We start from the raw sequence: 56,176 nt of genomic DNA on the forward strand, positions 1-56,176 counted from the left end.
CGCCCCGGCACGGACCGAGCCGGCGCCGCAGGCCCCGGTCGCCGAGGCGCAGCCGCAGGCCGACGCCGCCCCCGAGGCAGCCGAACCGGACGCCCAGCCGCCCGCCGCGGCCGAACCGGCCGGCCCCCCGGCCGACGGGTACGCCGCCGCCGAGCGCGAAGCGGTCCACCGCGTCATGCGCGAACGCCGCGACATCCGCAAGGGTTTCCGCACCGACCCCATCCCGCACGAGGTGCTGCTCCGCGTCCTCGAGGCCGCGCACACCGCCCCGAGCGTCGGGCACTCGCAGCCCTGGGACTTCGTCGTCATCCGCTCCGCGGAGACCCGTAGGACGATGCACGAGCTGGCCACCCGGCAGCGCGACGCCTACGCCAAGTCGCTGCCGAAGGCCCGGGCCAAGCAGTTCAAGGAACTGAAGATCGAGGCCATCCTCGACACGCCCGTCAACATCGTCGTCACCGCCGACCCCACCCGCGGCGGCCGGCACACCCTCGGCCGGCACACCCAGCCGCAGATGGCCCCGTACTCCTCGGCGCTGGCCGTGGAGAACCTCTGGCTCGCCGCCCGCGCGGAGGGCCTCGGCGTGGGCTGGGTCAGCTTCTTCGACGAGCGCGAGATGGTCCGCGCCCTCGGCCTGCCGGAACACCTGGAGGTCGTGGCCTACCTCTGCATCGGCTACGTCGACGAATTCCCGGACGAGCCCGAGCTGCTGCAGGCCGGCTGGTCCAAGCGCCGCCCGCTGTCGTGGGTGGTGCACGAGGAGACGTACGGGCGCCGCGCCCTGCCCGGCGAGGACCCGCACGACCTGCTCGCCGAGACCCTGCGCGGCATCCGCCCGCTGGACGCCAAGGCGCTCGGCGAGGCGTGGGAGCGCCAGAAGCGGATGACCAAGCCGTCCGGCGCGCTCGGCATGCTGGAGATCATCTCGGCGCAGCTGTGCGGCCTGTCCCGCAAGTGCCCGCCGCCCATCCCGGAGCCGGCCGCTGTCGCGATCTTCGCGGGCGACCACGGCGTGCACCACCAGGGCGTCACGGCCTGGCCGCAGGAGGTCACGGCCCAGATGGTCGCCAACTTCCTGGGCGGCGGGGCGGTCTGCAACGCCTTCGCCAACCAGGTCGGCGCCGAGGTCTGCGTCGTGGACGTCGGCGTGGCGGCCGAACTGCCCAGCACCCCCGGCCTGTTGCCGCGCAAGATCCGGCCCGGTACGAGCGACTTCACCACCGGCCCCGCGATGACCCGCGAGGAGGCGCTGCGCGCCGTCGAGACCGGCATCGAGACGGCCCGCGACCTGGTCACGGCCGGCAACAAGGCGCTGCTGACGGGCGAGATGGGCATCGCCAACACGACGGTGTCGGCCGCCCTCATCTCCGTCTACACGGGCGCGGACCCCGCCGAGATCACCGGCCGCGGCACCGGCATCAACGACGAGATGCACGCCCGCAAGGTCGACGTCGTGCGCCGCGCCCTGGAGCTGCACCAGCCGGACCCGGACGACCCGATCGGCGTGCTCGCCGCGGTCGGCGGCCTGGAGCACGCCGCCATGGTCGGCCTGATCCTCGGCGGCGCCTCGCTGCGCACGCCGGTGATCCTGGACGGCGTGAGCGCGGGCGCGGCCGCCCTGGTCGCCCGTGCCATCGCACCGGAGGCGCTGGCCGCATGCATCGCGGGGCACCGCAGCGCGGAGCCCGGCCACGTGGCCGCGCTCACCAAGCTCGGGCTGCGCCCGCTCGTCGACCTGGACCTTCGCCTGGGCGAGGGCACCGGTGCACTGCTGGCCCTGCCGGTGGTGCAGAGCGCCGCCCGCGCGATGCACGAGGTGGCCACCTTCGACACCGCGGGTGTGACGGAGAAGGGTTGACGGACCCGTCGCAGGCGGGGTACGCCCTCAGGGGGTGTGCCCCGCCCGCCCGCTTCCCCTGCACACAACGGCGTGTGCGCCGACGAACCCGTACCGCACTACGAGAGGCCGCACCGCCATGGCCGAGCACGCCCCCTACCCCGTCGGACTCCGTCTTGCCGGGCGGCGCGTCGTCGTCCTCGGCGCCGGCCAGGTGGCCCAGCGCAGGCTGCCCGCGCTGATCGCGGCCGGTGCGGACGTCCTGCTGGTCTCGCCCTCCGCGACCCCGTCCGTGGAGGCCATGGCCGAGGCCGGTGAGCTGCGCTGGGAGCGCCGCCGCTACCGCGACGGCGACCTCGACGGTGCCTGGTACGCCCTGATCACCACCGACGACCCCGCCGCCAACGCGGCTGCCTCCGCCGAGGCCGAGGCCCGCCGCGTGTGGGCCGTGCGCAGCGACGACGCCTCGGCGGCCTCCGCCTGGACCCCGGCCACCGGCCGCAGCGAGGGCGTCACCGTCGCCGTCCTGACGGGCAGCGACCCGCGCCGCTCGGCGGCGCTGCGCGACACGATCGTCGAGGGCCTGCGCGACGGCTCGCTCGCCGCCCCGCACCACCGTCCCCGGCACAAGGGCGTCGCCCTCGTCGGCGGCGGACCCGGCGACCCGGACCTCATCACCGTCCGCGGCCGCCGGCTGCTCGCCGAGGCGGATGTCGTCATCGCCGACCGGCTGGGCCCGCGCGACCTGCTGGACGAACTCCCGCCGCACGTCGAGGTCGTCGACGCGGCGAAGATCCCGTACGGCCGGTTCATGGCCCAGGAGGCCATCAACAACGCCCTGATCGAGCATGCGAAGGCCGGCAAGGCCGTCGTCCGCCTCAAGGGCGGCGACCCGTTCGTCTTCGGCCGCGGCATGGAAGAGGTGCAGGCCCTGGCCGAGCACGGCATCCCGTGCACGGTCGTCCCCGGCATCTCCAGCTCGATCAGCGTGCCGGCCGCGGCCGGCATCCCCGTCACCCACCGCGGTGTGGCACACGAGTTCACGGTCGTCAGCGGGCACGTGGCCCCCGACGACCCGCGCTCCCTGGTCGACTGGGAGGCCCTGGCCCGGCTGCAGGGCACGCTCGTCCTCCTGATGTCGGTGGAGAACATCGGCAGGATCGCCGCGACCCTGATCCGCCACGGCCGCACGGCGGACACGCCTGTGGCCGTCGTCCAGGAGGGCACCACGGCGGCGCAGCGCCGCGTCGACGCGACGCTCGCCACGGTGGGGGAGAGCGTGAAGGCGGAGGGCATACGCCCACCGGCGGTCATCGTGATCGGCGAGGTCGTGCGGTACCCCGCCCCGTAGGGGGCGCCCCTGACGGGGCGCCGTGGCGCCGGACACGTTCAGTACAACCGAGAAGAGCACACCAGCATGGCCGACCTGATCACCATCACGGATCCCGACGACCCGCGGCTGCACGACTACACCGGCCTGACCGACGTCGAGCTCCGGCGCCGCCGCGAACCGGCCGAGGGCCTGTTCATCGCCGAAGGCGAGAAGGTGATCCGGCGTGCCCGGCAGGCCGGCTACGCCATGCGGTCGATGCTGCTCTCGGCCAAGTGGGTCGACACGATGCGGGACGTCATCGAGGAGTCCCCGGCTCCCGTCTACGCCGTCGCGCCCGAGCTCGCCGAACGGGTGACGGGCTATCACGTGCACCGCGGCGCCCTGGCGTCCATGCAGCGCAAGCCGCTGCCGGACGCCGCCGGGCTGCTGCGCGGGGCGCGCCGCGTCGCCGTGATGGAGAAGGTCAACGACCACACCAACATCGGCGCCATCTTCCGCAGCGCCGCCGCCCTCGGCATGGACGCGGTCCTGCTCTCCCCGGACTGCGCCGACCCGCTCTACCGGCGCTCCGTCAAGGTCTCGATGGGCGCCGTCTTCTCGGTGCCGTACGCGCGCCTGGAGACGTGGCCGCGTGACCTGGAGACGCTGCGCGAGGCGGGTTTCCGGATCCTGGCCCTGACGCCGGACGAGAAGGCCACGTCCATGGATGCGGCGGCGCCGCACCGGCTGGAGCGGGTTGCGCTCATGCTCGGGGCGGAGGGCGAGGGGCTGTCGGCCCGTGCGCTGCGGGCGGCGGACGAATGGGTGCGGATCCCCATGGCGCACGGGATCGATTCGCTCAATGTCGGTGCCGCGGCGGCGGTTGCCTTTTACGCGGTGACGTCGGGGCGCCCGGCAAGTTGAGCGTTGTGCCCCGCCTGCGGATCCGCTGTGGCTTGTCGCGCAGTTCCCCGCGCCCCTGCGGGGCGCGGTTCCACCTGTGAGACCGACTGGCCGTTCGTGTGGGTCGGGCCCTGGCAGCCCTGTGCCGCCGCGATGCCCAGGGCGACGAGCAGCGTCACCACCACGAAGACGATCAGCCGCTGGCGCAGCAGCCGCCGGTCCGGACCCGGGCGACGGGGGCCGGGGCGCGTGCCGTTGCGGCCCGCGACGGGGGGCCGCGGCGCGCGGACCGTCTCGGCCGGCTGCGGATGCTTCCGGGCCTGCGGACGCGGCGTGGGCGAGCTGCCCGGCTGTCGCTCGGTGCGCTGCCGTTCGTACTCCTCGGCCCGCCGCCCCTGCGGCCGTTCCGGCTCGCGCCGGGGCGCCGGCGGACGGACCTCGGACAGCCCGTGCGCCTCGCGCGCGGCGATCTCCTTCAGCCGCAGCGACAGTTGCAGCGTGCTCGGCCGGTCCTCGGGATCCTTGGCCAGACATGCGTGAAGGAGCGGCGCGAGCGCATCGGGCACGCCCATGAGCTGAGGCTCCTCGTGCACCACGCGGTAGAGCATGACCTCCGAACTGCCCTGCCCGAACGGAGAGTCGGCGGTGGCCGCGTACGCCAGCGTGGCGCCGAGGGCGAAGACGTCCGTGGCCGGCGTCACCGCGGCACCGCGCACCTGCTCGGGCGCGAGGAAGCCGGGCGAGCCGACGGCCGTGCCCACGTGGGTGAGGGTGCTCGCGCCGGTGGCCCAGGCGATCCCGAAGTCGATGATGCGGGGGCCCTTGGGCGAGAGCAGGATGTTCGACGGCTTGAGGTCGCGGTGGACCACCCCGGCGTCGTGCACCGCCAGCAGCCCCTCGGCCAACGCGGCCCCGACGGAGGCGACCTGAGCGGCCGACAGCGGCCCCTCCTCGTTCACCTTGTCGTGCAACGAGGGACCGGGCACGTACTGCGTGGCGAACCACGGCCGGTCCGCCTCCAGATCGGCGGCCACCAGCCGCGCCGTACAGCCGCCGCGGATGCGCCGGGCGGCCGACACCTCGCGGGCGAACCGCGAACGGAACTCCTGGTCCTCGGCCAGGTCCGGCCGGATCACCTTCAGCGCGACGCGCTGGCCGCGCCGGTCGGAGCCGAGATAGACCACGCCCATGCCGCCCGCGCCCAGCCGCCGGTGCAGCCGGAACGAGCCGACGACACGCGGGTCCTCGCGCCGGAGCCGCATCATCGTCATCTTCGTCCCCTACCTCCGGTGGGACCGCCCCACTTGGCCGCCCGTCGCACGCCCGGCGTCTGACGTGGCATCTGACGTGGCACAGCTTACGGATTGACGGCCGGGCGCGCTGAGAGGCCGCGCATGCGTCGGCAACGGGTTTGCCGGTGCCCGGCCGGGGGCCCGAAGCGGGGGCGCAGGGCGCCGGTTGCGGGCCGCCGGACCCGGGGGAGGTGCCAAGAAGCCGTGGGAGAAGGGGGTTTGACGGCCCCGGCCGCCCGGCCGGGCGGCGCGGGCGCGGGAAGCGGCCGGGGACGGGGCGGCGCGGAGCCCGGGCCGGGGCCGAGTGATCGAAGTCACCCGCCGCGGCGGCCCCGCGCCGGCGTGCGCCTCCGGGAAGTCCCCCAGGTGCGGACCCGTGTTCTCCACCCAGGGGAGTAGCGCCCGGCCCGCGGCCTCATCCTCGGGGAGGCCCGGCAAGCGGTACGCGGGCATGACGTCCGGCCCGCGGCCCGCGCCTACTGTTGAGCTCAAGCGGCGGGCGACAGCACTCGTCCCCCGAGGTCGGACGCCCGCCGCCCCTGCAGCGGGACGGACAGGCAGGGAACGGAGGAAGGAGAGCGCATGTCGGACACCGCACGGCGCAGCACGGCCGCCCGGGCGCAGTCGCCCGGTGCCGCGGACGTCTTCGGCGAGCGCCCTTCCCCGACCCGCCACCCGCTGGTGGCCACGGTGATGGTGCTGCCCCTGGCGGCCTTCCTCGCGGTGGCCTTCGGCGGCTGGCACGCCGTCGTCACTCAGGCGTCGTCCGTGGCCGGAATGCTGGGGCGCTGAGCGCGCCCCCGGCCCGGGAGAGCGGCCCGGGCCGGGGACAGACCGGCACTGACCCCGTGGGGACGGGGGTGCGGCGGACGGCACGACTGGCCGGGTACCTGGGGAGGTGCCCGGCCAAGCGTGTGTGCGGGCCGGCGCCGCAAAAAGCCGGAGGCCGGAACACCGTGCGGTGCTCCGGCCTCCGGCCGATCACTGTGCGCGATACTGGGATTGAACCAGTGACCTCTTCCGTGTCAGGGAAGCGCTCTCCCGCTGAGCTAATCGCGCGGGGAAGATCCTTGCGGATCCAGTGGACGATACTGGGATTGAACCAGTGACCTCTTCCGTGTCAGGGAAGCGCTCTCCCGCTGAGCTAATCGTCCGGGGAGTGCTGCGTGCGCGATACTGGGATTGAACCAGTGACCTCTTCCGTGTCAGGGAAGCGCTCTCCCGCTGAGCTAATCGCGCGGGGAAGATCCATGGGGATCCAGTGGACGATACTGGGATTGAACCAGTGACCTCTTCCGTGTCAGGGAAGCGCTCTCCCGCTGAGCTAATCGTCCTTGGAGGTGGAGACGGGATTTGAACCCGTGTAGACGGCTTTGCAGGCCGTTGCCTCGCCTCTCGGCCACTCCACCAGGAGCGGGGGGTCGGGAAGATCCCCCACATCGAGCGGACGACGAGATTCGAACTCGCGACCCTCACCTTGGCAAGGTGATGCTCTACCAGCTGAGCCACGTCCGCAGTTTGCCTCCCCCAGCTAACGCTGGGAGGTGCCCCCACCGGCCCGCTTCCGCGTCCCGGCGACGTGTTGAACTCTAGCGGATTCCTGCGCCAGCTCAAATTCCGTTTCCGCAGCGTGCTGCGCTGATCCCGTCCCCGGGTGGGCCGGAGGACCGCGCCATAGACTCGTTGACGTGCGAGACCTGACTCCCATGGCCCGCTTCGGCGGGCTGCTTGCGACCGACCTGCGCGACGTGACCAGCGACCCAGCCGCACTGGAATCCACGGGGTGGTGGGCGGTCGTCGCCGACTTCGAGGGCGGCCTGCGCTGCGCCCGCTTCGCCGACGTCCGGCCCGCGCCGGCCCCCGCCCCGGACCCCGGCCGCTGGCGCGGGCCCGCCCCGGAGGCCTGGACGAGCTCGCTGGACCGGGACGCCTACGTCGCGGGCGTCCGCCGTATCCGCGAGCACATCGCGGCCGGCGAGGTCTACCAGGCCAACCTCTGCCGGGTGCTGAGCGCGCCCCTGCCCGACCCGGCCGCCGCCGACGTCGACGCCCTCACCGCGCTGCTCGCCCGCGGCAACCCCGGCGCCTACGCGGGCACGGTGCGGCTGCCCGCCCATGGCGTGGAGGTCGCCACCGCCTCCCCGGAGCTGTACCTGCGCCGCACCGGCACGACGGTCGAGTCCGGGCCGATCAAGGGCACCGCCCGCACCGCGGACGAGCTGCTGGAGAAGGACTTCGCCGAGAACGTCATGATCGTGGACCTGGTCCGCAACGACCTCGGCCGCGTCTGCGCCACCGGCTCCGTCACCGTCCCCGCGCTCTGCGCGGTCGAGCCGTACCCCGGCATGGTGCACCTCGTCTCCACGGTCCGCGGCGAGATGGCGGAGGAGCACCGCGGACGGGAGTGGGCGGAGCTGTTCGCCGCGACGTTCCCGCCCGGCTCGGTCACCGGTGCCCCCAAGGCCAGCGCCCTGCAGATCATCGAATCCCTGGAGACCGCCCCCCGCGGCCCCTACTGCGGAGGCGTCGGCTGGGTCGACGCCGACCGCGGCACCGGTGAACTCGCCGTGGGCATCCGCACCTTCTGGATCGACCGGGCCGCCGTCGGCGGTCCCGTGCTCCGCTTCGGCGCCGGTGCCGGGATCACCTGGGGGTCCGACCCCGAGGGGGAGTGGGCCGAGACGGAACTCAAGGCGGCCCGGCTGCTGGCGATAGCGTCGGGCACGCACCAGCCGCTCGGAGGGAGAACCGAAGGGAGAATCCGGTGAAGATCTGGTTCGACGGGTCCCTGTGCGACCCCGCGGACGCCAGGGTCTCGGTCTTCGACCACGGCCTCACCGTCGGCGACGGCGTCTTCGAGACGCTCAAGACCACCGACGGCCGGCCCTTCGCGCTCACCCGGCACCTGGCCCGGCTCACCGCGTCGGCCCGCGGCATCGGCCTGCCCGAGCCGGACCTCGACGAGGTCCGCGCCGCCTGCGAGGCCGTGCTCGACGCCAATCCGGCACCCCTGGGCAGACTCCGCATCACCTGCACCGGAGGCCTCGCCCCCCTCAACTCCGACCGCGGGGACGGCGGCCCGACCCTCCTCGTCGCCCTGACCGAGGTCCCCCGCCGCCCGGACAGCACGGCCGTCGTCACCGTCCCGTGGACCCGCAACGAGCGCGGCGCCCTCGCCGGGATCAAGTCCACCTCGTACGCCGAGAACGTCGTCGCCCTCGCCCGGGCCCGCGAACAGGGCGCCTCCGAGGCCCTGTTCGCCAACACCGCGGGACGGCTCTGCGAGGGCACCGGCTCCAACGTCTTCGTCGTCCTCGACGGCGAACTGCACACCCCGCCCCTGGCCTCCGGCTGCCTCGCCGGCATCACCCGCGCCCTTGTCCTGGAATGGTTCGGCGCCAAGGAGACCGACCTGCCCTTCGACGTCCTGGAGCATGCCGAGGAGGTCTTCCTGACTTCCAGCACCCGCGACGTCCAGGCCGTCCACACCCTCGACGGCCGCCGGCTCCCCGCCGCGCCCGGCCCGGTGACGGCGGAGGCGATGCGGGTCTTCGACGGGCACGCGGCGACCGTTCCCGATCCGTAAAGCCGGTGACGTACGGCCGCGGGGCCGGTACAACACGAAGGTGACCACCACCCTGCGCCCCGCTGCCCCCGAACAGCGCACCGACGACGGCGGTCGGTCCCGCCGGTACGAGATCCGTGTCAACAGCCGCCCGGTCGGCAGCATCGACCTCGCCACCGACCGGCGTTTCGGACCCGGTGTCGGACGGATCGTCCGGCTCGCCGTCGAGGTGCCCGACCGGCGCCGCGGCCGGGGCACGGTCGCGGCCCTCGCCGCCGAGGAGGTGCTGCGCGGCTGGGGCTGCCGGCGGGTGGAGGTCTGCGTCGCCGCCGGACAGGCCGCGGCGGGCCTGCCGCTGGCCACCGCGCTCGGCTACACCGAACGCAACCGCACCATGGGCAAGCCCCTGTCCGCCGAGCCGCCGTCCCTGCCGGACGGCACCGGCGGACGGCCCATGACGGAGGCGGAGTTCGCGGTCTGGGAGCCGGCCGCGCGGGCGGAGTACGCGGAGCGCTGGACCGCGTACGGCGTCCCCGCCGACCGGGCACAGGCCCATGCCGAGGCGGATCACCGCGCCCTGCTCCCCGACGGCCCCGCCACGGACGGCATGCTGCTGCGCGTCCTCTCCCACCACGGCACCCCCGTGGGCACCCTGTGGGCGGCCCTGCGCAGCCCTGCTGGCTTTGTCTACCGGGTCGAGGTCGACCCCGCCCACCGCGGCCAAGGCCATGGCCGCTCCCTGATGCTCCTGGCCGAGACCGAGCTCCGCGCAGCCGGCGCGGACCGCCTCAGGCTGAACGTTTTCGCCGACAACGCTCCGGCACGCCGGCTGTACGAGTCACTGGGCTACGAACCGGAGGAGTACCACTTGTCGAAGGAACTGCTCTGATCCGACTGTTCAACCGGCCAGCAGTCGCTCCGCGATCTCCTCGACCCGCTCCCGCAGCCCTTCCTGACTCTTCCCGCCGTCGAGCCGCTCCCCGCCGATGACATAGGTCGGGGTACCGGTCACCCCGATCGCCTTGCCTTCGGCCTGGTCCGCGTCGACCACCAGCATGTGCCGCCCGTCGATCAGCGCGGTGTCGATCTCCTCGGCATCCAGCCCGAGCCCGGCCGCCACCTCGGTGAGCAGCGGCTCGCCCCGCTTCTCCAGCTCCTCGGCGCGGGCCAGCACCGCCTCGGCGTACGGCCACCCCTGCCCCTGCTCGGCCGCCTCCTCGGCGGCCTGCGCGGCGGCGTAGGAGTGCTTGTGCTTCTCCAGCGGGAAGTGCCGCAGCCGGATCTCCAGCCGTTCGCCGAACCGGGCGCGGAGCGCGCGCAGGTCGTCGAGGGCGGTACGGCAGTCGGTGCACTGGAGCTCGCACCAGACGTCGAGGACGACGGGGGCGGTGGTGTCGGTGTCGCTCATGGGACCAGTCTCCCAGCCCGCAGGGGGCGCGGGGATCTCGGTCCCGGGGAGGAGAACGCCCCGGAGACGACCCGGAGATCTCCCTGAGCCCCCGGCCGGGCGTGGCCCGCGCGGTCCGGGCCGGTGCAGGATGGAGGCAGAAGACCGTCACGACAGGAGGACCGGATGCTGACCTCGACCGTATGTGCCGCGGTGTCCGCGGCCGGCCTCGGCATCGCCGCGCTGACGGCCTACCGCAAGCGCTTCCTCGCCGCGACGCGCATCGCCGCCTATGCCCTGATCCCCATCGGGCTGGTCCTGACGGGCGTCGTCGACTGGCTCACCGGACTCGTCCTCAAGCCGTCCGTCTGGGCCGGCTTCGCCGTGCTCGCGCTCTCGGCCGTGCTGTTCGCCGCGAGCAGGGCCGTCGAGCGCCGCCGCGGAGGCAGCCGCAAGGAGCGCCGGGCCGCGGCCGCCGCCGCGGGGCGAGACGCCGTGGCCCCCGCCGCCTCCGCGCCCTCGCTCGGCCCCGCCCGCACCGAGCGTCCGGCGGGCAGGGCGAAGGCGAAGGCCCCTGCTCAGGACGGGGAGGATTTCTCCGACATCGAGGCGATCCTCAAGAAGCACGGGATCTGACGAACTCCCCTGCCGAGTTTGCGTGTTCGCCGGTGCACCGGGTCCCGGCTGCGCCATGATCGACGGAGATGAACGACGAACAACCGGCCGAGATCACCGAGGAACCGCGCGGCTGCCTCTTCGCACTGTCGCAACCGCCCCTGATGTTCTTCCTGACCTTCATAGCCACCCTGATCCTGGTGACCGCGGTGCACGACCTCTACCGGTGGTGACGCTCAGTCCGCCGCCTCCCGGCGGCGCGCCCGGTACGCGGCCACGTGGAGCCGGTTCCCGCATGTGCGGCCGTCGCAGTAGCGGCGCGAGCGGTTCCGGGAGAGATCGACGAAGGCCCGCCCGCAGTCCGGCGCCGCACAGCGCCGCAGCCGCTCGCGCTCGCCCGCCACGAGCAGGTACGCGAGCGCCATCCCACCGTCCGCCGCCAGGTGCTCGGCTACGGAGGCGCCGGGCGCGAAGTAGTGCATGTGCCAGTCGTAGCCGTCGTGATCCGTCAGCCGCGGCGTGGTGCCCGCTCCGGCGATCAGCGCATTGAGCAGTTCCGCCGCGGCCGGCGTCGCCTCGGAGTCGAAGACCTGCGCGAAGTTCTCCCGGACGGCCAGCACCGCCTGCAGGTCCTCCTCCTGCAGGACCCCGATCCCGCTGATCCCGTGGCGCTCGACAAAGCCCTGCAGCTCCTGCGGATCGCCGGGGCTGCTGTTGAGAAGATCGACGACGGCATCCAGCGCACACCGGGTGTCATGGTTGATCAGCACGGATTCGGACGCTCCCTTGCCGGGCGGACGGGACGGGCGGGGCGGATGGTTCCGGGGCGGCACCTGTTCGACCGCGGGCACCGACCTTACCGGCGCCCGCAAGAGCGCAACGCGACGGCGCCGCCGCTGCGGAGGATCCGCGGCGACGGCGCCGTGTGGTGCCGGATGTGCAAGGTGCTGCGCACTGCCTCCCCGAGTGGGCCGGTGCGCTCCGGAGGTCAGCTCTCGGCCAGGATGTGGGAGAGCTCCGTGTCCAGGTCGAAGTGACGGTGTTCGGTGCCCGGTGGGACGGCTGCGTCGGTCCGCTTCAGGAAGGATTCCAGCGCCCGGGCCGGGGCCTCCAGCAGCGCCTCGCCCTCGGGCGAACTCAGCGCGATGCAGACGACGCCCTGGCCGTGGCTGCGGGACGGCCAGACGCGGACATCGCCCGTGCCGGTGGGCCGGTGCAGGCCCTCGGCGAGCAGGTCCCGGGCGAAAACCCATTCGACCGTCTCTTCGGCTCCGGTGTGGAAGGTGGCGTGCACGGCATACGGATCGGCCGTGTCGTACCGCAGGCCCGCGGGTACAGGCAGTGAGGATTCGCTCGACACAACGAGGCGCAGGTGCAGCTCGCAGCTGACCGTGGTGTTCATAAGCGCCAAGGCCTTTCGCTCAGTGTGCGCTCGGGGATTCGCACGTCGGCGAAATCGACATGCCACCTACGGTGCCGTTGTAAACCCCTCTGACCGTTTTGAGGCTCTTCGGATACCTCGGACGGCCCAGTCATGGCGCCGTGTATACCGCCGAACCGGTCATTTTCGGAATCTCCCGGTGGACGCCGCGGTGCGACGGCCGCGAGGACCGCGGACACGGAGTGTGACGGACCGGTCGCCGCCGCTCCGCCGCCCTGCCTCAGACGGTTCGGCGCACCCTCTGACATGCGGTAATGTTTGCGGTGCGCCCGGGCGATTAGCTCAGCGGGAGAGCGCTTCGTTCACACCGAAGAGGTCACTGGTTCGATCCCAGTATCGCCCACCCTGGTACCGAGGGCCCGCAAGGAACGCCACCTTGCGGGCCCTCGGTCGTTTGGTGTGCCCTGACGGCATGCCCCGGCGCTCCCTCCACCGCTACCGCTTCCGCGACGCCTGGTCGCTGCCCGCATCCCCCGACGCCGTCTACGCCGTCCTCGAGGCCGCGGAGGAATATCCCGACTGGTGGCCGCAGGTCCGGCGGGTCGACCCCGTCGACGACACCGGCGGCACCGCGCGCTTCCGCTCGTTCCTGCCGTACGACCTGACCGTCACCGCCCGCGAGACCCGCCGCGACCCCGTCGCCCGTGTCCTGGAGATCGCCATGACCGGCGACCTGGAGGGCTGGGCCCGCTGGACCGTGCTGGACCGCGGCCCGGCCGGCAGCCTGGCCCGCTTCGAACAGGAAGTGGAGGTCCGCAAACCCCTGATGCGGCGCTTCGCGCTGCCCGGCCGCCCCTTCTTTCTCGCCAATCACGCGTGGATGATGCGCGCCGGGCGACGCGGACTGTGCGCCCGCCTGGAGCGTGGGGCACCCGGAATTTGAAGGAACAGCGCGATCACCTGTATCGTTCACTGCGTTGCCGCGGGAAACCGCGGGAACGACCCGGGCGATTAGCTCAGCGGGAGAGCACTTCGTTCACACCGAAGGGGTCACTGGTTCGATCCCAGTATCGCCCACCCCGGCAAGGCCGGTCCGTCAACTGACGGACCGGCCTTGTGCGTTGCAGCCGGACGGTCAGGCCGCGGCGCGGATCTCCGGCCGCAGCGGCCACGCCGGATCGCACTGCTCGTCCGAACCGTTGCGCGCGAACCACGCCTGCAGGCCGCGCGCCTGCGCCGCGTGCCACACCTCCTGCCGCGCATGCAGCTCGGACGGGCTCAGCCGGTCCAGGCGCGAGGCGAAGCGCCGCCCGACCGCCCGGACCACCTCCAGCGCCGCCACCGCGTCCGCCGCCGCCTCGTGCGCCCCGGACAGCTCCACCCCGTAGTGCGCGCACAGGTCGACCAACGTGCGGCGGCCCTTGCGGTAGCGGTCCAGGTGCTTGTCGAGCACCCACGGATCCAGCACCCACAGCGGCGATCCGGCCAGATACCCGGCCAGGGACGACGCCCGGTGCCGGCGCAACTCCCGGTCCAGCAGCGTCAGATCGAACGGCGCATTCATCACCACCAGCGGCACACCATGGGCGGCGTGGCCGGCCAGTGCCCGGGCTATCTCCTCCATCACGGGGGACGGCCACCGGCCGTTCCGCTGCAGATGGGCCTCCGTCAGACCGTGGACGGCCGTCGCCTCCTCGGGTACCGGGACCCCGGGGTCGACCAGCCAGCGCGTCACCACCGGCGAGGCCCCCGCCTGTGACTGCGCCACGACCGCCGCCGACACGATCCGGTCGTGTTCGACGTCGACACCGGTGGTCTCGGTGTCGAATGCGGCGAGTGGTCCTTCGAACCAGCACGGCATGTCACAACTCCTCGCGCTTGTCCGGCAAATGGCGTGTTTCCCCTCCCCGCCAGGTGATACCCGGCCGTCGTCCGGACCGAACCGCCCCTGTTTGACGGTGAGTTCGTGCGGAGACAACACAGATGTACGGACCGCAGGACAGGCGAGCCCGGAAGGCTTTCGGACATGGCGCTCGCGCAGCCCGACCCCGCCGCACCGCCGAGCGGCCTGCTGACCCCACCGGTTCCCCCGCCCGGGCCGGTGCGCGGCACGCTCGCCGTCACGGCCTGCATGGAGACCCTGCAGATCGGCTACCTGCACGCGGTGGCGGCCGCAGCCGGCTGCTCCCTCGCCCAGCCCTTTCCCGACAACGGCATCGACTGGCACGTCAGCCACAGCGCCCCCGGGCACACCGCCGACGACGAGGTCACCATCAAGGTGCAGCTCAAGTGCACCTACCAGCTCGGCTCCTGGCGGGCGGTGCCCGGCGCCCGCACGTCCTTCCCGTTCACCCTCGACAACGACCACCTGGCCAAGCTCGCCCGCACCCCGGTCTCCGTGCACAAGATCCTCGTCGTGATGATCGTGCCCCGGACCCCGGACGACTGGCTCCGCGCCGGCCACGACCGCCTCGAACTGCGGCACTGCTGCTACTGGACCAACCTCGCCGGGCACCCCGTGACCGGCAGACGCCGGACCACCGTGCGGATACCGGCCTCGCACGTCTTCGACGACCGCGCCCTCTGCGAGATCATGAACCGGGTCGGGGCGGGAGGGAGACCCTGATGCATCAACGGCCCGAGCACCGGCCCGCCCCGCCGCCCGACCCCCGCGTTCTCGCCGCCCTGCTCGCCCGGCACGGCTGGCGCCGCCGCGGCGGCAGCCACGGGCACTACAGCCGCTGGACCCCGCCCCAGGACGCCGGCACCAGCCTCCTCGTCCCCGAGGACAGCACCTTCCCCGACAGCGCCGACCTGCTCGCCGAGGCCCTCACCGCGCTCGAACGCAGCGCCGCCCCCTCCGCGCGCGCCGTCCTCATCGCCCTGCACCTGCCCAGCGACGAGATCCGCTGGTGGCGCGGGATCCCCGAGCCCCGCGTCCCCGCTGCGGCCTGGACCGCGCAGGAGCGGCTGCGCGCGGGAGCCCGCGCCATGCTGCTCGCCGGTGCCCTCGCCGCCCGCGGCCCGGCCGGCCACCACGGCGCCCGGCGCCGCCGTGACGCCGAGACCGCGCTGGAGCCGCTGCTCGTGGGTCCCGCCGCGGGCGGCCGCGAACTGACCGTGTTCGTCCCGGCCGAAGGCTCCCGCCCGGTCGTCACCGCCCTGCTGCGCGCCCTGCAGGCGGCCCGCGACGGCTGCGACTACCAGCGGGCCACGGGGCGCTGGGACGCCCTCGACGCAGCCGTCGCAGCAGGGGTGAGCAGAGAGCTGACCGAGGCCGTGGTCGCGCTCGTCGGCGGCTCGGAGGGCATCCGCGTCGGCGTGGAGTGGGCGCCCGCCGCCGGTACGCCCGGAGGCTTCGCCGCGCGGCCGGAGCCCGTCGAGTTCAGCCCGGGCGACCTCCCGGCACTGCGCGAGGCGGGCGCCCGGTACGTCCGGGACGAGCCCTCGGTGTCCGTCCTGCTCACCGCGACCGTGGTGCGGATGCGCCGGGAGGCGCCGGACGGAGCGGGGACGGTGCGGCTGCGGGTGCTCGCCGGCGCGGACGTCACCCAGGTGCGGGCCCTGCTCGGCGAGGAGGACTACCGCATCGCCGGCTACGCGCATCTGCTCGGCCTGCCGGTCAGGGTGACCGGGCGGCTGGAGAGCCGCAGCGGCTTCCGGCGGCTGGCCGACGCGGGCGGCGTGCTGCCCGCGGAGGTGGACGAGGCGGAGCGCGACCGGCTGCTCAAAACGATGCAGGAGAATCTCGATGCGCTGGGGGAGAGGGACGGAGACGGCTGACCGTTTAGCGGGCAGCGGGCCCGGCTCGGTACGATTCAGCCCGCAGCGCACCGCTGCAGCATCCCGTGAGTCAGGAGAGACCGGTGTCAGACGTCCGTGTGACCATCCAACGCGATTCCGAGCGGGAAGAGCGCGTGGTGACCACGGGCACGACGGCTGCGGAGCTCTTCGCGGGCGAGCGCACCGTCGTCGCCGCCCGGGTCGCCGGTGAGCTCAAGGACCTCGCGTATGCCGTCGCAGACGGCGAGGAGATCGAGCCCGTCGAGATCTCCTCCGAGGACGGTCTCAACATCCTGCGCCACTCGACCGCGCACGTCATGGCCCAGGCCGTCCAGGAGCTCTTCCCCGAGGCCAAGCTGGGCATCGGCCCGCCGGTCAAGGACGGCTTCTACTACGACTTCGGCGTCGAGAAGCCGTTCCACCCCGATGACCTCAAGGCCATCGAGAAGAAGATGCAGGAGATCATCAAGCGGGGTCAGAAGTTCTCCCGCCGCGTGGTCACCGACGAGGCCGCCCGCGAGGAGCTCGCGGACGAGCCGTACAAGCTGGAGCTGATCGGCCTCAAGGGCTCCGCGTCGCACGACGACGGCGCGGATGTCGAGGTCGGCTCGGGCGAGCTCACCATCTACGACAACCTGGACCCGAAGACCGGGGACCTGTGCTGGAAGGACCTCTGCCGGGGTCCGCACCTGCCGACGACCCGGGTCATCCCGGCGTTCAAGCTGATGCGCAACGCCGCCGCGTACTGGCGCGGCAGCGAGAAGAACCCGATGCTCCAGCGCATCTACGGCACCGCGTGGCCGTCGAAGGACGAGCTCAAGGCGCACCTGGAGTTCCTCGCGGAGGCCGAGCGCCGCGACCACCGCAAGCTCGGTGCCGAGCTGGACCTGTTCTCCTTCCCCGACGAGCTGGGCCCGGGCCTCGCGGTGTTCCACCCCAAGGGCGGTGTGATCCGCAAGGAGATGGAGACCTACTCGCGCAAGAAGCACGAGAACGCGGGCTACGAGTTCGTGAACACCCCGCACATCACGAAGGAAAACCTCTTCGAGACGTCCGGGCACCTGCCGCACTACGCGGAGGGCATGTTCCCGCCCATCGAGTTCGACGGGCAGAACTACCGCCTGAAGGCCATGAACTGCCCGATGCACAACTTGATCTTCAAGTCGCGCGGGCGGTCCTACCGTGAGCTGCCGCTGCGCCTCTTCGAGTTCGGCACGGTCTACCGCTACGAGAAGTCCGGCGTCGTCCACGGCCTGACCCGCTCCCGTGGCTTCACCCAGGACGACTCCCACATCTACTGCACCAAGGAGCAGATGCCGGAGGAGCTCGACACGCTCCTCACCTTCGTGCTCGACCTGCTGCGCGACTACGGCCTGACCGACTTCGAGCTGGAGCTCTCGACCCGGGACCCCGAGTCGGACAAGTTCATCGGCTCGGACGAGGCGTGGGAGGAGGCCACCGAGGCGCTGCGCCAGGCGGCCGAGAAGCAGGGTCTGCCGCTGGTCCCGGACCCGGGCGGCGCCGCGTTCTACGGCCCGAAGATCTCGGTGCAGGCGCGCGATGCGATCGGCCGTTCCTGGCAGATGTCGACACTCCAGGTCGACTTCAACCAGCCGGCGCGCTTCGGCCTGGAGTACACGGCGGCGGACGGCTCGCGCCAGCAGCCCGTCATGATCCACCGGGCGCTGTTCGGCAGCATCGAGCGGTTCTTCGGCGTCCTGCTGGAGCACTACGCGGGCGCGTTCCCGGCGTGGCTGGCCCCGGTCCAGGCGGTCGGCATCCCGATCGGCGAGGCCCACGTGCCGTACCTGCAGGACTTCGCCGCGGAGGCGCGGAAGAAGGGCCTGCGGGTGGAGGTCGACGCCTCGTCGGACCGGATGCAGAAGAAAATCAGGAACCAGCAGAAGCTGAAGGTCCCCTTCATGATCATCGTCGGTGACGACGACATGAACGCGGGCACGGTCTCGTTCCGTTACCGCGACGGGTCGCAGGAGAACGGCATCCCGCGCGAGGAGGCCCTGGCGAAGATCCTCGACGTGGTGGAGCGCCGCGTCCAGGTCTGACGTTCCGCGGACGACAAGCCCGAGGGGCGGCCCGACAGGGCCGCCCCTCGGTGCGTCCCGGCCGGGGAATATGCTTCTCGGCATGACGAGTGAGCCGGAGCAGCAGTTCGGAGTCGGCGCTCCCGACGCCTTCCAGCGCCTGTGGACGCCCCACCGGATGGCGTATATCCAGGGGGAGAACAAGCCCACCGGTACGGGCGCCGACGACGGCTGCCCGTTCTGCTCGATCCCGGCGAAGAGCGACGAGGACGGGCTGATCATCGCGCGGGGCGAGCGCGTCTACGCCGTGCTCAACCTCTACCCGTACAACGGCGGGCACTGCATGGTCGTCCCGTTCCGGCACGTGGCCGACTACACCGAGCTGGACGAGGCCGAGACGGCCGAGCTGGCCGCGTTCACCAAGCGCGCCATGCGGGCGCTGCGCGCCGCCTCCGGGGCCCACGGTTTCAACATCGGCATGAACCAGGGGGCCACGGCGGGCGCCGGCATCGCCGCCCACCTGCACCAGCACATCGTCCCGCGCTGGGGCGGGGACACCAACTTCATGCCCGTCGTCGGGCACACCAAGGTGCTGCCGCAACTGCTCGCGGACACCCGGAAGATGCTCGCCGACGTCTGGCCGACCGTATAAACCGGTAAACCGGCAATTCGGCTGTCCCGGCCTCTCCAAGAGGACACGGAACAGGGTGAATCGGGCAAATCGCATCGATTCCTACTAAAGAAGATCTAATGGGACGGTGACCTTCCTTCACCGTCGCACCGTGCTGCGCGCAGCCGCAGGCGGCGCCCTCGCCGGAGCGGCCGGGGCGGGCACCTCCGGCTGCGACGAGAACGGGAAACCGGCCCACGCGCAGCCCTCGCGGTCGCCCGCGGCGAAGCCCAGGGTGTCCGTACCGCCGGGCGCACCGCCCGTTCTGCCCCGGCTGCCGGCCGGGCTGCCCGCCCAGATCGAGCACGGCCCGCGGCAGGGGCACGGCGTGGCCCTGACGTTCCACGGCCAGGGCGATGCGAAGTCGGCCCTCGCCCTGCTCTCCGAGGTGGAGCGGGCCGGGGCCCGGGTGACCGTGCTGGCGGTCGGCGAGTGGCTGGACGCCCAGCCCCGGATGGCCCGCCGGGTGCTCGACGGCGGGCACGAGCTCGGCAATCACACCATGCGCCATCTCAGCATCTGCTCGATGAGCGCGAAGGCCGCCTACGCCGAGATCACCGAGTGCGCCGACCGGCTGCGCCGGCTCACGGGCGGCATCGGCCGCTGGTTCCGGCCGTCCCGGGCGCAGCGGGCCACCGACCAGGTGGTCCGGCTGGCGCGAAAGGCCGGTTACCCGCACGTTCTGTCGTACGACGTGGACTCCCTCGACTTCACCGACCCCGGCGCCGAGGCGGTCCGGCGTACCGTGCTGAATGCGGTGCGGCCCGGGTCGGTGGTGAGTCTGCACTTCGGGCATGCCGGCACGGTCGCCGCGCTGCCCGCGATCCTCGACGGCCTCCACCGCCGCGGTCTGCGTGCGGTGACGACTACGGAGCTGCTGACCCGATGATCCCGTTCTCGCCCGCTCGTCCCGGTCCTCGCCACCCCTTCCGTCCTGTCCGCTCGCGTCCGCTGCGCCGTCCTGCCGTGCTGGCGGCGGCCTTCTGCCTCGTCCTGGCGGCCGTCAGCGGCTGCGGCGGGGGCGGCAGCGGCAAGGAGGGGCCGGTCGCCCGGCAGACGCATCCGGGCGGGCACGGCCAGGGGGCGGCGCGGGGGGTGCCGCAGGGGTTGCCGGGGATGCCGCCGCTGCTGGATCCGAACGACGTGTACGCGGCGGACCGGCCGAACGCCCTGTCTCCGGTGGTGCGGAACTTCCCGTCCCGGGTGTACGTGCCCAACACCGAATCCGACACGGTCAGCGTCATCGACCCCAAGACGTACAAGGTCATCGAGACGATCCCGGTCGGCAACCAGCCGCAGCACGTGGTGCCGTCGTGGGACCTGAAGACGCTGTGGGTCAACAACGACCGCGGCCACACGCTCACCCCGATCGACCCGGCAACGGGCAAGGCGGGCAAGCCGGTCGACGTCCACGACCCCTACAACCTCTACTTCACCCCGGACGGCAAGTACGCGGTGGTGATGGCGTCGATGGACCGCGAGCTGGTGTTCCGGGACGCCCACACGATGAAGCGGATGAAGACGGAGCCGGTGAGCTGCCTGGGGGTCAATCACGCCGACTTCTCGCCGGACGGGCGGTACTTCATCGTCTCCTGCGAGTTCTCCGGTGAGCTGCTGAAGGTGGACACGGCCCGGATGAAGGTGATCGGCCAGCAGAAGCTGCCGTTCGACGGGGCGATGCCGCAGGACGTGAAGATCGCCGCGGACGGCAAGACCTGGTACGTCGCCGACATGATGGCCGACGGGGTGTGGGTGCTGGACGGCGACAAGTTCACCGAGCCGTGGCTGATGCCGACCGGCAAGGGGGCGCACGGTCTGTACGTGAGCCGGGACTCGAAGTCGATGTATATCTCCAACCGGGGCGAGGGGTCGATCTCGGTGCTGGATCTGGCCACCCGCAAGCTGGTGAAGAAGTGGGAGCTGCCGGACGGCGGCAGTCCGGACATGGGCGGGGTGTCGGCGGACGGCAAGGAGCTGTGGCTGTCGGGGCGTTACAACAGCGAGGTGTACGTGATCGACACCAACGACGGCCACCAGATCGCCCGCATCCCGGTGGGGGCGGGACCGCACGGCCTGGCGGTGTACCCCCAGCCGGGACGCTATTCGCTGGGCCACACGGGCATCTTCAGGTGAAGTTGCGGAGTGCCGCCGCTGCGCCCTGTCAGGCGTTGTAGACGTCGGCCTGACGGGGCGTCGGGTCCTGGATCGCCCCGCTCAACGTGTTGGCCCGGTTGCCGAACTTCTCCGTGTCCACGCCGTTGTCGGCGAGGACACGCAATGCGGCCTGATGCACCACGCGCAGCACCGGAGTTGCTGCGCGCAGGGCGTCGTCCGCCATGAAACGGTGCCGCCACGGCTTGTCGGCCCACGCGTGGCGCAGCCCGAACGGCTCGGGGAGGACGAGCTTGCCGCCCCAGTACTCCAGCAGCGGCGGGTACCAGGTGAGCGGCGCGCGGACGGAGAGGCGGACGACCTCGCGGGGCTCGACGACGCGCAGTGTGCGCTCCCAGGTCTCCCAGAACTTGAGGGCCTTGCGGAACGTCCGGGTGCGGTTCTTGGGACGGCCGTTGAAGACGGCGTGGGTGGGGCCGAGGGCGTGGCCGGTGACCTCGATGCGCAGCGTCTTGTGCAGCACGGTGACGTTGATGAGCAGGGTGATGACCAACTGGCCGTCCCACAGCACGAACTGGACGCCCAGGTAGTGCCGGTCGCCGCTGCCGAAGTGCTGCTTGTCGCAGATCTCCTGGAGCTGGGAGCCCCTTATCTGGTACGTGGCGGAGTCGGTGCCGGCGGGGCGGGAGACGGAGCCGGCGCCCTCGCCGATGGGGGAGACCACCCAGTGCTCGATGTCGGGGGCGGTGAGGCCGCCGGTGTTGATGGGGGTGCGCTCCAGCAGCTTGAGCTGGTCGTGGATGGCGCGGACGATGTCCCAGCTGCGGAAGGGGTTGATGTCCTTGCCGGGGTCGAGGGGGACGAGCTCCTCGGCGAGCTGCCAGCTGCCCCAGCGGGTGCCCATGCCGAGTATGCCCTTGGGGCCGGCGTAGAAGACGACGTTGCTGCGCTGCTCGGCGGCGATGCGTTCGAGGTTCTGGCGGAGCTGTTCGGCGGCGCTCTCGCCGGGGGTCGAGGGCACGGCCTCGGGGATCTTGGCGCCGATGCCGCCGCCGTCGAGCAGGCCCGTCCAGCGCTCGCGGAGGTCCTTTGCGGTGCGCTCGCAGATCTGCTGCGCCCACAGGCCGCCGATGACGGGGGCGACGAGCATGGCGCGCAGGTAGAGGTACCAGAAGCCGGTGAAGGGGAGTTTGACGAAGAGGGCGACGATGGCCAGGCCGAGGATGCCGAAGAGGGCCGCGCCCAGTGCGCCGGCGCGCCTGTCCTGGGAGCCGGCGAGGGTGCGGCGGAGCTGGAAGGCGCCGAGCCAGAGCAGGACGCCGGGCAGGAAGAGCAGCCCGAACAGGAGCATGATCAGGGTCAGCCGGGCGTCGCGCTCCTTGCGGATGCGGGAGGCGGCCAGGCAGTGCTCGACGATGACCTGCGGTTCGAGTCCGAAGGACTGGATGAGCGGCTTGCGGCCGCTGCCGAGCATGCGGTTCTGCACGGCGCGGGCGAAGGCCTCGCCCAGGTTGGGCTCGAAGAGCGAGATGCGGGGCGGCTTGACCTCGGAGGTGGCCCAGTCCGAATTGGCCTTGAGGAGTTCGTCGACCGGGCCGTCGCGGTAGGCGGCCGAGGCCAGTGCCTGGGTGGCGGCGGTCTGTCCGGCGCCGCCGGCGACCGGGATCTGTGCCCCCGGACTGAAGTCGAACGCGTCCCCTGCCACTCTGCCCCCAATGCCGCGGCCTGCTCCCGACCCCCGGCCCGTGTCATGGGCCGCATGCTCAGCGTAATGGTGCGGGGTGTCAGAGGGGGGCAGGTGAGCGGAAAGCCGCCCGTCCTGGCCGAGTTGGGACGGGCGGCTTGCCAACTATGCCCCGTTATCCTCCTGTTCGCGGATGCGGTCGGCCAGCTGCGGCGGCATCGGTTCGTGCCGGGCGTACCCGCGGCTGAACCGCCCGGTGCCGTGCGAGAGGGAACGCAGGTCCACGGCGTAGCGGCCGATCTCGATCTCGGGCACCTCGGCGCGCACCAGGGTGCGGCCCGCGCCGGACTGTTCGGTGCCGACGACGCGTCCGCGCCGTCCGGACAGATCGCTCATGACCGCGCCCACGTAGTCGTCGGCGACCAGGACCTGGAGTGCGGCGACCGGTTCCAGGAGGTGGATGCGGACCTCGGCGGCCGCCTCGCGCAGGGCCAGGGCACCGGCGGTCTGGAAGGCGGCGTCGGAGGAGTCCACCGAGTGCGCCTTGCCGTCGAGGAGGGTGACCCGGACGTCGACGAGCGGATAGCCGGCGGCCACTCCGCGGGCGGCCTGGGCCCGTACGCCCTTCTCCACCGAGGGGATGAACTGCCGGGGGACCGCGCCGCCCACGACCTTGTCGACGAACTCGATGCCGGAGCCGCCGGGCAGCGGCTCGACCTCGATCTCGCAGATCGCGAACTGGCCGTGGCCGCCGGACTGTTTGACGTGCCTGCCGCGGCCGGCGGCCTTGCCGCCGAACGTCTCGCGCAGGGACACCTTGTGCGGGACGATGTCGACCTGCACCCCGTACCGGGTCCGCAGCCGCTCCAGGGCGACGTCCCGGTGGGCCTCGCCCAGGCACCACAGGACCACCTGGTGGGTGTCCTGGTTCTGCTCCAGCCGCATGGTGGGGTCCTCGGCGACGAGCCGGGCCAGGCCCTGGGAGAGCTTGTCCTCGTCGGCCTTGCTGTGCGCCTGGATGGCCACGGGCAGCAGCGGGTCGGGCATCAGCCAGGGCTCCATCAGCAGCGGATCGCCCTTGGCGGAGAGGGTGTCGCCGGTCTCGGCGCGGGTGAGCTTGGCGACGCAGGCCAGGTCGCCCGCGATGGCCTGGGCGAGCTGGCGCTGCTGCTTGCCGAACGGGGAGGAGAGCGCGCCGACGCGCTCGTCGACGTCGTGGCTCTCGTGCCCGCGGTCCTCCAGGCCGTGTCCGGAGACGTGCACGGTCTCGTCGGGGCGCAGGGTGCCGGAGAAGACCCGGACCAGGGAGAGGCGCCCGACGTAGGGGTCGGAGGCGGTCTTGACGACCTCGGCGGCGAGCGGACCCTCCGGGTCGCAGGACAGCGGGGGACGGGCGCTGCCGTCCGGGGCGGTGACGGCCGGGGCCTCGCGCTCCAGCGGGGTCGGGAAACCGCCGGTGATGAGCTCCAGGAGCTCCACCGTGCCCAGGCCCTGGCGGGCGCCCTCGGCCGCCGGGGCGGCGGCGAGCACGGGGTGGAAACTGCCCCGGGCGACGGCCCGTTCGAGGTCCTCGACGAGCGTCTTGACGTCGATCTCCTCGCCGCCGAGGTAGCGGTCCATGAGGGTCTCGTCCTCGCTCTCGGCGATGATCCCCTCGATGAGCCGGTTGCGTGCCTCCTCGATCAGCGGCAGCTGGTCGGCGGAGGGTGCTGCCTCGGTGCGTTCGCCGCCGGAGTAGTCGTAGACCCGCTGCGAGAGCAGGCCGACGAGCCCGGTGACGGGACGGTGCCCGTCGGGGCCCTCCGGCCCGCGCACGGGGAGGTAGAGCGGGAGCACGCCGTCGGGGGAGTCCCCTCCGAAGGCCGCGCGGCAGGTCTCCGTGAGCTGTTCGAAGTCCGCCCGTGCGGCCTCCAGATGGGTGAGCACGATCGCGCGGGGCATGCCCACGGCCGCGCACTCCTCCCACACCATGCGGGTGGCCCCCGCGATGCCCTCGGCGCCCTCCGCGGCCGAGACGACGAAGAGGGCCGCGTCCGCAGCCCGCAGACCGGCCCTCAGCTCGCCGACGAAGTCGGCGTAGCCGGGTGTGTCCAACACGTTGATCTTGATCCCGGCCCATTCGACGGGGACCAGGGACAGCTGGACCGAGCGCTGCTGGCGGTGCTCGATCTCGTCGTGGTCCGAGAGCGAGGCGCCGTCCTCGACCCGGCCGGCCCGGTTGACGGCGCCGGTGGTCAGGGCCAGTGCCTCCACCAGGGTCGTCTTCCCGGACCCACTGTGGCCGACCAGCACCACGTTGCGGATGTTGTGCGGCCGGTCGGCCGTCACCGCCCTGCCGGCGGCCCCTGGATGTGCATTCGTCTTTTCGCCCATGTGTCTCGCCTCTCCGGTCGACACCTGCGGTCCTTCGAGCTTTCCACCGTGGTCACGCTGCGTCCATACGTCGCACACGGGGGCGCAACCGTTTGAGTGGCCGGTGATCGCCCTCCGCCCCGGCGGGCGCAGCGGGGGTGGTGTGCGCGGCGGGTTCCGGCGGCCTGGCTACGATGGGCCAGCCGGTGGCCTTCCGACCTCCGGCCCGCATACGACCCTCCGGGAAGGCCATGCTGAACAAGTACGCGCGTGCGTTCTTCACGCGTGTTCTCACGCCGTTCGCCGCGCTGCTCATCCGACTGGGCGTGAGCCCCGACGCGGTGACCCTCGTCGGTACCGGTGGTGTGGTGGCGGGCGCGCTGGCCTTCTACCCCAGAGGCGAGTTCTTCTGGGGAACGATCGTCATCACGCTGTTCGTCTTCTCGGACCTCGTCGACGGCAACATGGCCCGCCAGCTCGGCCGTTCCAGCCGCTGGGGCGCCTTCCTCGACTCCACCCTCGACCGGGTCGCCGACTCGGCGATCTTCGGCGGCCTGGCCCTGTGGTACGCCGGACGCGGCGACAGCCTGGCGCTGTGCGCGGTGGCCATCTTCTGCCTGGCCAGCGGCCAGGTGGTCTCGTACACCAAGGCCCGCGGCGAGAGCATCGGCCTGCCGGTGAACGTCAACGGCCTGGTCGAGCGCGCCGAGCGGCTCGTCGTCTCCCTGGTCGCCTGCGGACTCTCGGGACTGCACAAGTTCGGCGTCCCGCACGTCCAGATCCTGCTGCCCATCGCCCTGTGGCTGGTGGCCGTCGGCAGCCTGATCACGCTCGTCCAGCGGGTCGTGACCGTGCGCCGCGAGGCGGCCGAGGCCGACGCGTCCGTGATGGCGGGCGAGGGCGGCGCCGGGTGAAGGAACAGCTGACCGACGCGCTGTACGGACTCGGGTGGAGCACGGTCAGGACGCTCCCCGAGCCCGTCGCCACCGCGCTGGGCCGGCAGCTCGCCGACGTGACCTGGCGGCGGCGCGGCAAGGGCGTGCTGCGGCTGGAGTCCAACCTCGCCCGGGTGGTCCCCGGCGCGGGACCGGAGGAGCTCGCCCGGCTGTCCCGCGAGGGCATGCGCTCCTACCTGCGCTACTGGATGGAGTCCTTCCGGCTGCCCTCGTGGAGCAAGGACCGCATCCGCACCGGCTTCGACCCCGAGGGCCTGCACCACCTGGAGGAGGCCCTGGCCTCCGGGCGGGGCGTGGTGCTGGCGCTGCCCCACATGGGCAACTACGACCTCGCCGGGGCCTGGCTCACCACCCGGCTCGGGGTGCCCTTCACCACCGTCGCCGAGCGGCTCAAGCCCGAGACCCTCTACGACCGGTTCGTGGCCTACCGCGAGGGGCTGGGCATGGAGGTCCTGCCGCACGCCGGCGGCAGCGCCTTCGGCACGCTGGCCCGCCGGCTGCGCTCCGGCGGCGTGGTCTGTCTGGTCGCCGACCGTGATCTGTCCTCCTCGGGCATAGAGGTGTCCTTCTTCGGGGAGGCGGCCAAGATGCCCGCCGGACCCGCCATGCTGGCCGTGCAGACCGGCGCCCTGCTGCTGCCGGTGACGCTCTGGTACGACCGCACGCCGGTGCAGAAGGGCCGCGTCCACGCGCCCCTGGAGGTGCCGGAGACCGGCACCCGGGCCGAGAAGGCGGCGGTGCTGACCCAGGAGATGGCCGACGCCTTCGCCTCCGGCATCGCCGCGCACCCGCAGGACTGGCACATGCTCCAGCGGCTGTGGCTGGCCGACCTGGCACGGCCGGCCGAGCCCCGTCCCGGAACGGAGAAGCCTTGAGGATCGGGATCGTCTGCCCCTACTCCTGGGACGTCCCCGGCGGCGTCCAGTTCCACATCAGGGACCTCGCCGAGCACCTGATCCGGCTGGGCCACGAGGTCTCGGTGCTGGCGCCCGCCGACGACGAGACCCCGCTGCCGCCCTTCGTCGTCTCGGCCGGACGGGCCGTGCCCGTCCCGTACAACGGCTCGGTGGCCCGGCTGAACTTCGGCTTCCTCTCGGCCGCGCGCGTGCGCCGCTGGCTGCACGAGGGAGACTTCGACGTCATCCACATCCATGAGCCGGCCACCCCGTCGCTGGGCCTCCTCTCCTGCTGGGCCGCCCAGGGCCCGATCGTGGCGACCTTCCACACCTCCAATCCGCGCTCGCGCGCCATGATCGCGGCCTATCCCATCCTCCAGCCCGCGCTGGAGAAGATCAGCGCCCGGATCGCGGTGAGCGAATACGCCCGCCGGACGCTGGTGGAGCACCTGGGGGGCGACGCGGTCGTCATCCCCAACGGCGTCGACGTCGGCTTCTTCGCCTCCGCCGAGCCGCGGCCGGAATGGCAGGGCGGGACCATCGGCTTCATCGGCCGCATCGACGAGCCCCGCAAGGGCCTGCCCGTCCTCATGCGTGCCCTGCCCGGGATCCTCGCGGAGCGCCCCGGAACCCGGCTGCTGGTCGCCGGGCGTGGCGACGAGGAGGAGGCCGTCGCCGGCCTGCCGCCGGAGATGCGCGGCAACGTCGAGTTCCTCGGCATGGTCAGCGACGAGGACAAGGCGCGGCTGCTGCGCAGCGTCGACGTGTACGTGGCGCCGAACACCGGCGGCGAGTCCTTCGGCATCATCCTGGTCGAGGCCATGTCGGCGGGCGCGCCCGTCCTCGCCAGCGACCTGGACGCCTTCGCCCAGGTCCTGGACCAGGGTGCGGCGGGCGAGCTGTTCGCCAACGAGGACGCGGATGCGCTGGCCGCGGCGGCCGTGCGGCTGCTGGGCGACCCCGCCCGCCGGGCCGAGCTCGGCGAGCGCGGGCGCCGGCATGTGCGGCGCTTCGACTGGGCGACGGTCGGGGCCGACATCCTGGCCGTCTACGAGACGGTGACCGCCGGCGCGGCCTCGGTCGCCGCCGATGAACGGACCGGATTGCGGGCGCGGTTGGGGCTTGCGCGGGACTAGGAGGCGCCCCCTTACGGGGCTCGGGGAACCGGGAGCGCCGGGCCACCACCCCCGTAGGCGGCCCGGCCCGGCCCGGGTCAGGCGTCGGCCGGTGTCTTCGCCGGCGCCTCCGCGCGCGTCCCGAACAGGGCTATGCCGTGCCGGGCCCGGAAGCTGCGGCTGCGGTGGATGCTGATCACGGCTGCCAGGCCGATCAGGCCCAGTGATTCGATGCGGCCGACCAGCGGCACCACGTCGACCGGCAGCACCAGTGCGTTCACCGTGTTGAGCACCGCATCCAGCAGCTCTATGCCGCCCCACACCGCCGTCAATCCCCGCAGGGCGCCGCGGAATTCGGCCGAATCCCGCCAGGCGCGCTCCGCGACCGCGGCCGCCTCCGGGCCGCGCAGCCGGCCGCCGAACTGGAAGGCGAAGGGGCGTGCCATGGCCAGCGTGCTCAGGATCCACAGGCCCAGGGCGGCGGGCAGCGCCGCGTCCTTCAGCAGCAGGACGCGCGGGCTCCCGCTGATCACCGATGTGCCGGCCGAGACCAGCAGCAGGACAAGGATGAACATGTCGAAGGGATCGACCCGGCGTCGTATCACCGCTTCGCCGAGGGCGTGGAGCGCCGGCGGGGCGCTGCTGAGCAGGAGTGCCTGCCACTGCACCATCCCCGCGCCGCGCAGCACGTAGAACAGCACGAGCGGCAGGCCGACGTTGACCGCGAGCGAGGTGAACAGCGTGTGCCTGGAACGGGATTGCATGGGAGTCCTCCGTCGGTCCCACCGTCTGCATCGACGTCTCGACCGATGTCCCGGTCGATGTCTCGACGGTAGGAACCCGGCGGGTGGAGACGGATCGGAGCCCGGGTGGGTCCTCGGCCCGGGCGTCTCCACCCTGTCCGCTCCACCCCCGGGTGGAGCGGGCCCCGCCGGGCGGCCCGGTACTGTGGCCCGGCGTGACCACATTGATCTGGATCGCGGTGGCGCTCGTCCTCGTCGGCGTCTACCTGAGCTGGACCGCCGGGCGCCTGGACCGGCTGCACAGCCGCATCGACGCGGCCCGCGCCGCCCTGGACGCCCAGCTGCTGCGGCGTGCCTCGGTCGCCCAGGAGCTCGGCACCGCCGGAGTGCTCGATCCCGCCGCGTCGATCGTCCTCTACCAGGCCGCGCACGCCGCCCGGCAGGCCGAGGAGGAGCAGCGCGAGGTCGCCGAGAGCGAGCTGAGCCAGGCGCTGCGCGCGGTCTTCACGGAGGGGCCGCAGGTGGAGGCCGTGCGCGAGGCCCCCGGCGGGGAGGAGTCGCTCGAGGAGCTGGCGCAGGCCGTGCGCAGGGTGCCGATGGCCCGCCGGTTCCACAACGACGCGGTGCGGGCGGCGCGGGCCGTGCGCCGGCACCGCGTGGTGCGCTGGTTCCGGCTCGCGGGGCACGCGCCCTTTCCCCTGGCCTTCGAGATGGACGACGAGCCGCCCGTCGCGCTGGCGGACCGGACAGGCCACTGACCTCGGATTGGCCCTTTTTCGGCCCGCCCGGCAGTGGGTTGGATGAACCTGCCAGCATCACCGGCCCTTGATTAGTGAGGTCACATCGTGTCCACCGCCAGCACCCCGCAGACTCCCGAGACCGGCACGGCGCGCGTCAAGCGCGGCATGGCCGAGCAGCTCAAGGGCGGCGTGATCATGGACGTCGTCACGCCGGAGCAGGCCAAGATCGCCGAGGACGCCGGTGCCGTCGCGGTCATGGCCCTGGAGCGGGTGCCCGCCGACATCCGCAAGGACGGCGGCGTGGCCCGGATGTCCGACCCGGACATGATCGAGGGGATCATCGACGCGGTCTCCATCCCCGTCATGGCCAAGTCCCGCATCGGCCACTTCGTCGAGGCCCAGGTGCTGCAGTCCCTCGGCGTCGACTACATCGACGAGTCCGAGGTGCTCACCCCGGCCGACGAGGTCAACCACAGCGACAAGTGGTCCTTCACCACCCCGTTCGTCTGCGGTGCCACCAACCTGGGCGAGGCGCTGCGCCGTATCGCCGAGGGCGCGGCCATGATCCGTTCCAAGGGCGAGGCCGGCACCGGCAACGTCGTCGAGGCCGTCCGCCACCTGCGCCAGATCAAGGGCGACATCGCCCGTCTGCGCGGCCTGGACAACCACGAGCTGTACGCCGCGGCCAAGGAGCTGCGCGCCCCGTACGAGCTGGTCAAGGAGGTCGCCGAGCTGGGCAAGCTGCCCGTCGTGCTGTTCTCCGCGGGCGGCGTGGCCACCCCCGCCGACGCCGCGCTGATGCGCCAGCTCGGTGCCGAGGGCGTCTTCGTGGGCTCCGGCATCTTCAAGTCCGGCGACCCGGCCAAGCGCGCCGCCGCCATCGTGAAGGCCACCACCTTCTACGACGACCCCAAGATCATCGCGGATGCCTCCCGCAACCTGGGCGAGGCCATGGTCGGCATCAACTGCGACACCCTCCCCGAGACCGAGCGGTACGCCAACCGCGGCTGGTGACACGGCGGTTCCCGGTGGGCGGTGCGCAGGGGTTCCTGCGGCCGCCCGCCGGCACGTGCACCGGAAGCAGAGCGAAGAGGGAGTATCCCGTGTCCACCCCCACCATCGGCGTTCTCGCCCTCCAGGGCGACGTCCGCGAGCACCTGGTCGCCCTGGCGGCGGCGGATGCCGTGGCGCGTCCGGTCCGCCGTCCCGAGGAACTGGCCGAGGTCGACGGCCTGGTCATCCCCGGCGGCGAGTCCACCACCATGTCCAAGCTCGCGGTCGTCTTCGGCCTGCTGGAGCCGCTGCGCGAGCGCGTCCGCTCGGGCATGCCCGTCTACGGCACCTGCGCCGGCATGATCATGCTGGCGGACAAGCTGCTGGACGGTCGCGACGACCAGGAGACCCTGGGCGGCATCGACATGATCGTCCGCCGCAACGCCTTCGGCCGGCAGAACGAGTCCTTCGAGGCGGCCGTCGACGTCCGCGGCATAGCGGGCGGTCCCGTCGAGGGCGTCTTCATCCGGGCCCCGTGGGTCGAGTCGACCGGAGCCGAGGTCGAGGTGCTCGCCTCCCACGACGGCCACACGGTCGCCGTCCGGCAGGGCAATGTCCTGGCCACGTCCTTCCATCCGGAGCTCACCGGAGACCACCGTGTGCACGGGCTCTTCGTGGAGATGGTGCGCGCAGCGCAGTGACGGGATCCCGGTAGGATCACTGTCGTTCGTTCCGAATTTGGTTACGCGAAGGAGACAGGCGAGATGTCCGGCCACTCTAAATGGGCTACGACGAAGCACAAGAAGGCCGTGATCGACGCCAAGCGCGGCAAGCTCTTCGCGAAGCTGATCAAGAACATCGAGGTCGCGGCCCGTATGGGCGGCGCCGACATCGACGGTAACCCGACGCTCTACGACGCCATCCAGAAGGCGAAGAAGCAGTCGGTCCCGAACAAGAACATCGACAGTGCCGTCAAGCGCGGCGCCGGTCTCGAGGCGGGTGGCGCCGACTACGAGACGATCATGTACGAGGGCTACGGCCCGAACGGCGTCGCGGTGCTCATCGAGTGCCTCACCGACAACCGCAACCGCGCCGCCGGTGACGTCCGCGTCGCCATGACCCGCAACGGCGGCTCGATGGCCGACCCGGGCTCGGTGTCCTACCTGTTCAACCGCAAGGGCGTCATCATCGTCCCCAAGGGCGAGCTCACCGAGGACGACGTGCTGGGTGCCGTCCTGGACGCCGGTGCCGAAGAGGTCAACGACCTCGGCGAGAACTTCGAGGTCCTCAGCGAGGCCACCGACATGGTCGCGGTGCGCACCGCGCTCCAGGAGGCCGGCATCGACTACGACTCCGCCGAGGCCAACTTCGTGCCCACCATGCAGGTCCAGCTCGACGAGGAGGGCGCGCGCAAGATCTTCCGGCTGATCGACGCCCTCGAGGACAGCGACGACGTGCAGAACGTCTTCGCCAACTTCGACGTCTCCGACGAGGTCATGGCCAAGGTCGACGCGTAAGGCGTGCGATGTGCTCGGCCGACGGGCCGGCGGGGTGGTTCCCCCGCCGGCCCGTCGGCGTGACCGGGCGTTGTCAGTGGCAGCCGATAGCCTGCGCGCAGGTGATCGAAGGGAGGGGCGCCATGCGGGTGCTGGGCGTGGACCCGGGGCTGACCCGGTGCGGCGTGGGGGTCGTCGAGGGGGCGGCCGGCCGCCGGCTGACCATGGTCGGCGTCGGTGTCGTCAGGACCCCGGCCGATGCCGAGACGGCCGAGCGGCTGGTCCTCATCGAGCGCGGCATAGAGCAGTGGCTCGACGAGCACCGGCCCGAATACGTCGCCGTGGAGCGGGTGTTCAGCCAGCACAACGTCCGCACGGTCATGGGCACCGCCCAGGCCAGCGCCGTGGCGATGCTCTGTGCGGCCCGCCGTGGACTGCCCGTCGCACTGCACACCCCCAGCGAGGTCAAGGCCGCCGTCACCGGCTCCGGGCGGGCCGACAAGGCACAGGTCGGCTCCATGGTCACGCGCCTGCTGCGGCTCGACGCCCCGCCGAAGCCCGCCGACGCCGCCGACGCCCTCGCGCTGGCCATCTGCCACATCTGGCGCGCGCCTGCGGCCAACCGCCTGCAGCAGATCGCCGCCGCCCACCGCAGCACCGTTCCCGCACGACTCCCGAAGGGCACCCGATGATCGCCTTCGTCTCCGGGCCGGTCGCGGCCCTCGCCCCCGACGCCGCCGTGGTCGAGGTCGGCGGCATCGGCATGGCCGTCCAGTGCACGCCCGCCACCCTGGCCACGCTCCGGGTCGGACAGCCTGCCCGGCTCGCCACCTCCCTCGTCGTCCGCGAGGACTCCCTGACGCTGTACGGCTTCGCCGACGACGACGAGCGGCAGACCTTCGAACTGCTCCAGACCGCAAGCGGCGTGGGCCCCCGCCTCGCCCAGGCCATGCTCGCCGTGCACAGCCCCGACGCGCTGCGCCGCGCCTTCGCCTCCGGCGACGAGAAAGCCCTGACGGCCGTGCCCGGCATCGGCAAGAAGGGTGCCCAGAAGCTGCTGCTGGAGCTGAAGGACAGGCTCGGCGAGCCGGTCGCCTCCGGCGGTTCGCAGGCGGGTGTCGGCACCCCGGTCAGTGCCGGCTGGCGCGACCAGCTGCACGCCGCGCTCGTGGGCCTGGGCTACGCCACCCGCGAGGCGGACGAAGCGGTGGCGGCCGTGACGCCGCAGGCCGAGGCCGCCCTCGCCGAGGGCACCCAGCCCCAGGTCGGCCACCTGCTGCGGGCCGCCCTGCAGACGCTCAACCGGGCGCGCTGACCGATGGCCCCGGGCCCCGTCCGCACCGCACCGCCCGCCCGGGCGCCCCGCCCGCGCCCGTACCCCGACCCGCCACGAACCATGAGGTCCCACCCGTGAACCCGTACGACGAGTCCGCACCCGCGAGCACGACCGGCCTGCCCGCCGCGGGCGGCCGGATCGTCGGAGGCGCCGCCGACGGGGAGGACCAGGCCGTCGAAGCGGCCCTGCGGCCCAAGGACCTGGGCGAGTTCATCGGCCAGGAGCGCGTCCGCGAGCAGCTGGACCTCGTCCTCCGGGCGGCCCGCGCCCGCGGCGCCACCGCCGACCACGTCCTGCTCTCCGGTGCGCCCGGCCTCGGCAAGACCACCCTGTCGATGATCATCGCCGCGGAGATGGGCGCCCCCATCCGCATCACCTCCGGCCCCGCCATCCAGCACGCCGGGGATCTGGCCGCGATCCTCTCCTCCCTCACCGAGGGCGAGGTCCTCTTCCTCGACGAGATCCATCGCATGTCCCGGCCCGCCGAGGAGATGCTCTACATGGCCATGGAGGACTTCCGCGTCGACGTCGTCGTCGGCAAGGGCCCCGGGGCCACGGCCATTCCGCTGGAGCTGCCGCCCTTCACCCTCGTCGGCGCCACCACCCGCGCCGGACTGCTCCCGCCCCCGCTGCGCGACCGCTTCGGCTTCACCGGGCACATGGAGTTCTACGCCCCCGCCGAGCTGGAGCGCGTCGTGCACCGCTCGGCCCGGCTGCTCGATGTGGAGATCGCGGCGGACGGCGCGGCCGAGATCGCCGGGCGCTCGCGCGGCACCCCGCGCATCGCCAACCGCCTGCTGCGCCGCGTCCGCGACTACGCCCAGGTCAAGGCGGACGGGGTCGTCACCCGCGAGGTGGCCGCCCAGGCCCTGGAGGTCTACGAGGTCGACGCCCGCGGTCTGGACCGGCTGGACCGCGCCGTGCTGGGCGCCCTGCTCAAGCTCTTCGGCGGCGGTCCCGTCGGGCTGTCCACCCTCGCGGTGGCGGTGGGGGAGGAGCGCGAGACGGTCGAGGAGGTCGCCGAGCCGTTCCTGGTACGGGAGGGGCTGCTGGCCCGTACACCGAGGGGCCGGGTCGCCACTCCGGCGGCCTGGGCGCACCTCGGCCTGGTGCCGCCGCAGCAGGGTCCGGGCGGCCCCGGGCAGTCCGCGCTCTTCGGCGGGTGACGGCGCGGGGGCTGGTCCCGTCAGGAACCCCGGTGCCATGCTGAGCGTTGTTCCATAGGTGCGGACTCGCTTAGACTCCGCCGATGCCGTCCTTATCGGTGCGGCATACCACCCCCGTAGACCAGGCCGTGTCCCCATCGCGGTCGTGTGAAGGAAACCCCGTCCCGTGAATATCGTGAGTCTCCTGCCGTTCATCGTGCTCATCGGGGCCATGTTCCTGATGACCCGGTCGGCCAAGAACAAGCAGCGCCAGGCGGCGCAGATGCGCGACCACATGCAGCCGGGCACCGGCGTGCGGACGATCGGCGGCATGTACGCGACCGTCAAGGAGGTCAACGACGACACGGTCCTCCTGGAGGTCGCCCCGGGCGTTCACGCGATCTACGCGAAGAACTCCATCGGCGCCGTCCTGGAGGATGCCGAGTACAACCGCATCGTCCACGGCATCGAGCCCGGCGAGACGGTCGTCCCCGACGATGTCTCCTCGCTGACCGGGGCCGAGGCCGAGGCCACCCAGGCCGAGGAGACCGGGGCCGCGGCCGAGGCCGCCGAGGGCGAGCCGAAGACGGATCTGAGCAAGAAGACCGACCTGGGCAAGGAGACCGCCGCCGCGGCCGGCTCCGAGAACCCGGCCGACAAGGCCGACCAGCCCGGCGAGTCCGCCGAGGGGACGAAGGACGCCAAGCGCGACGGCGACGCCGACGCGAAGTAGCCGTGTCACGGAACCGCGGAGCACCCATGGAGCGGTGCACCGCGGTTCCGCTGCGGTCGTCTAGGCTCCGGCGGGGGCAGGTCCCCACAAGACTTCGTGGCCGCCCGGCGCACACCCGACGCCCGGCGGTTGGACAGGGAGAAACGACAAGGTGGCAGCACCGAAGAAGGGCCGCAGGTCCCCGGGCGGCCAGGGCAGGCCGGGCAGAGTCCTGGCCTTCATCCTGATCGCCATGGTGGCGCTGACCGGGGGGATGTTCGCCTCCGGGCACACCACGCCGCGGCTGGGCATCGACCTCGCGGGCGGCACCAGCTTCACGCTGGAGGCCAAGAACCAGCCCGGCAGGCCCAACGCGATCAACCAGACCAACATGAACACCGCCGTCGGCATCATCGAGCGGCGTGTGAACGGTCTGGGTGTCTCGGAGGCCGAGGTCCAGACCCAGGGCGGCCGGCACATCATCGTGAACATCCCGCGCGGGACGAACGCGAAGCAGGCCCGTGAGCAGGTGGGCACCACAGCCCAGCTCGGCTTCCGGCCCGTGCTGGTGTCGACCTCCGGTGCCAAGGCCCCCGAGCCCACGCCCAGTGCCTCGGGCGGCTCCAAGGACAAGGGCGACAAGAGCAAGCCCTCCGGCTCGCCCTCGCCGTCCGCGAGCGCCAGCACCCAGGGCCGTGCCGTCACCGACGCCCTGAAGGCCTCCGGCCCCTCGGCGACGCCGTCCGCCTCCGCCTCGCCGGACGGCAAGAGCGACGGCAAGAAGGACGACCAGAAGGCGCCCACGCCCAGCCCGTCCGCCACGGACATGGCCTCCCTGCAGAAGAAGCTCGACGCGGTCGACTGCTCCACCAAGGAGGGCCGCTCCGACGCCGCCAAGGCGGCGGCCAACGCGGCGCCCACCGACACCATCGTCGCGTGCCGCAAGGACGGCGGGGTCAAGGAGATCCTCGGCCCGGTGTCCGTCGAGGGCACCGGCGTCAGCAGCGCCAACGCCGCCTTCGACAGCCAGACCGGCAAGGGCTGGCTCGTCCAGCTGAAGTTCACCTCGGCCGGTTCGAAGAAGTTCGCCGCGGTCACCGGCCAGCTCGCCAGCAAGGCGCCGCCGCAGAACCAGTTCGCGATCGTCCTCGACGGCGAGGTCGTCTCCGACCCGTCGGTCAGCACCTCGATCGTCGGCGGCCAGGCGGAGATCTCCGGCAACTTCACCCAGCAGAGCGCCCAGGACCTGGCCAACGTGCTGTCCTACGGTGCCCTGCCGCTGTCCTTCGACGTGGTCAACGAGACCACCGTGACCGCCGCGCTCGGCGGCGAGCAGCTGAACGCCGGTCTGATCGCCGGTGCCATCGGTCTCGCCCTGGTGATCGTCTACCTGGTGGCGTACTACCGCGGTCTCGCGCTCGTCGCCCTCGCCAGCCTCCTGTGCTCGGCGATCCTCACCTACACGATCATGGTCCTGCTGGGCCCGGCCATCGGCTTCGCGCTGAACCTGCCGGCCGTGTGCGGTGCCATCGTGGCGATCGGCATCACCGCCGACTCGTTCATCGTCTACTTCGAACGCATCCGTGACGAGATCCGCGAGGGCCGCAGCCTGCGGCCGGCCGTGGAGCGCGGCTGGCCGCGGGCCCGCCGCACCATCCTCGTCTCGGACTTCGTCTCCTTCCTGGCCGCCGCGGTGCTGTTCATCGTCACCGTCGGCAAGGTGCAGGGCTTCGCGTTCACCCTCGGTCTGACCACGCTGCTCGACGTCGTCGTGGTCTTCCTCTTCACCAAGCCGCTCATGACGCTCCTCGCCCGCCGCAAGTTCTTCGCCAGCGGCCACCCGTGGTCCGGGCTCGACCCCCAGCGGCTCGGCGCCCGGCCGCCGCTGCGGGCCTCCCGCCGCCGTCCCTCCGCCACCGTCGACCCGAAGGAGGCGTGAGATGTCGCGACTCGGCACTCTCGGCGCCCGGCTCTACCGCGGCGAGGTCGGCTACGACTTCGTCGGCAAGCGGAAGATCTGGTACGGCATCTCGATCCTCATCACCATCACGGCCATCGTCGGCCTGTCGGTGCGCGGCCTGAACATGGGCATCGAGTTCAAGGGCGGCGCGGTCTTCACCACGCCCAAGACCTCCGTCTCGGCGGAGCAGGCCCGGCTGACGGCGCAGAACGCCTCCGGGCACTCGGCCACCGTCCAGAAGCTCGGTGACAAGACCCTGCGGGTCCAGGTCAGCGAGCTGAGCACGGACCAGTCGCGCAAGACGCAGGAGGCGCTGGCCAAGAAGCTGGACGTCTCGACGAACAAGATCAACACGGACATCGTCGGCCCCAGCTGGGGCGACCAGATCGCCAACAAGGCCTGGACGGGCCTGGGCGTGTTCATGGTCCTCGTGGTGATCTACCTGGCGATCGCGTTCGAGTGGCGCATGGCGCTCGCCGCCCTGATCGCCCTGGTCCACGACCTCACGATCACCGTCGGCATCTACGCCCTGGTCGGCTTCGAGGTCACCCCGGGCACCGTGATCGGTCTGCTGACCATCCTCGGTTACTCGCTCTACGACACCGTCGTCGTCTTCGACGGCCTCAAGGAGAGCGCGAAGGGCATCACCAAGCAGACCCGCTTCACCTACAGCGAGCTCGCCAACCGCAGCCTCAACGGCACGCTGGTGCGGTCGATCAACACCACGGTCGTCGCCCTGCTGCCGGTGGCCGGACTGCTGTTCATCGGCGGCGGCGTGCTGGGTGCGGGCATGCTCAACGACATCTCGCTCGCCCTGTTCGTCGGCCTCGCGGCCGGTGCCTACTCGTCGATCTTCATCGCCACCCCGCTGGTCGCCGACCTCAAGGAGCGCGAGCCGCAGATGCGGGCCCTCAGCAAGCGGGTGCTCGCCCGCCGGGCCGCCGCGGCCGCCAAGGCCGACTCCGGCGAGGACACCGGCCTGCAGGACGCCGACGACGCCGACGGCGAGGAGCCGGAGGACGCCTCCCCGGCCGGAGTCGTCGGCCAGCGCCGCCAGGACGGGGGCCGCAGCCGCGGCAACCGCGGCGGCCGTCCCTCGGGGAGGCGCCAGTGAGCACCCTCCGTCCCGAGGACACCGGCCAGGAGCTGCGTGAGCTGCTGCTCAGCCGCATTATCGACGTCCCCGACTACCCGAAGCCGGGCGTGACGTTCAAGGACATCACCCCGCTGCTCGCCGACGCCACGGCGTTCGGCGCACTGACCGAGGCCTTCGCCGGGCTGTGCGAGCGCGTCCAGGCGGACAAGGTCGTCGGCCTGGAGGCCCGCGGCTTCATCCTCGGAGCCCCGGTGGCCGTCCGGGCGGGCCGCGGCTTCGTCCCCGTCCGCAAGGCCGGCAAGCTGCCGGGCGCGACCCTGGCCCAGGCGTACGAGCTGGAGTACGGCACGGCCGAGGTCGAGATACACGCCGACGCACTGAAGCCGGGCGACCGGGTGCTCGTCATCGACGACGTCCTGGCCACCGGCGGCACGGCCGAGGCCGCGCTGCAGCTGATCCGCCGCTCGGGCGCCCAGGTGGCGGGCGTCGGCATGCTGATGGAGCTCGGTTTCCTGCCGGGCCGCCGGCGGCTGGAGGCAGCCCTGCAGGGCGCGCCCCTGGAGGTCCTGATCACGGTCTGACCGGCCGGCACGGACAGCGAGGCGGGCACCGGGGAGCACCCCGGTGCCCGCCTCCGTCGTTCCTCCGGTCGCGGGCGAGCGGCGTTCCCCCGGCCGGGATCGATACCATGGCAGTCCGGACGTCCGGACCTGATCGGGGGGCCGGACACCCCTGAGGAGTGCTCTTGCCAGACGAGGCCCAGCCGCTCACCGCCGCCCAGCAGGACAAAACGGCTCGCGAGGCCGCGGCGGCCGCGGGCACGCCCACGGGCCGCCCGCAGGGCCCGGACGGGCCCGCGCAGGCTCCCGCCCCGGACGGACGCGGCGAGAAGACCGCAGGCGAGGCCCGCCCGGCCCCCGCCCCGGTCCGGTCCGCCCCCGTGCAGGGCCCCGCGCCCCGCCCCGGCTCCTCCAGCCGGGTCCGCGCCCGGCTCGCCCGCCTCGGCGTCCAGCGCCAGAGCCCGTACAACCCCGTGCTCGAACCGCTGCTGCGCATCGTCCGCGGCAACGACCCGAAGGCCGACGTCGCCACGCTGCGCCAGATCGAGCGCGCCTACCAGGTCGCCGAGCGCTGGCACCGCGGCCAGAAGCGCAAGAGCGGCGACCCGTACATCACCCACCCGCTGGCCGTCACCACGATCCTCGCCGAACTGGGCATGGATCCGGCCACGTTGATGGCGGGCCTGCTGCACGACACCGTCGAGGACACCGAGTACGGCCTCGACACCCTGCGCCGCGACTTCGGCGACCAGGTCGCCCTGCTCGTCGACGGCGTCACCAAGCTCGACAAGGTCAAGTTCGGCGAGGCCGCCCAGGCCGAGACCGTGCGCAAGATGGTCGTCGCCATGGCCAAGGACCCGCGCGTCCTGGTCATCAAGCTCGCCGACCGGCTGCACAACATGCGCACGATGCGCTACCTCAAGCGGGAGAAGCAGGAGAAGAAGGCCCGCGAGACGCTGGAGATCTACGCCCCGCTGGCGCACCGGCTGGGCATGAACACCATCAAGTGGGAGCTGGAAGACCTCGCCTTCGCGATCCTCTACCCCAAGATGTACGACGAGATCGTGCGTCTGGTGGCCGAGCGGGCCCCCAAGCGGGACGAGTACCTGGCGACCGTCATCGACGAGGTGCAGTCCGACCTGCGCGCCGCCCGCATCAAGGCCACCGTCACCGGGCGCCCGAAGCACTACTACAGCGTCTACCAGAAGATGATCGTGCGCGGCCGCGACTTCGCCGAGATCTACGACCTGGTGGGCATCCGCGTCCTCGTCGACACCGTCCGCGACTGCTACGCGGCGCTGGGCACCGTCCACGCCCGCTGGAACCCGGTTCCGGGGCGGTTCAAGGACTACATCGCGATGCCCAAGTTCAACATGTACCAGTCGCTGCACACGACGGTCATAGGGCCCAGCGGCAAGCCCGTCGAGCTGCAGATCCGCACCTTCGACATGCACCGCCGCGCCGAGTACGGCATCGCCGCGCACTGGAAGTACAAGCAGGAGGCCGTCGCCGGAGCCTCCAAGATCCGTACCGATGTGCCCAGGAACGCCGGCAAGAACCAGGACACCGTCAACGACATGGCCTGGCTGCGGCAGTTGCTCGACTGGCAGAAGGAGACCGAGGACCCGGGCGAGTTCCTGGAGTCCCTGCGCTTCGACCTCTCCCGCAACGAGGTCTTCGTCTTCACGCCCAAGGGCGACGTCATAGCGCTGCCCGCCGGGGCCACCCCGGTCGACTTCGCGTACGCCGTGCACACCGAGGTCGGCCACCGCACGATAGGCGCGCGGGTCAACGGGCGCCTGGTACCGCTCGAATCGACCCTGGACAACGGCGACCTGGTCGAGGTCTTCACCTCCAAGGCCCCCGGCGCCGCCCCCTCGCGCGACTGGCTGGGCTTCGTCAAGTCCCCGCGCGCCCGCAACAAGATCCGCGCCTGGTTCTCCAAGGAACGCCGCGACGAGGCCATCGAGCAGGGCAAGGACGCCATCGCGCGGGCCATGCGCAAGCAGAACCTGCCGATCCAGCGGATCCTGACGGGCGACTCGCTCGTCACCCTCGCGCACGAGATGCGCTACCCCGACATCTCCTCCCTCTACGCCGCCATCGGCGAGGGCCATGTCGCCGCCCAGGGCGTGGTGCAGAAGCTCGTCCAGGCGCTCGGCGGCGAGGACGCGGCGACGGAGGACATCGAGGAGACCGCCCCGATCAGAACGCGCTCCAAGCGCCGCTCCACCGCGGACCCGGGCGTGGTCGTCAAGGGCGTCGACGACGTATGGGTCAAGCTGGCCCGCTGCTGCACGCCCGTACCGGGCGACCCCATCATCGGCTTCGTCACCCGCGGCAACGGCATCTCCGTGCACCGCGCCGATTGCGTCAACGTCGACTCGCTCTCCCAGCAGCCCGAGCGGATCATCGACGTCGAGTGGGCGCCCACCCAGTCGTCGGTCTTCCTGGTCGCCATCCAGGTCGAGGCCCTGGACCGGTCGCGGCTGCTGTCGGACGTCACGCGCGTCCTGTCGGACCAGCACGTCAACATCCTCTCCGCGGCCGTGCAGACGTCCCGCGACCGGGTGGCCACCTCGCGCTTCACCTTCGAGATGGGCGACCCCAAGCACCTCGGCCATGTGCTGAAGGCGGTGCGTGGCGTCGAGGGTGTCTACGACGTCTACCGCGTGACCTCAGCCCGCAGGCCGTAAGCGGAATACGGCGGACATGAGTAAGCGGACATGAGTAAGGGGCGCCGGCCTTGGCCGACGCCCCTTACCTTCTGCCGACGGCTCAGCCGCCGAACTCCTCAAGCCCCTTCAGGGCCTGGTCCAGCAGAGCCTTGCGGCCCTCCAGCTCCTTGGCGAGCTTGTCCGCCTTGGCGGTGTTGCCCGCGGCACGCGCCTTGTCGACCTGCTCCTGGAGCTTGTCGACCGCGGCCTGGAGCTGCCCGGTCAGGCCGGCCGCACGGGCCCGCGCCTCCGGGTTCGTGCGCCGCCACTCCGACTCCTCGGCGTCCTGGATGGCGCGCTCGACCGCGTGCATCCGGCTCTCGATCTTCGGCCGGGCGTCCCGCGGCACGTGGCCGATGGCCTCCCAGCGCTCGTTGATCGAACGGAACGCGGCGCGCGCCGCCTTGAGGTCCGTGACGGGGAGCAGCTTCTCGGCCTCCGCGGCCAGCTCCTCCTTGAGCGTGAGGTTGCCGGCCTGCTCGGCGTCGCGCTCGGCGAAGACCTCGCTGCGGGCCTGGAAGAAGACGTCCTGCGCGCCGCGGAAGCGGGCCCACAGCTCGTCCTCGGCCTCGCGCTGGGCGCGGCCCGCGGACTTCCAGTCCTGCATCAGCTCGCGGTAACGGGCGGCCGTGGGGCCCCAGTCCGTGGACCCCGAGAGCGCCTCCGCCTCGGCGACCAGCTTCTCCTTGGCCTTGCGGGCGTCCTCGCGCTGCGCGTCCAGCGAGGCGAAGTGGGCCTTGCGCCGCTTGGAGAACGCCGAGCGGGCGTGCGAGAAGCGGTGCCACAGCTCGTCGTCCGTCTTGCGGTCCAGCCGCGGCAGGCCCTTCCAGGTGTCGACCAGGGCGCGCAGCCGCTCGCCCGCCGACCGCCACTGCTCGCTGGCCGCCAGCTCCTCGGCCTCGGCGACCAGCGCCTCCTTGGCCGTACGGGCCTCCTCGGACTGCTTCGCCTTCGCCGCCTTGCGCTCCTCGCGGCGCGACTCGACGACCGCGACGAGAGCGTCCAGCCGCTTGCGCAGCGCGGCCAGATCGCCGACCGCGTGGTGCTCGTCGACCTGGGTGCGCAGATGCTCGATGGCGGTCATCGCATCCTTGGCCGACAGGTCGGTGGTCCTCACCCGTCGCTCGAGGAGGCCGATCTCGACGACCAGGCCGTCGTACTTGCGCTCGAAGTAAGCGAGAGCCTCCTCCGGGGAACCCGCCTGCCACGAGCCGACGACCTTCTCGCCGTCGGCGGTACGCACGTACACGGTCCCCGTCTCATCGACGCGGCCCCATGGGTCGCTGCTCACAGCGCCTCCTCCACATGATGCCGGGGCCGGCGTGCGGCCCTCGCGCATCGTCCACAGTTGTTCCGGGCGGGGCCGCGCCCCGACCGGTCCGACGGCTTGATCATCTGGGTGCGGGCAGCCGTCGGAGCAGGCACCCTACACAACGCCAACATAGGCGAACGGCGGCCCGGCTGTCCGTATCCCGCGCGACCGAAATTTCGCCTTCCGTGCGTCAGGACTTGGTCACGGACGCCTTGTCGATCACCACGGTCGCGTTCGGTGCGCCGTCACCCGCGCCCGACTGCTCACCGGCGCCGGCGATCTTCTTGAGGGTCTTCATGCCCTCCTCGCCGATCGTGCCGAACGGCGTGTACTGCGGGGGCAGCTGGCTGTCCTGGTACACGAGGAAGAACTGGCTCCCGCCGGTGTGCGGCTGGCCGGTGTTGGCCATCGCGATCGTGCCCGCCGGGTAGACGTTGCCCTTGAGCTTCGGGTCCTTGAGGTTCTCGTCGGGCAGCGTGTAGCCGGGGCCGCCCTGTCCGGTGCCCTTGGGGTCGCCGCACTGCAGGACGTAGATCCCGCTGGTGGTCAGGCGGTGGCACCTGGAGTGGTCGAAGAAGCCCTCACCCGCCAGGAAGTTGAACGAGTTGACCGTGTGCGGGGCGTTCTCCGCATCGAGCTTGACGTCGATGGTGCCGCAGGTCGTGTTCAGCTTCATCGCGTACGACGCCGACTTGTCGACGGTCATCTCCGGCTCGGACTTCCACGTCTTCGCGGAGGGCGAGCCCGGCGCCGGCTTGGCGCACGGGTCCGGCTTCGCACTGGGCGAGGACTCGGCGGCGTCGGCCCTGTCCTTCTTGCTGCCGTCGAAAGCGCCCGCGGCGTACGCGCCGCCGCCCGCGGCCACCACCGCGGCGAGGCCCGCGGCGATCACCGCGTTGCGCCGGCGGGCCTTGCGCCGGGCCGCCTCGCGGCGCTGCTGCTGACGCTCGAACTTCTCACGGGCGAGCTGCCGCCGCCGCTGCTCGTTACTGACCACCGGGTCGTCTCCTCGTAACCGTCTCGTCCGTGACTGTCGGTGTCACTGTTCATCCGCCGTGCCACTGAGCCGCGAATCGCAGGCGTGTCCGTACCGTATACGGGTTCGCGGCTGCGGGAGCGGCGCCGGTAGGCTCTGAGGGGCCGGATCCCCTCGACGGGGCTCCTGCCGAACCTCTGCCGGCCGACATTTAAGGACGAACGTGCTCATTGCCGGGTTCCCCGCCGGGGCCTGGGGGACCAACTGCTATCTGGTCGCCCCGGCCGCAGGCGAGGAGTGCGTGATCATCGACCCGGGCCACCAGGCGGCCCAGGGCGTCGAGGAGACGCTGAAGAAGCATCGGCTCAAGCCCGTCGCCGTCGTCCTCACCCACGGCCATCTCGACCACGTCGCCTCGGTCGTCCCGGTGTGCGGCGCCCATGACGTCCCGGCCTGGATCCACCCCGCCGACCGCTACATGATGAGCGACCCGGAGAAGGCGCTCGGCCGCTCCATCGGGGCGCACCTCATGGGCGAGCTGACGGTGGGGGAGCCGGACGACCTCAAGGAGCTGTCCGACGGTGCCCGTCTCGACCTCGCGGGCCTGGAGTTCACCGTCGCGCACGCACCGGGCCATACCAAGGGGTCGGTGACCTTCCGGCTCCCCGAGACCTCCGAGATCCCCTCGGTGTTCTTCTCGGGCGACCTGTTGTTCGCCGGCTCCATCGGACGCACCGACCTGCCCGGCGGTGACCACGCCGAGATCCTCCAGTCGCTGGCCCGTGTGTGCCTGCCGCTCGACGACTCGACCGTGGTGCTGTCCGGCCACGGCCCCCAGACGACCATCGGCCAGGAGCGCGCCGCCAACCCGTATCTGCGGGAAGTGGCCGCCGGCCTCGGAGCCGCACACCCGGCTCCGCGACGAGGAATGTGACGAAAGTTTCCGTGAGCACCTTCAAGGCCCCCAAGGGCACCTACGACCTGACCCCGCCCGACTCCGCGGTCTACCTGGCCGTGCGCGAGGCCATCGCCGCGCCGGTCCGGCGCGCCGGCTACGGCTACATCGAGACCCCCGGCTTCGAGCAGGTCGAGCTGTTCTCCCGGGGCGTCGGCGAGTCCACCGACATCGTGACCAAGGAGATGTACACCCTCACCACGCGCGGCGGCGACCAGCTCGCCCTGCGCCCCGAGGGCACCGCCTCCGTGCTGCGCGCCGCGCTGGAGGCCAACCTCCACAAGGGCGGCAACCTGCCGGTCAAGCTCTGGTACTCCGGCTCGTACTACCGCTACGAGCGCCCGCAGGCCGGCCGGTACCGCCACTTCTCGCAGGTCGGTGCCGAGGCCATCGGTGCCGAGGACCCGGCCCTGGACGCCGAGCTGATCATCCTGGCCGTCGACGCCTACAAGTCGCTGGGCCTGCGGAACTTCCGCCTGCTGCTGAACTCGCTCGGCGACAAGGAGTGCCGCCCCGCCTACCGCGCCGCGCTGCAGGACTTCCTGCGCGGGCTCGACCTGGACGAGGACACCCGCCGCCGCATCGACATCAACCCGCTGCGCGTGCTGGACGACAAGCGCGAGTCCGTGCAGCAGCAGCTCGTGGGCGCCCCCATGCTCCGCGACCACCTGTGCGAGGCCTGCAAGGCGTACCACGAGCAGGTGCGCGAGCTGCTGACCGCGGCGGGCGTCGCCTTCGAGGACGACCCCAAGCTGGTGCGCGGCCTCGACTACTACACCCGCACCACCTTCGAGTTCGTCCACGACGGCCTCGGTTCGCAGTCCGCCGTCGGCGGCGGCGGGCGCTACGACGGCCTGTCCGAGATGATCGGCGGCCCCGCGCTGCCGTCCGTCGGCTGGGCGCTCGGCGTCGACCGCACGGTCCTCGCGCTCAAGGCCGAGGGCATCGAGCTCGAACTGCCCGCCCCCACCCAGGTCTTCGCGGTGCCGCTCGGCGAGGAGGCCCGCACGAAGCTCTTCGGCCTGGTGACGGAGCTGCGCCGCGCGGGCGTCGCCACCGACTTCGCCTTCGGCGGCAAGGGTCTGAAGAACGCCATGAAGTCGGCCAACCGCTCGGGCGCGCGCTACGCGCTCGTCGCGGGCGAGCGCGACCTCGCGGACGGTGTGGTGCAGCTCAAGGATCTGGAAAGCGGTGAGCAGCGGCCCGTCGCCTTCGACACTGTCGTGAGTGAACTCCTGGCTGCACAGGGCTGATTGTCGGGCCCCTGGTGCACAATGGCTGCAACGACGGACTGATGGGATCCACGGCACTATGACCACTTCGGCACTGGACCGTTCCGACACCGACGGCGCGGAGCGGGACGGCCCCGCCCCGGGGGCCGTGGGCGGCAGCCGGGCCTTCGCCTGGATGCTTGTGATCACCAGCGCCGCAGGGGTGCTCGCCTCCTGGGTCATCACGCTCGACAAGTTCAAGCTGCTCGAGGACCCGAACTTCGTCCCCGGCTGCAGCCTCAACCCCATCGTCTCCTGCGGCAACATCATGTCGAGCCCGCAGGCGAAGGCCTTCGGGTTCCCCAACCCGATGCTGGGGCTCGTCTGTTACGGCGTGATCCTGGCGGTCGGCACGGGCCTGCTGGCCGGTGCCCGCTTCCGCCGCTGGTACTGGCTGGGGATGGAGGCCGGCTGCCTCTTCGGCGTCGGCTTCGTCTCCTGGCTGCAGTACCAGTCGCTGTACGTCATCGGGTCGCTGTGCCTGTGGTGCTGCCTGGCCTGGGTCGCCACGATCGTGATGTTCTGGTACGTCACCGTGCAGAACATCCGGCACGGCTTCATCCCCGCCCCGGCCGGCCTCAAGCGGGCGCTGCTGGAGTTCCACTGGGTGCTGCCGGTGCTGCACGTCGGCATCATCGGCATGCTGATCCTCACCAAGTGGTGGTGGTTCTGGACGGGCGGCACGGCCTGACCGCCCGCCTCCCGCAGCTGTCCTGATCAACGCCGTCGGACCTCCCGGTCCGGCGGCGTTGTCAGTCCTGTGGCTTAGGGTTTCCGGCGTGGAGCCCGACCTGTTCACCGCAGCCGCAGAGGACCGCCAGGAGAAGGATCCGGCGAGCAGTCCGCTGGCCGTCCGCATGCGCCCCCGCACCCTCGACGAGGTCGTGGGGCAGCAGCACCTGCTCAAGCCCGGCTCGCCCCTGCGGCGGCTGGTGGGGGAGGGCAGCGGCGGCCCCGCCGGGCCGTCCTCGGTGATCCTCTGGGGCCCGCCCGGCATCGGCAAGACGACCCTGGCGTATGTCGTCAGCCAGGCCACGAACAAGCGCTTCGTGGAGCTCTCCGCGATCACCGCGGGCGTCAAGGAGGTCCGGGCCGTCATCGACGGCGCCCGCCGCGCCTCCGGCGGGTACGGCAAGGAGACGGTCCTCTTCCTGGACGAGATCCACCGCTTCAGCAAGGCCCAGCAGGACTCCCTGCTGCCGGCCGTCGAGAACCGCTGGGTCACCCTCATCGCGGCGACCACGGAGAACCCGTACTTCTCCGTCATCTCCCCGCTGCTCTCCCGCTCCCTGCTGCTGACGCTCCAGGCCCTCACCGACGACGACCTGCGCGGCCTCGTCCACCGCGCGCTCACCGACGAGCGGGGGCTCGGCGGTGCGGTGACCCTCGACGCGGACGCGGAGGCGCACCTGCTGCGCATCGCGGGCGGCGACGCCCGGCGTGCCCTCACCGCCCTGGAGGCGGGCGCGGGCTCGGCCATCGCCAAGGGCGAGTCCGAGGTCACCCTGGAGACCCTGGAGGACTCGGTCGACCGTGCGGCGGTGAAGTACGACCGCGCGGGCGATCAGCACTACGACGTCGCCAGCGCGCTCATCAAGTCCATCCGCGGCTCGGACGTCGACGCCACGCTGCACTACCTGGCCCGGATGATCGAGGCGGGGGAGGACCCCCGGTTCATCGCCCGGCGGCTGATGATCTCGGCGAGCGAGGACGTCGGCCTGGCCGACCCGACGGCTCTGCAGACGGCCGTGGCCGGCGCCCAGGCCGTGGCGCTCATCGGCTTCCCGGAGGCCCGCATCGTCCTGAGCCAGGTCGCCGTGGCGCTGGCCCTCGCGCCGAAGTCGAATGCCGCGTACCTGGCGATCGACGCCGCCCTCGCCGATGTCCGGGCGGGCCTCGCAGGGCCCGTGCCGCCGCATCTGCGGGACGGGCACTACAAGGGCGCGGAGAAGCTGGGGCATGCGCAGGGGTATGTGTATCCGCACGACGTGCCGGGGGGTATCGCCGCGCAGCAGTACGCGCCGGACGCGATCCACGGCAAGCGGTACTACGAGCCGACGCGGTACGGGGCCGAGGCGAGGTATGCCGATGTCGTCGAGCGGGTGCGGGACCGCTTGCGCGGCGGTGCGGAGGGCTGAGGCCCGGTCCCTACTCGGCCGCCGCCTCGAACAGCGTGCGCATCGCCCTGCGCAGCCCCGCGATGTCGCGGACCGGCTCCGGGAACTCGAAGCGGGCGTCGAAGGAGCGGTCCGCCGCGGTGCCGTCGCCGCGGCCGCGCGTGAAGCGCACGCGGAAGCCGAAGCGGTCCAGGGCCAGCGGCACGGCGCGGTCGCCCGCGGCGCGGGCCCCGTCGGCCTGTTCGCCCAGCAGGGAGTACAGGCCCAGCATCTGCTCGTCGTGGGACGAGTGCAGGTGCTGCAGCAGCTCCGTCTCGTACTCCGCCAGCGGATCGGCGGCGGCCCGGGCGAACGCGTCCGGTTCCGCGTTCTCCACGCCCCACAGGTCGTCCACGCAGATGTCGCCGAGCTCCAGCCGCAGCATCATCCGCCCCGGCTCGGCGACCCCCGGCAGGCAGGTGAGCCAGCCGGAGAGCCAGGCGCGGCCGCGGATCCGGTTCGGCACCGAGACGGGGGCCACATCGGTCAGCTCCAGGACGGCCGCCAGTTCGTCCTCCACCGCGTGGGTGGCGGCCCGGACGGCGGGGGAGTCGGCGGGGAACACCAGCAGGACCTCGCCGTCGGGGCCCACCGTGCGGGCCTCGGGGACGAGCTGGTCGGGGCGCAGGACGTCGAGGCCGGAAATCAGCAGTGCTCCGGAGCATGTACTCTGTACGAGAGTTCGTGTGCGCTCGGCTGCTGACGGCATCCGTGCGATCTCAAGTCCGCTGGGACGCGGCTGACCACGATCTGATCGGACCTCCGTCATGTCGGCGCCATCGAGAGCGTCGGCTTTCTTCGTGCTGTCCGTGATGTGACCGGTGTTCCCCGGACGAGACATGCGATCTCCTTGAGTAAGGTGAGCCTAACCTAACCTACAACGGAGGTCTGGAGAACGTGCCTAACCAGTCGCGTCCCAAGGTCAAGAAGTCTCGTGCGCTCGGCATCGCCCTGACGCCGAAGGCCGTCAAGTACTTCGAGGCCCGCCCCTACCCGCCGGGCGAGCACGGCCGTGGCCGCAAGCAGAACTCGGACTACAAGGTCCGTCTGCTCGAGAAGCAGCGTCTGCGCGCCCAGTACGACATCAGCGAGCGCCAGATGGCCCGCGCCTACGACCGCGCCAAGAAGGCCGAGGGCAAGACGGGTGAGGCCCTGGTGGTCGAGCTCGAGCGCCGCCTCGACGCCCTGGTCCTGCGTTCGGGCATCGCCCGCACCATCTACCAGGCCCGTCAGATGGTCGTCCACGGCCACATCGAGGTCAACGGCCAGAAGGTCGACAAGCCGTCCTTCCGCGTCCGCCCCGACGACGTCGTGATGGTCCGCGAGCGCAGCCGCTCCAAGACCCTCTTCGAGACGGCCCGCGCCGGTGGCTTCGCCGCCGAGGGCGAGACCCCGCGCTACCTCCAGGTCAACCTGGCCGCGCTGGCGTTCCGCCTGGACCGCGAGCCGAACCGCAAGGAGATCCCCGTGATCTGCGACGAGCAGCTCGTCGTCGAGTACTACGCCCGTTGATCCGGCCGTAGGCTCCCTTTCTGCTCAGCCCGTCGTCTCCCCGGCCCCCGCGGCCGGCGAGCCGGCGGGCTTGCGCGTTCCCGGGCTCCGTCCGTACGGCCCTGCTGCGCGCGGTAATGCGGTACGGGGCCGCAGGTCCGGCGCGATAAGGTCGGAACCCGACGTTCGGTGAGATGCAACAGCAGGGAGCGGTGCAGCGTGTCCGGTGGAGAGGTGGCCGGGATCCTCGTGGCCGTCTTCTGGGCGATCCTCGTCTCGTTCATCGCCCTGGTGCTGGTCCGCCTCGCGCAGACGCTGAAGGCGGCCACCAGGCTGGTCGCCGAGGTCACCGAGCAGGCCGTGCCGCTGCTGGCCGACGCCTCCGCGACCGTGCGTTCCGCCAACACCCAGCTGGCCCGCGTCGACTCGATCGCCGCGGACGTCCAGGAGGTCACGGCCAACGCCTCGGCGCTGTCCTCGACCGTCTCCTCGGCCTTCGGCGGGCCGCTGGTCAAGGTCGCGGCCTTCGGCTACGGCGTCCGCCGTGCGATGGGCCGCCGCGACCGGGACGCCCCGCAGAGCACCGTCTTCGTCGGCAAGAGCCTGCCGTCCGCCCGGCGGGGCAGCCGCCGTACCCGTGGGAAGGGTTGACCCCAGAAATGTTTCGCCGCGCCTTCTGGTTCACCACCGGTGTAGCCGCCGGTGTGTGGGCCACGACCAAGGTCAACCGCACGCTGAACAAGCTCACGCCGGAGAGCCTGGCCCTGCAGGCCGCGGACCGCGCGGTCATCGCGGGCCGTCGGGTCAAGCTCTTCGCGCTCGACGTCGCGGACGGCATGGCGCACCGCGAGGCGGCGCTCAAGGACGCGCTCGGGCTGAGCGCGCCGGAGCCGGAGCCCGGCCACCGCGCCCTGCCCGGTCAGCGCCCCCAGCCCGCCCTCGGCCGGCAGTACCCCAAGCACCACACCTACAACTCGACCAATTCGACCCGGAAAGAGGACCACTGATGGAGTCGGCTGAAATCCGCCGCCGCTGGCTGCGCTTCTTCGAGGAGCGCGGGCACACCGTCGTGCCGTCGGCTTCGGTCATCGCGGACGACCCGACGCTGCTGCTGGTCAACGCGGGCATGGTCCCCTTCAAGCCGTACTTCCTCGGCGAGGTCAAGCCGCCCTTCCCGCGCGCCACCAGCGTGCAGAAGTGCATCCGCACCCCGGACATCGAAGAGGTCGGCAAGACCACCCGGCACGGCACGTTCTTCCAGATGTGCGGCAACTTCTCCTTCGGCGACTACTTCAAGGAAGGGGCCATCAAGCTCTCCTGGGAGCTGCTGACGAAGCCCGTCGCCGACGGCGGCTTCGGCCTGGAGCCGGAGAAGCTCTGGATCACCGTCTACCAGGACGACGACGAGGCCGAGCAGATCTGGCGGGATGTCGTCGGCGTCCCCGCCGAGCGCATCCAGCGCCTGGGCAAGAAGGACAACTTCTGGTCCATGGGCGTCCCCGGCCCCTGCGGCCCGTGCTCCGAGATCAACTACGACCGCGGCCCCGAGTTCGGCGTCGAGGGCGGCCCGGCCGTCAACGACGAGCGGTACGTGGAGATCTGGAACCTGGTCTTCATGCAGTACGAGCGCGGTGAGGGCGCCGGCAAGGAGGACTTCCCGATCCTCGGCGACCTGCCCAGCAAGAACATCGACACCGGTCTCGGCCTCGAGCGCCTGGCGATGATCCTGCAGGGCGTGCAGAACATGTACGAGACCGACACCCTGCGCGTCGTGATCGACAAGGCCACCGAGCTGACCGGCGTCCGCTACGGCGCCGCCCACGACACCGACGTCTCGCTGCGCGTGGTCGCCGACCACATCCGCACCTCCACCATGCTCATCGGTGACGGCGTCACCCCCGGCAACGAGGGCCGCGGCTACGTCCTGCGCCGCATCATGCGCCGCGCCATCCGCAACATGCGCCTGCTGGGCGCCACCGGCCCGGTCGCCGGCGAGCTGTTCGACGTGGTCATCAAGACCATGGGGCAGCAGTACCCGGAGCTGGAGACGGACCGCAAGCGCATCGAGACCGTCGCGCTCGCCGAGGAGGCCGCCTTCCTCAAGACGCTGAAGGCCGGCACCAACATCCTCGACACGGCCGTCACCGACACCAAGGCCGCCGGCGGCACCGTCCTGGCCGGTGAGAAGGCCTTCCTGCTCCACGACACCTGGGGCTTCCCGATCGACCTCACCCTCGAGATGGCCGCCGAGCAGGGCCTCTCGGTGGACGAGGCCGGGTTCCGCCGCCTGATGAAGGAGCAGCGGGACCGCGCCAAGGCCGACGCCATGGTGAAGAAGAGCGGCCACGCCGACCTCTCCGCCTACCGCATCCTGGCCGACGAGTCCGGCGAGACCGCCTTCACGGGCTACACCCACACCGAGAACGAGGCCACGGTCGTCGGTCTGCTGGTGGACGGCGTGCCCTCGCCCGCCGCCACCGAGGGCGACGAGGTCGAGGTCGTCCTCGACCGCACCCCCTTCTACGCCGAGGGCGGCGGCCAGCTCGCCGACCAGGGCCGGATCAGGCTCGACAGCGGTGCGGTCATCGAGGTCCGCGACGTGCAGAAGCCGGTTCCGGGCGTCAGCGTGCACAAGGGTGTCGTCCAGGTCGGCGAGGTCACGCTCGGCGCATCCGCCTACGCCGTCATCGATGTGACGCGCCGTCGGGCCATCGCCCGCGCCCACAGCGCCACCCACCTCACCCACCAGGCGCTCCGCGACGCCCTCGGCCCGACGGCCGCCCAGGCCGGTTCCGAGAACTCGCCCGGCCGCTTCCGCTTCGACTTCGGCTCGCCGGCCGCCGTGCCCGGCACCGTGCTCACCGACGTCGAGCAGAAGATCAACGAGGTCCTCTCCCGTGAACTCGACGTCCACGCCGAGGTCATGAGCCTGGACGAGGCCAAGAAGGCCGGTGCCATCGCCGAGTTCGGCGAGAAGTACGGCGAGCGCGTGCGCGTCGTGACCATCGGCGACTTCTCCAAGGAGCTGTGCGGCGGTACGCACGTCGCCAACACCGCCCAGCTGGGCCTGGTGAAGCTGCTCGGCGAGTCCTCGATCGGCTCCGGCGTGCGCCGCGTCGAGGCCCTGGTCGGTGCCGACGCCTACAACTTCCTGGCCAGGGAGCACACGGTCGTCGCCCAGCTCACCGAGCTGGTCAAGGGCCGCCCGGAGGAGCTGCCGGAGAAGATCTCCGGGATGCTCGCCAAGCTCCGCGAGGCCGAGAAGGAGATCGAGCGCTTCCGCGCCGAGAAGGTCCTGCAGGCCGCCGCCGGTCTGGCCGACGGTGCCAAGGACGTCCGCGGCGTGGCCCTGGTGACGGGGCGGGTGGCCGACGGCACGAGCGCCGACGACCTGCGCAAGCTGGTCCTCGACGTGCGCGGCCGGATCAACGGCGGCCGCCCGGCCGTCGTGGCCCTGTTCACGGTGGCCAACGGCCGTCCGCTGACGGTGATCGCCACCAACGACGCCGCCCGCGAGCGCGGTCTGAAGGCCGGTGACCTGGTGCGCACGGCCGCCAAGACCCTCGGCGGCGGTGGCGGCGGCAAGCCGGACGTCGCCCAGGGCGGCGGCCAGAACCCGGAGGCCGTCGGCGAGGCCATGGCCGCCGTCGAGCGTCTCGTCACGGAAGCGGCCTGATCGCGGTGCGACGCGGCAGGCGCATCGCCGTGGATGTCGGGGACGCCCGGATCGGGGTCGCCTCGTGCGACCCCGACGGGGTCCTCGCCACCCCGGTGGAGACCGTTCCCGGCCGGGACATCCCGCAGGCCCACAAGCGGCTGGCGGCGATCGTCGCGGAGTACGAACCCATCGAGGTCGTCGTCGGCCTGCCCCGCTCGCTCAGCGGGCGGGAGGGCCCGGCGGCCGCCAAGGTGCGGACCTTCGCCAAGGAGATGGCCCGGCGCATCGCGCCGGTCCCGGTCCGGCTGGTCGACGAGCGGATGACAACCGTCACAGCGGCACAGGGCCTGCGGGCCTCGGGCGTCAGCTCCAAGAAGGGCCGGTCCGTGGTGGACCAGGCCGCGGCCGTGGTGATCCTGCAGAACGCCCTGGAGACCGAGAAGGTCTCGGGGCGGCCCCCGGGCGAGGCCGTCGACGTGGTCATCTGATCGCAATACGGTAACGTTCCGCGCGACATGGCAGCTGTTCGAATCTCTGCCGGGCAGGACGAGATATCGGACCTGCGCTCCGCGAGGCTTCAAGGGGCGCTCATCGGCTGCCGCTGTGCGGCACTAGGGGATAGATGACTGAGTACGGCCGGGGTCCCGGCTCCCAACCGTGGCACCCCGAGGACCCCCTGTACGGGGACCAGGGGTACACCGGGCAGCAGTACGCCGCGCAGCAGCAGCAGGTGCAGCAGCCCCCCTACGGTCAGCAGCACTACCCCGGTCAGCAGCAGTACGGCTGGGACCCCTCGCAGGACACGGGGGGTCCCTACGCCGCACAGCCCGGCGCGGTCCCGTACACCGAGCAGCACACGGGCCAGTACCCGGTCGGCCATACCGTCGAGCAGGCGGATCACTACGGCCACACCGACCCCTACCCGCCGCAGCACCAGGAGCAGGTGCCGCAGCAGCAGACCGCGTACGTCGGCGAGCAGCGCACCGCCGAGGCGGAGCCCGCGGACGACCGGATCTCGCTCTTCGACGACCCGGCCGAGGACCCGGCGGTCCCCGCCGGTACCGACGAGGAGGCCGGCGAGGCCGAGCCCGCCGGGGAGCGCAAGCGCGGCCGCGGGCGCACCAAGAAGCCCAAGAAGCGCCGCAGCGGCACGGCTTGTCTGCTGGTCGCCGTGGTGCTGGTCGGCGGCGTGGGTGGCCTGGGGTACCTGGGCTACGACTACTGGCAGGCCAACTTCGGTCCCGCGCCCGACTTCGACGGCGAGGGCACCGGCCAGGTCCAGGTGGTGATCCCGAAGGGGTCGAGCCTGACCCAGATGGGCCAGATCCTGGAGAAGAACGGCGTGGTCAAGAGCGCCCGCGCGTTCGCCGAGGCAGCCGACAAGAGCGCCAAGGGCAAGGGCATCCAGCCGGGCACGTACAGCCTGCGCAAGGAGATGTCGGCGCAGGCGGCCATCGCCATGATGAGCGACAACACCAACTTCCTGACCTTCGGCGAGGGCACCCGGGCCGTCGACGTCTACGCGGCGATCGACAAGAAGCTCGACCTCAAGCCGGGCACGACCAAGGACGTCGCCAAGGACCAGGCGAAGAACCTGGGGCTGCCGGACTGGGCGAACGACGACCCGAAGATCAAGGATCCGCTGGAGGGCTTCCTCTTCCCGTCGCAGTACAACGCGGGCAAGGGCACCAAGCCGGAGGACATCCTGCGGCAGATGGTGGCCCGCGCGAAGGACAACTACGCGCAGCAGGACCTGGACGGCAAGGCGAAGGAACTCGGCCTGAAATCGCCGATGCAGCTCGTCACCGTGGCCAGCCTGGTGCAGGCCGAGGGCGTGACGCACGACGACTTCCGCAAGATGGCGCGGGTCGTCTACAACCGCCTCAAGCCCACCAACACCGAGACGAACGGCAAGCTGCAGTTCGACTCGACCTTCAACTACCTCAAGAACCAGAGCAAGATCAACATCGGGACGGCGGAGATCCACTCCGACCAGGACCCGTACAACACCTATGTGCACAAGGGCCTGCCGCCCGGCCCCATCGGCAACCCCGGCATGGTCGCCCTGCAGGCGGCCATGGACCCGGAGCAGGGGGACTGGTACTACTTCGTCTCCATCGACGGCAAGACGCAGTTCGCCACCACCCTCGCCGAGCACGACAAGCTCGTCCGCGAGTTCAACGACAGCCAGAAAAAGAAGAAGCAGGGATGAGTGACCTGACGCAGCACCGCCGCCGTGCGGCGGTGCTCGGTTCGCCGATCGCCCACTCGCTCTCCCCGGTGCTGCACCGGGCCGCCTATGCGGAACTGGGCCTGCAGGACTGGACGTACGACCGCTTCGAGGTCGACGAGGCCGCGCTGCCCGCCTTCCTGGACGGCCTCGGCGGCGAGTGGGCCGGGCTGTCCCTGACCATGCCGCTCAAGCGTGCGGTCATCCCGCTGCTGGACGAGGTCGGCCCGACGGCCCGCTCGGTGGAGGCGGTCAACACCGTCGTGTTCACCGAGGACGGCCGGCGTCTCGGCGACAACACCGACATCCCCGGCATCGCGGCCGCCCTCGCCGAACGCGGCGTCGAGAAGACGGGTTCCGCCGCCGTCCTCGGCGCCGGGGCCACCGCCTCCTCCGCCCTCGCCGCGCTCGCCCGCATCTGCACCGGCGAGGTCACCGTCTACGTCCGCAGCGCCGAGCGCGCGGCCGAAATGCAGCGGTGGGGCGAGCGGCTCGGCGTCCCCGTGCGCACGGCGGACTGGGCGGACGCCGCCGAGGCCTTCGCCGCCCCGCTGGTCGTCGCCACCACCCCCGCCGGTGCCACCGACGCGCTGGCTGCCTCCGTGCCCGAGCGGCCCGGCACGCTCTTCGACGTGCTCTACGAACCGTGGCCGACCCCGCTGGCCGCCGCATGGCAGCAGCGCGGCGGCCAGGTCGTCGGCGGCCTGGACCTGCTGGTCCACCAAGC

The 56,176-nt window shown here is 71.9% G+C and carries 53 protein-coding genes and 8 tRNA genes (1 of these 61 cut by a window edge); 44 read left to right on the plus strand and 17 right to left on the minus strand.

Features of this window, described 5'->3' with window-relative positions; genetic code table 11:
* The 3 genes from cobT to HG542_RS23925 form a co-directional block, all read left to right on the plus strand.
* Positions 1–1,858, plus strand: a 1,858-nt coding sequence (cobT, locus tag HG542_RS23915; protein ID WP_171084762.1) for a nicotinate-nucleotide--dimethylbenzimidazole phosphoribosyltransferase, incomplete at its 5' end; no start/stop codon positions are given.
* 118 nt (positions 1,859–1,976) lie between these two features.
* The gene (gene cobA, locus HG542_RS23920) at positions 1,977–3,188 is read left to right on the plus strand and encodes a uroporphyrinogen-III C-methyltransferase (RefSeq protein WP_171084764.1); all 1,212 of its coding nucleotides are present in this window, start codon (positions 1,977–1,979) and stop codon (positions 3,186–3,188) included.
* A 66-nt stretch (positions 3,189–3,254) separates the two neighbouring features.
* Complete coding sequence (locus tag HG542_RS23925) at positions 3,255–4,073, plus strand: TrmH family RNA methyltransferase (protein ID WP_171084765.1); 819 nt, start codon at positions 3,255–3,257, stop codon at positions 4,071–4,073.
* On the opposite strand, the gene HG542_RS23930 is transcribed toward HG542_RS23925, so the two are convergent.
* Positions 4,040–5,323 carry a serine/threonine-protein kinase gene (locus HG542_RS23930; RefSeq protein WP_171084767.1) on the minus strand — a complete coding sequence of 428 codons (1,284 nt, stop codon included), beginning with the start codon at positions 5,321–5,323 and terminating at the stop codon, positions 4,040–4,042. The genes HG542_RS23925 and HG542_RS23930 overlap by 34 nt on opposite strands.
* A 603-nt stretch (positions 5,324–5,926) precedes the next feature.
* On the opposite strand from HG542_RS23930, the gene HG542_RS23935 reads away from it, so the two are divergent.
* Positions 5,927–6,136, plus strand: a complete 210-nt coding sequence (locus tag HG542_RS23935; protein WP_171084769.1) for a hypothetical protein — start codon at positions 5,927–5,929, stop codon at positions 6,134–6,136.
* Between the two features lie 195 nt (positions 6,137–6,331).
* Here HG542_RS23935 and HG542_RS23940 read toward each other — a convergent pair.
* The 6 genes from HG542_RS23940 to HG542_RS23965 form a co-directional block, all read right to left on the minus strand.
* A tRNA-Val gene (locus HG542_RS23940) sits at positions 6,332–6,403 on the minus strand.
* Positions 6,404–6,426: 23 nt separating this feature from the next.
* Positions 6,427–6,498, minus strand: a tRNA-Val gene (locus HG542_RS23945).
* Positions 6,499–6,511: 13 nt separating this feature from the next.
* Positions 6,512–6,583: transfer RNA gene (locus tag HG542_RS23950), tRNA-Val, on the minus strand.
* 23 nt (positions 6,584–6,606) lie between these two features.
* Positions 6,607–6,678 (minus strand) — tRNA-Val (locus HG542_RS23955).
* Position 6,679: 1 nt separating this feature from the next.
* Positions 6,680–6,753, minus strand: a tRNA-Cys gene (locus HG542_RS23960).
* 33 nt (positions 6,754–6,786) lie between these two features.
* A tRNA-Gly gene (locus tag HG542_RS23965) sits at positions 6,787–6,859 on the minus strand.
* Positions 6,860–7,050: 191 nt separating this feature from the next.
* On the opposite strand from HG542_RS23965, the gene HG542_RS23970 reads away from it, so the two are divergent.
* The 3 genes from HG542_RS23970 to HG542_RS23980 are packed head-to-tail and all read left to right on the plus strand — an operon-like array spanning position 7,051 to position 9,798.
* Positions 7,051–8,112, plus strand: coding sequence for a chorismate-binding protein (locus HG542_RS23970; RefSeq protein ID WP_171084860.1), 1,062 nt, complete (start codon positions 7,051–7,053; stop codon positions 8,110–8,112).
* The gene (locus HG542_RS23975; RefSeq protein ID WP_171084771.1) at positions 8,109–8,930 is read left to right on the plus strand and encodes an aminotransferase class IV; all 822 of its coding nucleotides are present in this window, start codon (positions 8,109–8,111) and stop codon (positions 8,928–8,930) included. The genes HG542_RS23970 and HG542_RS23975 overlap by 4 nt, the downstream gene beginning before the upstream one ends.
* Before the next feature lie 40 nt (positions 8,931–8,970).
* The gene (locus HG542_RS23980) at positions 8,971–9,798 is read left to right on the plus strand and encodes a GNAT family N-acetyltransferase (protein WP_171084773.1); all 828 of its coding nucleotides are present in this window, start codon (positions 8,971–8,973) and stop codon (positions 9,796–9,798) included.
* 9 nt (positions 9,799–9,807) lie between these two features.
* Here the strand turns inward: HG542_RS23980 and HG542_RS23985 are convergent, their stop codons facing one another.
* A complete protein-coding gene (locus HG542_RS23985; protein WP_171084775.1) occupies positions 9,808–10,317 on the minus strand; it encodes a DsbA family protein in 510 nt (169 codons plus the stop codon).
* A 165-nt stretch (positions 10,318–10,482) separates the two neighbouring features.
* Here HG542_RS23985 and HG542_RS23990 point away from each other — a divergent pair, with 165 nt between their 5' ends.
* Both HG542_RS23990 and HG542_RS23995 read left to right on the plus strand, forming a co-directional pair.
* Positions 10,483–10,932, plus strand: a complete 450-nt coding sequence (locus HG542_RS23990) for a hypothetical protein (RefSeq protein ID WP_171084777.1) — start codon at positions 10,483–10,485, stop codon at positions 10,930–10,932.
* Positions 10,933–11,000: 68 nt separating this feature from the next.
* Entirely contained in the window at positions 11,001–11,144 is a 144-nt protein-coding gene (locus HG542_RS23995; RefSeq protein ID WP_171084779.1) for a hypothetical protein, read from the plus strand.
* Positions 11,145–11,147: 3 nt separating this feature from the next.
* Here the strand turns inward: HG542_RS23995 and HG542_RS24000 are convergent, their stop codons facing one another.
* Together HG542_RS24000 and HG542_RS24005 are read right to left on the minus strand one after the other, a co-directional pair.
* Positions 11,148–11,681 carry a CGNR zinc finger domain-containing protein gene (locus HG542_RS24000; protein WP_171084781.1) on the minus strand — a complete coding sequence of 178 codons (534 nt, stop codon included), beginning with the start codon at positions 11,679–11,681 and terminating at the stop codon, positions 11,148–11,150.
* 218 nt (positions 11,682–11,899) lie between these two features.
* A complete protein-coding gene (locus HG542_RS24005; protein WP_003959770.1) occupies positions 11,900–12,313 on the minus strand; it encodes an SsgA family sporulation/cell division regulator in 414 nt (137 codons plus the stop codon).
* Positions 12,314–12,623: 310 nt separating this feature from the next.
* Between HG542_RS24005 and HG542_RS24010 the strand changes: the two genes are divergently transcribed.
* The 3 genes from HG542_RS24010 (at position 12,624) to HG542_RS24020 (ending at position 13,369) form a co-directional block, all read left to right on the plus strand.
* Positions 12,624–12,695, plus strand: a tRNA-Val gene (locus HG542_RS24010).
* Positions 12,696–12,764: 69 nt separating this feature from the next.
* The gene (locus tag HG542_RS24015; RefSeq protein WP_171084783.1) at positions 12,765–13,235 is read left to right on the plus strand and encodes an SRPBCC family protein; all 471 of its coding nucleotides are present in this window, start codon (positions 12,765–12,767) and stop codon (positions 13,233–13,235) included.
* Between the two features lie 62 nt (positions 13,236–13,297).
* A tRNA-Val gene (locus HG542_RS24020) sits at positions 13,298–13,369 on the plus strand.
* A 58-nt stretch (positions 13,370–13,427) separates the two neighbouring features.
* Here the strand turns inward: HG542_RS24020 and HG542_RS24025 are convergent.
* Positions 13,428–14,153 (minus strand): 3'-5' exonuclease, encoded by a 726-nt coding sequence (locus HG542_RS24025; protein ID WP_171084785.1) that lies wholly within the window; start codon positions 14,151–14,153, stop codon positions 13,428–13,430.
* Positions 14,154–14,318: 165 nt separating this feature from the next.
* On the opposite strand from HG542_RS24025, the gene HG542_RS24030 reads away from it, so the two are divergent.
* From HG542_RS24030 to HG542_RS24055, 6 genes are all read left to right on the plus strand, one after another.
* The gene (locus tag HG542_RS24030) at positions 14,319–14,918 is read left to right on the plus strand and encodes a DUF4365 domain-containing protein (RefSeq protein WP_171084787.1); all 600 of its coding nucleotides are present in this window, start codon (positions 14,319–14,321) and stop codon (positions 14,916–14,918) included.
* Positions 14,918–16,075, plus strand: coding sequence for a serine/threonine-protein kinase (locus tag HG542_RS24035; RefSeq protein ID WP_171084789.1), 1,158 nt, complete (start codon positions 14,918–14,920; stop codon positions 16,073–16,075). Before HG542_RS24030 ends, HG542_RS24035 begins: the two co-directional genes overlap by 1 nt.
* 83 nt (positions 16,076–16,158) lie before the next feature.
* A complete protein-coding gene (gene thrS / locus HG542_RS24040) occupies positions 16,159–18,138 on the plus strand; it encodes a threonine--tRNA ligase (RefSeq protein ID WP_171084791.1) in 1,980 nt (659 codons plus the stop codon).
* A gap of 70 nt (positions 18,139–18,208) precedes the next feature.
* Entirely contained in the window at positions 18,209–18,769 is a 561-nt protein-coding gene (locus HG542_RS24045; RefSeq protein WP_171084793.1) for an HIT family protein, read from the plus strand.
* Positions 18,770–18,875: 106 nt separating this feature from the next.
* Positions 18,876–19,676, plus strand: coding sequence for a polysaccharide deacetylase family protein (locus tag HG542_RS24050; RefSeq protein WP_227724661.1), 801 nt, complete (start codon positions 18,876–18,878; stop codon positions 19,674–19,676).
* Positions 19,673–20,920 (plus strand): YncE family protein, encoded by a 1,248-nt coding sequence (locus HG542_RS24055; protein WP_171084796.1) that lies wholly within the window; start codon positions 19,673–19,675, stop codon positions 20,918–20,920. Before HG542_RS24050 ends, HG542_RS24055 begins: the two co-directional genes overlap by 4 nt.
* A gap of 28 nt (positions 20,921–20,948) precedes the next feature.
* Here the strand turns inward: HG542_RS24055 and HG542_RS24060 are convergent, their stop codons facing one another.
* Both HG542_RS24060 and HG542_RS24065 read right to left on the minus strand, forming a co-directional pair.
* Complete coding sequence (locus HG542_RS24060; RefSeq protein WP_171084798.1) at positions 20,949–22,604, minus strand: AbeC-like domain-containing protein; 1,656 nt, start codon at positions 22,602–22,604, stop codon at positions 20,949–20,951.
* A 144-nt stretch (positions 22,605–22,748) separates the two neighbouring features.
* The gene (locus HG542_RS24065; RefSeq protein ID WP_171084800.1) at positions 22,749–24,956 is read right to left on the minus strand and encodes an elongation factor G-like protein EF-G2; all 2,208 of its coding nucleotides are present in this window, start codon (positions 24,954–24,956) and stop codon (positions 22,749–22,751) included.
* A gap of 230 nt (positions 24,957–25,186) precedes the next feature.
* On the opposite strand from HG542_RS24065, the gene pgsA reads away from it, so the two are divergent.
* The 3 genes from pgsA to HG542_RS24080 are packed head-to-tail and all read left to right on the plus strand — an operon-like array spanning position 25,187 to position 27,923.
* Positions 25,187–25,849, plus strand: a complete 663-nt coding sequence (gene pgsA, locus HG542_RS35390; protein ID WP_171084802.1) for a phosphatidylinositol phosphate synthase — start codon at positions 25,187–25,189, stop codon at positions 25,847–25,849.
* Positions 25,846–26,766 carry a phosphatidylinositol mannoside acyltransferase gene (locus tag HG542_RS24075; RefSeq protein WP_171084804.1) on the plus strand — a complete coding sequence of 307 codons (921 nt, stop codon included), beginning with the start codon at positions 25,846–25,848 and terminating at the stop codon, positions 26,764–26,766. Before pgsA ends, HG542_RS24075 begins: the two co-directional genes overlap by 4 nt.
* The gene (locus HG542_RS24080) at positions 26,763–27,923 is read left to right on the plus strand and encodes a glycosyltransferase family 4 protein (protein WP_171084806.1); all 1,161 of its coding nucleotides are present in this window, start codon (positions 26,763–26,765) and stop codon (positions 27,921–27,923) included. The genes HG542_RS24075 and HG542_RS24080 overlap by 4 nt, the downstream gene beginning before the upstream one ends.
* 77 nt (positions 27,924–28,000) lie before the next feature.
* Here the strand turns inward: HG542_RS24080 and HG542_RS24085 are convergent, their stop codons facing one another.
* Positions 28,001–28,666: a VC0807 family protein gene (locus tag HG542_RS24085; RefSeq protein WP_171084808.1), complete on the minus strand. Its 666-nt coding sequence runs from the start codon at positions 28,664–28,666 to the stop codon at positions 28,001–28,003.
* A gap of 194 nt (positions 28,667–28,860) precedes the next feature.
* Between HG542_RS24085 and HG542_RS24090 the strand changes: the two genes are divergently transcribed.
* The 12 genes from HG542_RS24090 to HG542_RS24145 all read left to right on the plus strand — a co-directional run bounded on the left by HG542_RS24090 (position 28,861) and on the right by HG542_RS24145 (position 41,379).
* On the plus strand, positions 28,861–29,403 hold the full coding sequence (locus HG542_RS24090) for a LemA family protein (protein WP_171084810.1): 543 nt from the start codon (positions 28,861–28,863) through the stop codon (positions 29,401–29,403).
* Positions 29,404–29,487: 84 nt separating this feature from the next.
* Positions 29,488–30,399: a pyridoxal 5'-phosphate synthase lyase subunit PdxS gene (gene pdxS, locus HG542_RS24095; RefSeq protein WP_171084864.1), complete on the plus strand. Its 912-nt coding sequence runs from the start codon at positions 29,488–29,490 to the stop codon at positions 30,397–30,399.
* Positions 30,400–30,488: 89 nt separating this feature from the next.
* Positions 30,489–31,079 (plus strand): pyridoxal 5'-phosphate synthase glutaminase subunit PdxT, encoded by a 591-nt coding sequence (gene pdxT, locus HG542_RS24100; protein ID WP_171084812.1) that lies wholly within the window; start codon positions 30,489–30,491, stop codon positions 31,077–31,079.
* Between the two features lie 63 nt (positions 31,080–31,142).
* On the plus strand, positions 31,143–31,895 hold the full coding sequence (locus HG542_RS24105) for a YebC/PmpR family DNA-binding transcriptional regulator (protein WP_171084814.1): 753 nt from the start codon (positions 31,143–31,145) through the stop codon (positions 31,893–31,895).
* A gap of 122 nt (positions 31,896–32,017) precedes the next feature.
* Positions 32,018–32,566 carry a crossover junction endodeoxyribonuclease RuvC gene (ruvC, locus tag HG542_RS24110; RefSeq protein WP_171084865.1) on the plus strand — a complete coding sequence of 183 codons (549 nt, stop codon included), beginning with the start codon at positions 32,018–32,020 and terminating at the stop codon, positions 32,564–32,566.
* Positions 32,563–33,189: a Holliday junction branch migration protein RuvA gene (ruvA, locus tag HG542_RS24115; RefSeq protein ID WP_171084816.1), complete on the plus strand. Its 627-nt coding sequence runs from the start codon at positions 32,563–32,565 to the stop codon at positions 33,187–33,189. The genes ruvC and ruvA overlap by 4 nt, the downstream gene beginning before the upstream one ends.
* Before the next feature lie 95 nt (positions 33,190–33,284).
* Complete coding sequence (gene ruvB, locus HG542_RS24120; protein WP_171084817.1) at positions 33,285–34,376, plus strand: Holliday junction branch migration DNA helicase RuvB; 1,092 nt, start codon at positions 33,285–33,287, stop codon at positions 34,374–34,376.
* Between the two features lie 166 nt (positions 34,377–34,542).
* On the plus strand, positions 34,543–35,088 hold the full coding sequence (gene yajC, locus HG542_RS24125; RefSeq protein WP_171084819.1) for a preprotein translocase subunit YajC: 546 nt from the start codon (positions 34,543–34,545) through the stop codon (positions 35,086–35,088).
* Between the two features lie 151 nt (positions 35,089–35,239).
* Positions 35,240–37,006 (plus strand): protein translocase subunit SecD, encoded by a 1,767-nt coding sequence (secD, locus tag HG542_RS24130; RefSeq protein WP_171084821.1) that lies wholly within the window; start codon positions 35,240–35,242, stop codon positions 37,004–37,006.
* A 1-nt stretch (position 37,007) separates the two neighbouring features.
* A complete protein-coding gene (secF, locus tag HG542_RS24135) occupies positions 37,008–38,141 on the plus strand; it encodes a protein translocase subunit SecF (RefSeq protein ID WP_171084823.1) in 1,134 nt (377 codons plus the stop codon).
* Positions 38,138–38,704 carry an adenine phosphoribosyltransferase gene (locus tag HG542_RS24140; RefSeq protein ID WP_227724671.1) on the plus strand — a complete coding sequence of 189 codons (567 nt, stop codon included), beginning with the start codon at positions 38,138–38,140 and terminating at the stop codon, positions 38,702–38,704. The genes secF and HG542_RS24140 overlap by 4 nt, the downstream gene beginning before the upstream one ends.
* Positions 38,705–38,868: 164 nt before the next feature.
* Complete coding sequence (locus HG542_RS24145; protein WP_171084824.1) at positions 38,869–41,379, plus strand: RelA/SpoT family protein; 2,511 nt, start codon at positions 38,869–38,871, stop codon at positions 41,377–41,379.
* 82 nt (positions 41,380–41,461) lie between these two features.
* Here the strand turns inward: HG542_RS24145 and HG542_RS24150 are convergent, their stop codons facing one another.
* Positions 41,462–42,691 carry a DUF349 domain-containing protein gene (locus HG542_RS24150; protein WP_171084825.1) on the minus strand — a complete coding sequence of 410 codons (1,230 nt, stop codon included), beginning with the start codon at positions 42,689–42,691 and terminating at the stop codon, positions 41,462–41,464.
* 211 nt (positions 42,692–42,902) lie between these two features.
* On the minus strand, positions 42,903–43,709 hold the full coding sequence (locus tag HG542_RS24155) for a peptidylprolyl isomerase (protein ID WP_171084826.1): 807 nt from the start codon (positions 43,707–43,709) through the stop codon (positions 42,903–42,905).
* A 202-nt stretch (positions 43,710–43,911) separates the two neighbouring features.
* Between HG542_RS24155 and HG542_RS24160 the strand changes: the two genes are divergently transcribed.
* The 4 genes from HG542_RS24160 (at position 43,912) to HG542_RS24175 (ending at position 48,052) form a co-directional block, all read left to right on the plus strand.
* Positions 43,912–44,622, plus strand: a complete 711-nt coding sequence (locus tag HG542_RS24160) for an MBL fold metallo-hydrolase (RefSeq protein ID WP_171084828.1) — start codon at positions 43,912–43,914, stop codon at positions 44,620–44,622.
* A gap of 11 nt (positions 44,623–44,633) precedes the next feature.
* Complete coding sequence (gene hisS, locus HG542_RS24165; RefSeq protein ID WP_171084830.1) at positions 44,634–45,896, plus strand: histidine--tRNA ligase; 1,263 nt, start codon at positions 44,634–44,636, stop codon at positions 45,894–45,896.
* Positions 45,897–45,954: 58 nt separating this feature from the next.
* Complete coding sequence (locus HG542_RS24170; RefSeq protein WP_171084831.1) at positions 45,955–46,605, plus strand: vitamin K epoxide reductase family protein; 651 nt, start codon at positions 45,955–45,957, stop codon at positions 46,603–46,605.
* 88 nt (positions 46,606–46,693) lie between these two features.
* Entirely contained in the window at positions 46,694–48,052 is a 1,359-nt protein-coding gene (locus HG542_RS24175) for a replication-associated recombination protein A (protein WP_171084832.1), read from the plus strand.
* A gap of 10 nt (positions 48,053–48,062) precedes the next feature.
* Here the strand turns inward: HG542_RS24175 and HG542_RS24180 are convergent, their stop codons facing one another.
* A complete protein-coding gene (locus HG542_RS24180; RefSeq protein WP_171084833.1) occupies positions 48,063–48,779 on the minus strand; it encodes a DUF2470 domain-containing protein in 717 nt (238 codons plus the stop codon).
* A gap of 188 nt (positions 48,780–48,967) precedes the next feature.
* On the opposite strand from HG542_RS24180, the gene rpsD reads away from it, so the two are divergent.
* The 7 genes from rpsD to HG542_RS24215 form a co-directional block, all read left to right on the plus strand.
* Positions 48,968–49,582, plus strand: a complete 615-nt coding sequence (gene rpsD / locus HG542_RS24185) for a 30S ribosomal protein S4 (protein WP_171084834.1) — start codon at positions 48,968–48,970, stop codon at positions 49,580–49,582.
* A gap of 198 nt (positions 49,583–49,780) precedes the next feature.
* Positions 49,781–50,212 (plus strand): DUF948 domain-containing protein, encoded by a 432-nt coding sequence (locus tag HG542_RS24190; protein WP_227724677.1) that lies wholly within the window; start codon positions 49,781–49,783, stop codon positions 50,210–50,212.
* Positions 50,213–50,220: 8 nt separating this feature from the next.
* Complete coding sequence (locus tag HG542_RS24195; protein ID WP_171084835.1) at positions 50,221–50,568, plus strand: DUF6167 family protein; 348 nt, start codon at positions 50,221–50,223, stop codon at positions 50,566–50,568.
* Entirely contained in the window at positions 50,568–53,237 is a 2,670-nt protein-coding gene (gene alaS / locus HG542_RS24200; RefSeq protein WP_171084837.1) for an alanine--tRNA ligase, read from the plus strand. The genes HG542_RS24195 and alaS overlap by 1 nt, the downstream gene beginning before the upstream one ends.
* A 5-nt stretch (positions 53,238–53,242) precedes the next feature.
* Positions 53,243–53,707, plus strand: coding sequence for a Holliday junction resolvase RuvX (ruvX, locus tag HG542_RS24205; RefSeq protein ID WP_171084839.1), 465 nt, complete (start codon positions 53,243–53,245; stop codon positions 53,705–53,707).
* Positions 53,708–53,841: 134 nt separating this feature from the next.
* Positions 53,842–55,431, plus strand: coding sequence for an endolytic transglycosylase MltG (gene mltG, locus HG542_RS24210; RefSeq protein ID WP_171084840.1), 1,590 nt, complete (start codon positions 53,842–53,844; stop codon positions 55,429–55,431).
* Positions 55,428–56,176, plus strand: the 5' portion of a protein-coding gene (locus HG542_RS24215) for a shikimate dehydrogenase (RefSeq protein WP_171084842.1). It continues 97 nt past the right edge of the window; only the first 749 of its 846 coding nucleotides appear in the window; its start codon is at positions 55,428–55,430; its stop codon lies off the right edge, out of view. Before mltG ends, HG542_RS24215 begins: the two co-directional genes overlap by 4 nt.

This window comes from Streptomyces morookaense (assembly GCF_013030945.1).
Classification (GTDB): domain Bacteria; phylum Actinomycetota; class Actinomycetes; order Streptomycetales; family Streptomycetaceae; genus Streptomyces; species Streptomyces morookaensis.

What these genes read in the sequence shown, in the direction of transcription:
- cobA (WP_171084764.1), top strand. Translation starts at nt 1,977, where the DNA reads ATGGCCGAGCACGCCCCCTACCCCGTCGGACTCCGTCTTGCCGGGCGG.
- HG542_RS23925 (WP_171084765.1), top strand. Translation starts at nt 3,255, where the DNA reads ATGGCCGACCTGATCACCATCACGGATCCCGACGACCCGCGGCTGCAC.
- HG542_RS23930 (WP_171084767.1), bottom strand. Translation starts at nt 5,323, where the DNA reads ATGACGATGATGCGGCTCCGGCGCGAGGACCCGCGTGTCGTCGGCTCG.
- HG542_RS23935 (WP_171084769.1), top strand. Translation starts at nt 5,927, where the DNA reads ATGTCGGACACCGCACGGCGCAGCACGGCCGCCCGGGCGCAGTCGCCC.
- HG542_RS23970 (WP_171084860.1), top strand. Translation starts at nt 7,051, where the DNA reads ATGGCCCGCTTCGGCGGGCTGCTTGCGACCGACCTGCGCGACGTGACC.
- HG542_RS23985 (WP_171084775.1), bottom strand. Translation starts at nt 10,317, where the DNA reads ATGAGCGACACCGACACCACCGCCCCCGTCGTCCTCGACGTCTGGTGC.
- HG542_RS23990 (WP_171084777.1), top strand. Translation starts at nt 10,483, where the DNA reads ATGCTGACCTCGACCGTATGTGCCGCGGTGTCCGCGGCCGGCCTCGGC.
- HG542_RS23995 (WP_171084779.1), top strand. Translation starts at nt 11,001, where the DNA reads ATGAACGACGAACAACCGGCCGAGATCACCGAGGAACCGCGCGGCTGC.
- HG542_RS24005 (WP_003959770.1), bottom strand. Translation starts at nt 12,313, where the DNA reads ATGAACACCACGGTCAGCTGCGAGCTGCACCTGCGCCTCGTTGTGTCG.
- HG542_RS24015 (WP_171084783.1), top strand. Translation starts at nt 12,765, where the DNA reads ATGCCCCGGCGCTCCCTCCACCGCTACCGCTTCCGCGACGCCTGGTCG.
- HG542_RS24025 (WP_171084785.1), bottom strand. Translation starts at nt 14,153, where the DNA reads ATGCCGTGCTGGTTCGAAGGACCACTCGCCGCATTCGACACCGAGACC.
- HG542_RS24030 (WP_171084787.1), top strand. Translation starts at nt 14,319, where the DNA reads ATGGCGCTCGCGCAGCCCGACCCCGCCGCACCGCCGAGCGGCCTGCTG.
- HG542_RS24035 (WP_171084789.1), top strand. Translation starts at nt 14,918, where the DNA reads ATGCATCAACGGCCCGAGCACCGGCCCGCCCCGCCGCCCGACCCCCGC.
- HG542_RS24045 (WP_171084793.1), top strand. Translation starts at nt 18,209, where the DNA reads ATGCTTCTCGGCATGACGAGTGAGCCGGAGCAGCAGTTCGGAGTCGGC.
- HG542_RS24055 (WP_171084796.1), top strand. Translation starts at nt 19,673, where the DNA reads ATGATCCCGTTCTCGCCCGCTCGTCCCGGTCCTCGCCACCCCTTCCGT.
- HG542_RS24065 (WP_171084800.1), bottom strand. Translation starts at nt 24,956, where the DNA reads ATGGGCGAAAAGACGAATGCACATCCAGGGGCCGCCGGCAGGGCGGTG.
- pgsA (WP_171084802.1), top strand. Translation starts at nt 25,187, where the DNA reads ATGCTGAACAAGTACGCGCGTGCGTTCTTCACGCGTGTTCTCACGCCG.
- HG542_RS24085 (WP_171084808.1), bottom strand. Translation starts at nt 28,666, where the DNA reads ATGCAATCCCGTTCCAGGCACACGCTGTTCACCTCGCTCGCGGTCAAC.
- HG542_RS24105 (WP_171084814.1), top strand. Translation starts at nt 31,143, where the DNA reads ATGTCCGGCCACTCTAAATGGGCTACGACGAAGCACAAGAAGGCCGTG.
- ruvC (WP_171084865.1), top strand. Translation starts at nt 32,018, where the DNA reads ATGCGGGTGCTGGGCGTGGACCCGGGGCTGACCCGGTGCGGCGTGGGG.
- ruvA (WP_171084816.1), top strand. Translation starts at nt 32,563, where the DNA reads ATGATCGCCTTCGTCTCCGGGCCGGTCGCGGCCCTCGCCCCCGACGCC.
- secF (WP_171084823.1), top strand. Translation starts at nt 37,008, where the DNA reads ATGTCGCGACTCGGCACTCTCGGCGCCCGGCTCTACCGCGGCGAGGTC.
- HG542_RS24170 (WP_171084831.1), top strand. Translation starts at nt 45,955, where the DNA reads ATGACCACTTCGGCACTGGACCGTTCCGACACCGACGGCGCGGAGCGG.
- HG542_RS24180 (WP_171084833.1), bottom strand. Translation starts at nt 48,779, where the DNA reads ATGCCGTCAGCAGCCGAGCGCACACGAACTCTCGTACAGAGTACATGC.
- HG542_RS24195 (WP_171084835.1), top strand. Translation starts at nt 50,221, where the DNA reads ATGTTTCGCCGCGCCTTCTGGTTCACCACCGGTGTAGCCGCCGGTGTG.
- alaS (WP_171084837.1), top strand. Translation starts at nt 50,568, where the DNA reads ATGGAGTCGGCTGAAATCCGCCGCCGCTGGCTGCGCTTCTTCGAGGAG.
- mltG (WP_171084840.1), top strand. Translation starts at nt 53,842, where the DNA reads ATGACTGAGTACGGCCGGGGTCCCGGCTCCCAACCGTGGCACCCCGAG.